A 55,558-nucleotide genomic window follows, 5' to 3' on the forward strand; every position below is an offset into this window, starting at 1 on the left:
ATGGTACTGCAGGGGGGACCCTGTGGGAGAGTAGGACGCCGCCGAACAATTATTCCGGGAAAGCCCCGTGCCCTTGTGGCACGGGGCTTTTCTGCGTTCTGCTGCCCGAATCACGCGCGAGCCCGGCCGACGAGACCGGTGGGACCGGTGAGCCGTGCCGGGGGTCCCAGGCCCGCGGGGTCAGCGCAGGTTCACCAGCCGGGTGTCGTACGCCAGGATGACGGCCTGGACGCGGTCGCGGGAGCCCGTCTTGGCGAGGATGCGCGTGACGTGCGTCTTCACCGTCGATTCGGCGAGGTGGAGGCGTGTGGCGATCTCGGTGTTGGTCCACCCCTGTCCGATGACCGTGAGGATCTCCCGCTCCCGCTCCGTCAGTGAGGCGATGCGCGGGTCTGCCGAGGCGGTGCCGGCGCCGGGTGCGGGCGGCAGATGGTGCACGTAGGCGTCCAGGAGCCGGCGGGTCAGGCTCGGGGCGACGACTGCGTCACCGCTCGCGACGGCCCGGATGCCGGAGAGGAGCTCTTCCGGCATCGCGTCCTTGACCAGGAACCCGCTCGCCCCGGCCCGCAGGCCGTCATAGGCGTACTCGTCCAGGTCGAACGTCGTCACGATGAGGACCCTCGTCCGGGCCCCGGACGTGATGATGCGGCGCGTCGCCTCGATGCCGTCGAGGCCTGGCATCCGGATGTCCATGAGGGCGACGTCCGGGTGGTGGCGGGCGACCATGTTCACCGCCTCCGTGCCGTTCGCTGCTTCACCGACGACTGTCATGTCGTCCTGGCTCTCCAGCAGCATGCGGAAACCGAAGCGCTGCATTGCCTGGTCGTCGGCGATGAGTACCGTCGTCACGGGTGTGTGTCCTCCAAGGGAAGGCGAAGTCGTGTCTGCCAGCCGCCGGTGGGGAGCCGGCCTGATTCGAGTGTGCCGTTGTAGAGCGAGGCTCGTTCACGCATTCCGCTGATGCCCCGCCCGTGGGAGGGGCTCTCGTTCCGCGGGGGCTGCGGGGCACCACCCGAATCCGTGGCCCGTACGTCCAGTCCGGTGGGCGTGTAGGTGAGGGTGACCTCGGCCGTGGCCCGGGGCCCCGCGTGCTTGAGGGTGTTGGTGAGGGATTCCTGGACCACGCGGTACACGGCGAGCTGCTGGCCGGGCGAGGCGGGGACGGGCGGGGGACTGCCGTGGACGGTCAGCCCGACGGGCAGCCCCGCCTCCCGTACGCCGGTCAGCAGGGTGCCCAGGTCCGCGAGTGACGGTTGGGGTGTGAGGTCGGCGGCCGGGGCCGGTTCGCTCAGGACGCCGAGCACGCGGCGTAGTTCCGCGAGGGCCTGGCGGCTCGTGGTGCCGATGGCTTCGAGCGCCTGGCCGGCCCGTTCCGGGTTCTTGGCCGCGGCGTACGCTCCGCCGTCGGCCAGGCCGGTGATGACGGACAGGTTGTGGCCGATGATGTCGTGCATCTCCCGCGCGATACGGGCGCGTTCTCCTGCTGCCGCGAGTCGGGCCTGTTGGTCGCGTTCGCGTTCGAGCCGGTGGGCGCGCTCGACGAGGGCCTCGGTGTACTCCCGGCGGGTGCTTACCGCGATCGCGAGCAGGGTGACGAAGGCGAACGCCCACAGGTAGGAGACGAGTTGCCGGTCCGCGGTGCCGCGGATCGCGATCGCTCCGGCGGCGGCGGGCAGGCACATCAGCAGCCCTGCCCCGGCCAGGTTCTTGAGGGGCAGCCGCAGGGCGATCGTGTAGGCGGGGATCAGCTGGAGCAGGGCGGCCTGGACGACGGCGCCCGTCCAGATGTTGAGCAGGGAGGCCGGTGCCATCAGGACGAGCACGGCCATCGGGCGGCGGCGGCGCCACAACAGGGGGACGGAGAAGCACAGGCTCATCAGCAGGACCAGTGGCTCCGGCGCATCCACGTTCCGGGCGACGCTGCGCCAACCTCCGGTGCTGTAGTCGAGCACCGCGACGACGACCCAGAAGCCGGTGACCGAGAGGTCCCACATCATCGGGCGGCGGCGGTCGAAGGCCCTGAGCCGTTGCAGGAGGTGCTGGATGTACAGGGTCAGCGGGGCGGTGCCGGTGGTCAGGTGCCCTGGGGGCGGGGGCGGGGCCTTCTCGTCACTCACCCTGTCCGTCCTCGGTCCGTCCGCACCGCTCCGCCCTCTCCGTCGTACCGCATCGTCCCGTTACGCGTCCCTGCGGCGCAGGAGCACCGCGCCGGCGCCCAGGGCAGCGCCGGCCCACAGGCACAGGGCCAGCAGCGCCGGACCGGCGGTAGCGGCGTCCGGGAGAGGTGTGGCCGAACCGAGTACCCCGGCGGCCTGAGTCGGGAAGTACTTCAGCGCGCTGTCCACGGCATCGTACGGAAGCATTCCGAGGACCTCGGGCAGGATCAGGACACCGCCGATGTACGCCCCTGTGCTGCCGGGCACGGAGCGCAGGGTGGCGCCGAGGCCGAGGGCGATCAGGCTGAGCAGGGTGACGGCGGCCGCGCTGCCCGCGATCGCTCCGAGGACGCCCGGGTCCGTGAGAGCGGCGGCCTTGTCGGTGTCGTGCAGGAACAGTTGCGCGGCGAGGAACGTGATCAGGGCGGTGGCGAACATCGAGGAGTAGGCGACGACGGTGAACACCGCGGCCTTCGCCCACAGGACGGGGAGCCGGTGCGGTACGACGGTGAGCGATGCCCGGATCATCCCGGAGGAGTACTCGCCGGCTGTGACGAGGATGCCGAGGACCGCGAGGCACATCTGGCCGAGCTGGGTGCCGAAGAGGACGAGGACGACGGTGTCGATGTCGGCGTCGCCGCCGCCCGAGGTGTAGGTGGCGCCCATGAGGAGTCCGACACCGAGGATGACGGCGCCCGCGGACAGGAGGGTGACCCAGGTCGAGCGCAGGGACCACAGCTTGTGCCACTCGGAGCGCACGACACGACGAGGGGTGACGCGGTACGGGGAGGGCGCGGTCGCGGTGGTCATACGAGGGCTCCGGTCAGGGGTGCGGCCGTCCGGTATTCGACGGATTCCTGGGTGAGGTCCATGAAGGCCTGTTCCAGGGAGACGGTCTGCGGGGTGAGTTCGTGAAGCGGGATGGCGTGGGCGGCGGCGGTACGGCCGATGTGCACGGAGTCGGTTCCGTGGACGGTCAGTTCGTCGGCGGTGCCGGTGGTGATCCGTACACCGGGTCCGGCCAGCAGGGTGCGCAGGGCGTCGGCCTGCGGGGTGACGACCCTGACCGAGGCGCCGCCCGCGGTGCGGATGAGGTCGCCGACGGTGGTGTCGGCGAGGAGCCGGCCGCGGCCGATGACGACGAGATGGTCGGCGGTGAGGGCCATCTCGCTCATGAGGTGGGAGGAGACGAGGACGGTCCGGCCCTCCGCGGCGAGGGACGTGAGCAGGTTGCGGATCCAGAGGACGCCTTCGGGGTCGAGCCCGTTGACCGGTTCGTCGAGGATGAGGGTCGCCGGGTCACCGAGGAGCGCGGCCGCGATGCCGAGACGCTGCCCCATCCCGAGCGAGAAGCCCTTGATCCTCTTGTGTGCGGCTCCGGTGAGGCCGGCCAGGTCCGGGACGTGTTCGACGCGGCTGCGGGGGATGCCGTGGGTGTGGGCGAGTGCCATGAGGTGGTTGAAGGCGGTGCGCCCCGGATGGACCGAGCGGGCTTCCAGGAGGGCCCCGACCTCGGTGAGCGGCGCGGGGTGGGTGGTGTAGGCGCGGCCGCCGATGGTGGACCGGCCGCGGGTGGGGGCGTCCAGTCCGAGCAGCATGCGCATGGTGGTCGACTTCCCGGCTCCGTTGGGCCCGAGGAAACCGGTGACGGTGCCAGGCCGCACGGTGAAGTCGAGGCCGTGGACGACGGTCGTGTCCCCGTACCGCTTGGTGAGTTCGTATGCCCTGATCATGTCGTCGACGCTACGGAGGGCGCGCGGGGCGGTCGTCCGACCGGGGGCTTGAGGTGAGGCCTGCGGTAGTACCTGGGTACGACGCCGATAGCGGGCTGAGCGCGCCGCTGTCGTCACCGCGCAGGGGCGCCCCGCTCTCGTACGGCGCGCCCCGGTGGCCGCACGGCCGTCTGTGATGACCGGCCGGCGTATCTCGTTTGCCGTGGTGAGGGCGGAAGGGCACGATCGGCGGATGGAATACGTGGTGCGTGCGGTGCGGGCCGAGGAGTGGCAGCGGGCCAAGGAGCTCCGGCTGGCGGCTCTGCGGGATCCGGCTGCCCCGATCGCGTTCCTGGAGACGTACGAGCAGGCGCTGTCCAAGCCCGACGTGTTCTGGCAGGAGCGGACGGCGGGCGCTGCCGTGGGGGAGCACAGCCGTCAGTTCATCGCCGAGGCGCCCGACGGGCTGTGGGCGGGGACCGTGTCGGTACTCGTCGAGCGGCCGGCGGGTGAGCCTGGTTTCGGGGAGGCGGCCGAGGTCGACCAGGCCCACCTGGTGGGGGTGTTCGTCCGGCCGGGGCACCGGGGGCGCGGGCTGGTGGACGCGCTGTTCCTCGAAGCGATCGAGTGGTCCTGGTCGTTGTCCGGGCCGCCGCTGGAGCGGGTGCGTCTGTACGTCCACGAGGCCAACGCGCGGGCCGAAGCCTCCTACCGCCGGATCGGCTTCGCACCGACCGGGCGGACGCTGCCCATGGAGGGTGATCCCACGGCCCTGGAGCTGGAGTTCGAGATCCGCCGTCGGAAGCGGTAGGGGATCAGCCCGGTCCGGGTGCCGGAAGGCGTTCCCGCCAGCGGGCGCGGGCCTGTTCCTCGGAACGGAGCAGGACCAGTGCGGGCAGTCCCTGGTCCCGGCCGGCCGAGAGCAGCTCCGGAAGCTGGGGAAGCGGAGCCACGGCCGCGACGTCGTCGAGGACGAGCGTCATTGGTGGGTCGAGCCGACCGTCGGTTGACCGTGCGGCCATGCGGCGGCCGTGCTCGACCACGTGCGAGGCGAGTGCGGTGAGCAGGGGCATCGCACCGGGGTGGTGGCGGGGATCCTCGATGGGTTCACCGACCACATAGAGCGTTCCCCCTTCGCGTGCAAAAGAATCCAGCACGAGCGCATCGGATCGGTTGGGCGTGCACGCCTCACGGATGTGGACCGAGGAAAGGGCGGCGAAGGCCCGTACGGCCAGTTCCTGGGCCATTTCCCGGCGTTCGGGGTGGGCGGTGAGGGCGGATTCCAGGAGCCCTGCGAGCCCGGAGGCCGCCTTGGGGTGGGTACGGAGCAGCCGTACCGGTTCGTGGCCGCCGGAGCCGGAGGCCCAGCGGTGGACCTGGCGGAACGGGCGGCCGTCCACGGCAGCGGCGTGCAGCCAGCACTGGAGCAGTGTCTGGGCGGTGTCGGCGACGGCCGCGTCGACCCTGGCCGTCGGGCGGACCGGGGTGAGGAGTGCGGCGGCCCGGGAGGCCGCCGTGGCGGGGTCCTCGCAGCCGGCGGTGGGCGACCAGTGGAGGCGGGCCGGGGTGTCGCAGAGGTGGCCGGGGTCGTAGACGAGGACCGGGCCCAGCTTGCTGCGGGCGTCCTTCGTCTCGGCCCAGACGGTGGGGTCCGAGGTCACGACGAGCGCGGAGCCGGCGGCGTCCCTGATGGCCTGGACGACGGTGGGGCGCCGGGTGGCGGAAGCGCCGTAGAGGACTTGAGGGGTGCGTGGTGCGGGGACCGGTGGGGAGGTCTCCTGCGCGTAGGCGGCGAGGGCTCCGGCGGGTGAGGTCTCCTGCGTGTGGGGGGTGAGGGGTGCCGGAGCTGGTGAGGGCTCCTGCGTGGGAGGGGCGACGGCTGCGGGCGCCGGAGCCGTCTCGACGGGCGCCGGAGCGGTGGCGGTCACGGCAGGGGCCGGGGGTGCTTCGGCGGGCGTCGTCCGCCGCGCAGGTTCCTGGGCCGCCTGGTGGGTGCGTACGGGTTCCCCTTCGGGCTCGTACGGTGCCGGGGCCGCGCTCTGCTGCTTCCGGACCAGCCGCCAGCGCGCCACCACCCCGACCGCGAACACCGCCAGGACCAGCAACACCATCACTTCGCCGATGAACAGGCCCCAGAACAACCCGTATCCGGAGAGCTCGCCCGGCGGGGTGTCCGGCCAGGCGCCCGGCAGGTCCGCCGGCTCGACGGCCAGGGCGCGCAGGGCCAGGGGAGTCCGCATGAACGTGACACCGTCCGGCCACCCTCCATGGGCGAACAGCCCGGCCAGGCCCGTGGCCGTCCAGGCCAGCACCATGAGCCCGAAGAGACAGCCGAGGAGGCCGATCAGCAGGCCGTCCGGGATGCCGCCCTGGCCCTCGCCGCCGCGTCCCGGGCCTGATGGTGCCTGGCGTGCCATGTCATGCCACCGTTGACTCGGACGACTCGTTCAGCCGTTGCTGGTTCTCGATCCGTGCCGCGCGCTGCTCCGCCTCCAGCTCCGCGGCGCGTACGTCCTCGGGGAGCAGGTCCATCGCGGAGCCTTCGGTCATCGCCCGGTCGGTGAACACCAGGGGGCGTTCCGCTTCCGTGATCAGGTGCTTGACGACCTGTACGTTGCCGTTGACGTCCCATACGGCGATGCCCGGGGTCAGCGTCGGGATGATCTCGACAGCCCACCTGGGCAGGCCGATGACCTTGCCGGTCGCTCTGGCCTCGTCCGCCTTCTGGGCGTAGATCGTGCGGGTGGAGGCCATCTTCAGAATGGCCGCCGCTTCCTTTGCCGCGGCTCCGTCGACGACGTCGCTGAGGTGGTGGACGACCGCCACGAAGGACAGCCCGAGGCGTCGCCCGAACTTCAGCAGCCGCTGGAAGAGCTGGGCGACGAAGGGCGAGTTGATGATGTGCCAGGCCTCCTCGACCAGGAAGATGCGCTTCTTCCGGTCGGGCCTGATCCAGGTGTGTTCGAGCCACACGCCGACGATCGCCATGAGGATCGGCATCGCGATGGAGTTCCGGTCGATGTGCGAGAGGTCGAAGACGATCAGCGGTGCGTCGAGGTCGATGCCGATCGTCGTCGGGCCGTCGAACATTCCGCGCAGGTCACCGTCGACGAGCCGGTCCAGGACGAGGGCGACGTCCAGGCCCCAGGCCCGTACGTCGTCTATGTCCACGTTCATCGCTTCGGCGGACTCGGGTTTCGGGTGGCGCAGTTGCTCCACGATGTCCATCAGGACCGGCTGGCGTTCGGTGATGGTCGCGCCGACGTACGCGTGGGCGACCTTGAGCGCGAAGCCGGACCGCTCGTCGAGGCCATGGCCCATGGCGACCTCGATGATCGTGCGGAGCAGTGCGAGCTGCCCGGTCGTGGTGATCGACGGGTCGAGGGGGTTGAGCCGGATCCCGTCGTTCAGCGCGGCGGTCGGGTCGAGCCGGATGGGCGTGATGCCCAGTTCCTGGGCGATGAGGTTCCACTCGCCGACGCCGTCCTCGCCCTGGGCGTCCAGGACGACGACCTGGCGGTCGCGGAAGCGGAGCTGGCGGAGCACGTACGTCTTCTCCAGGGCCGACTTGCCGTTGCCGGACTCGCCGAGCACCAGCCAGTGCGGGGCGGGGAGCTGCTGCCCGTACAGCTGGAAAGGGTCGTAGATGTAGCCCTTGCCCGAGTACACCTCACGCCCGATGATCACGCCGGAGTCCCCGAGGCCGGGTGCGGCGGTCGGCAGGTAGACGGCCTGTGCCTGGCCCGTCGACGTACGCACGGGAAGGCGGGTCGTCTCGACGTTCCCGAAGAGGAAGGCGGTGAAGGCGTCCGACAACGCGGACAGCGGATCTCGCATGGCGTGACTGCCCTCTCGTTAGCGTCGGATGCCGGTGGCGAACGGCAAGGTGTTCACGAAGGCGCGGTGGTGCTCACGGTCGCACCACTCCAGCTTCAGATACGACTTGCCGGCGGAGGCCCGGATCGTCCGCTTGTCGCGGGCGAGTGCCTCGGGGGACCGGGACGACACGGTGATGTACCCCACCAGGTTCACCCCGGCCGCTCCGCTCGCCAGATCTTCACCCCGCTGGTCGAGCCTGCCGTGGGCGGCGATGTCGCGGGGGTCGACTGTGCGGTTCATCTTGGCCTGACGGCTCGCCTCGGCGTCGTCGTTGGTCTTCTCCGTCAGCATCCGCTCGATGGCCACTTCGGTGGGTTCGAGGTCCATGCAGACCGCGACCGTGCGGATGACGTCGGGCGTGTGGACGAGGAGGGGGGCCAGGAAGTTGACCCCTACGGGGGTCATCGGCCATTCCTTCACCCAGGCCGTGGAGTGGCACCAGGGGGCACGCGTCGTCGACTCGCGTGTCTTGGCCTGCAGGAACGTCGGCTCGACCGCGTCCAGTTCGGCCGGCCAGGCGTTGCGCTTCGTCATCGCCTGGATGTGGTCGATGGGGTGGTCCGGGTCGTACATCGAGTGGACGAGGGAGGCCAGCCGGCTCTGGCCGAGGGGCTGGCGGACCCGGATGTCGGCCTCGGCGAGCCGGGCGCAGATGTCGGTCAGTTCGCGTGCCATGACGACGGCGAGACCCGCGTCGCGGTCGATCCTGCGGCCGCCCTGGGGGCGGATGGCACGGGCCATGGCGTTGGCCTCGGCGGCCAGGTCGCGGCTGTAGTGCATGCAGGCGACGAGGTAGGCGCGGTGCTGCTCGCTGGAGGTGGAGACCATCGACTGGAGCTGGTCGTACGACTCCTGGAGCCAGCCTGGCGCGGTCCTGTCACCGCGCTGGGCGACGTCCTTGGCGTGAGCGTCGGGGTCGGCGGGGAGCGTGCGGGCCAGCATCTGCAGGCGCGTCACGAAGCCGTCGCCGTTCGCCACGTGCTTGAGCAGGGTGCCGAAACGGTCGACCAGGGCCTCCTGGTCCTCGCTGTCGCGAAGGCCGACTCCGGGGCCCTCGATCTCGATGGCGGCGGTGACCGTACGCCGGTCCGCGTGCAGCAGCACGGCGATCTCGTCAGGGCCGAACGGTGCGGCGAGCCAGCTGATCCGGCCGATGCCGGGCGGCGGTCCGATCTCCACCTCGCGCCCGTCGGCGCTTACGCCCGCCTCCATGGCGGAGGACCGGTAGGCGGTGCCGCGGCGCAGGGTGCGCTTGAAGCTGCGGTTGATCTCGAACCACTTGTAGAAGGTGCGGCCCTTGTAGGGGACGTACACGACGGCCAGGGCCAGCATGGGGAAGCCCACGAGCGCCACGATCCGCAGGGAGAGGACCGGGACGAGGAGCCCGCTCATCATGCCGAGGAACGCTCCGGCGATGATCAGGGCGATCTCGCCCGTCTCCCGGTTCTTGCCGACGATCGCGTTCGGCCGGGCACGGCCGATGAGATACGTACGGCGGGGCGCGATCGTGTGGGACTGGGTCGTCAACGCCCTCCCCCTCCTGTGCTCGTGTTACCTGTGCTGCCTGAACCGCCTCGTGGGGAGCGGCTGCCGTGGGGGGTGCCGGCGGTGGGCCCGGCCCCGCTGCGGGGCGAGGGCGCGGAGCCGCCGCCCGTGTTCCGGGAGCTGTGGGCGGCGACACCGCCGCTGACCGGGTTGGAGGGCCGGGCGCCTCCGCCACCGCCGTCACCGCCACCGCTGCGGCCGCTGTGGGTCTTGATGCCCTGGGAGACGAGAGCGGCGGGCGAGCTGATCATCGCTGCGGCCTGGGAGCCGTCGGTGGCCTGCTTGCGGTTGGTGCGGGCGCCCTGGATCTCGTCACCGAAGCCGGGGACGAAGCGGTAGATCATGGCGGACGCGAAGATGGCCAGCAGGATGATCGCCAGGCCGGACACGACGGCCGAGAAGGCGTTGGGCCCGTCGTCCGCGGAGAGCGCGCCGGCCAGCCCGAGCACGATGACGATGACGGGCTTCACCATGATCACGGCGATCATGATGCCCGCCCAGCGGCGGACGTGGCCCCACATGTTCTTGTCGACGAGCCCGGAGTACACGACGACACCCAGCAGGGCGCCCACGTACAGCAGGGCGGCCCGGATCACGAGCTCCAGCCACAGGATGCCGGCGGCGAGGATCGACACGAGCGAGACGACGATCAGCATGATCGGCCCGCCGCCGATGTCCGTGCCCTTCTTCAGGGCCTCGGCGAAGGACCCGAAGAAGACGTCGGTCTGCCCGCCTGTCGCGGCGGAGATGACCTCGGTGACGCCGTCGGTGGCCGAGACGACCACGTACAGGATGAGCGGGGTGAAGGCGGAGGCGAGGACGGTGAGCCAGAGGAACCCGATGGCCTCGGAGATCGCGGTGGTGAAGGGCACGCCTCTTATGGCGCGCTTGGCCACGGCGAAGAGCCAGAGGACCAGGGTCAGGATGGTGGACGCCGCGAAGACGACGGCGTACTGGGTGCGGAAGGTGGGGTTGGTGAAGTCGACGGTCGCCGTGCTCTCCACGGCCTCGCTGAGCTTGCCGACGAGGTAGGCGGCGGCGTCGGCACAGCCGCGGGCGAGGGAGGTGAGGGGGTCCAGGGCGTCGGGGGTGGTGGAGGGGGTGCTGCGCGCGCCGGCGCCGGCTTCGCCGTCCTCGCAATAGTCCTTGGCGAGCCCGACGATGAGGTCGCAGGGGTTGTCGCTGGTGCTGGGCGATGGAGTCGGTGTGGGGGCAGCGTAGGCACGAGATGCCAGAGCAACCGTCCCCGCCGACAGGCCACCCAAGAGCCCGGCGATCGAGAAGCCGCGGGACCGGCGGTTATCGGGCATAGGTGAAGCCTCCATATCCCTCAACCGCACCGGCGATTTCGTCCGCAGTCGAGGCCCGGTTGTCCCCGTTGACGGGTGTCGGCCCTTCTGCCTGACTCGACGACTCGATCTTCCAGTCGCCGCCCACCCACCTGAGCTTCTCGGTGATGGTGAACCAGGTGGCGGTGACGGGTTTGGTCGATCCTTGGCCCGCCATGCCGACGAGACCCGTACACCAAACTTCCACGGTCGCGGCGTCCGCGCCGTGGGCCGTGACCTTCGTGCCCACTGGAATGGTCCTGGAGACGAAAGTCAGCCCGCTGGGCGTGCTGCCGTCTTCGTTCAGTCCGACGTTCGTAAGGAAGCCTGCGGAGTATGCCTCGGCCATGTCGGCCTTGAGCGTCGCCACGACGGCGGGGTCGTGGGTTGCCTCCAGGATGCCGTCACGCTTCGTCTTGTCGAACATCTCCGCAGACCCCAGCGCGACCGCGTAATTCGCCGCCGCGCTCTGCGCCCCCTGCTCGTCATGCGCGAAGCCCGAGGCGATCGTGCCGTTCTTGCCCTGGACAGGCTTCGTGCCCGTCGCGGCCGTGGGGCCTGCCCCTGCCGCGTCAGGCTTCTTCTCGCCGTCACTGCCCGAGGCCCCGCCCCCGCCCTGGTTCGCGAACGCGATCGCCGCGATCAACAGCACCACCACGCCCACCACCATGATCAGCGAGCGGGAGTTCCGTGCCGGCCGGCGGCCGTAGCCGTCTCCGTCGTCGACGCCGCCGGGCAGGCGCGTGCGCGTCTGGCGCGTCCCGCCGAGAGTGCTGTACGCGTCGTCCGCGCGGCCCCCCGGTTCGTTCCCGCCGTATCCGCGCTCATCACCCTGGCTCATGCCGCGTACGCCCCCTCGACCGTGTGCAGTTCCGCGTAGTACGACGGTAGCGGTGCTGGTTTCCGCGTGGGCGCGGTGTGGTGACTCGACATCAGGGGACGCAACCTCTGCCGGTGGGCACGACGGACGGATGGTGTGGGGTGGACGGGGGCGGGCCCGGGGGCAGGGTGGCGGAACGGCAGCCGGTCAGACAGCCATTCCGTACACGATCGTGAACAGTGTGCCCAGCGATCCGATGATGAAGACGCCGGTCAGCCCTGCCACGATCAGGCCCTTGCCCTGTTCCGCGCTGAAGGTGTCGCGCAGCGCCGTCGCGCCGATGCGCTGCTTCGCCGCGCCCCAGATCGCGATGCCGAGGCAGAGCAGGATGGCGATCGCCATCACCACTTCGATCATGATGCGTGCTTCGTTGCCCAGGGTCCCGAACGGCCCCCAGTTCGGGGCGATTCCGCCGATGATGGTGGTGATGTCGCCCTTTTCCGCTGCCAGGATCATGTAAGTCACCGCCCCTGTTGGGTAGTTCGCAGCCCGCGCCGTGCGACACGGGTCGGTCTCTATCTTCGCTGATGAAACCGGCATCGCACGACGCCTTCCCGGGTCTCTTTACCCGGATCTCGCACGTTTGACCGGAGAAGCTGCCCTGACCTGCGGCTCCTGTCGGGATCTGCCTGCATATGCATGGTTACTCTGTGTATCACGAGGTGTGACGGCTAGCAACGACGGAGGCCATGGGTTCCGGGTCCGGTTGGTGCGTTCACGGGATGTCAGGCATTCGTACGCGCTGTTCGAGAGCCGTGTACGCGCCGGTGGCTTCAGGCCGACGCGTCGTCAGGTGCCGGGCCGGGAAGGGCGCGCGGCCTCGGAAGCCGGAGCGCTGTGTGTACGGGCGTCGGGCCTCCGGGTGGGGCCGGTCGGTGGGACGGTGGCTTGAAGTCGCACCAGGTTCCGCCGAACGGATGTGCCCTGGACTTGGCGAGGCGGGCCGCATGCTCACCCTCGGCGCGAACCGCAGTCGCCTTTTGCGCGGACCGGTGGGCGGGGTGTCCGGTCGTCTCCTCGAACGACCGCTCGTCCTTCCATTTCCGGCTGCGGTCCGCCGCCACGCGTCGGCCGGCTCGTGCCCGGTCGGGCCGGTGTCCTGCCGTGACGGGTCCGGCGCTCCGGGTTCTCGTAGCAGCTGCCGAACTCCTGCTTCCGCCCGAACGGCCGGAACGCCGCGTGCCCGTGGTCACCGCGTGAGGAGGGCCAGGTCGTCGGCGCTGAGCCGGAGGGCGCCGGCGGCCACGTTCTGTGCGAGGTGATCCGGATTGCCGGTACCGGGGATGGCCAGAACGTGAGGCCCCTGGTGGAGCGTCCAGGCCAGCCGCACCTGTGCGGGTGTGGCCCCGTGGCTGCGGGCGACGGTCAGCAGCGCCTCGCTCTGGGCGCCGTTCGAGCCCTCCTCGCGCCCGGCGCCGGCGATGGCGAAGAACGGCACGAAGGCGATGCCCTGCTCGCCGCAGTCGCGCAGGAAGGCGTGGTCTCCGGCCGGGGAGTCGATGCCGTACGCGTTCTGTACGCAGACCACGGGTGCGATGGCGTGGGCCTCGGCGAGCTGTTCCGGCGAGGTGTTGGAGATGCCGAGGTGGCGTATGAGCCCGGCTTCGCGGAGGTCGGCAAGGGCGCCGAAGTGATCGGCGACGGATGCGGAGGCCTGACTGGTCGAGAGGCGCAGGTTCACCACGTCCAGGTGCTCGCGGCCGAGTTGGCGCAGGTTCTCCTCCACCTGGCCGCGCAGCTGCTCAGGAGTGGCCCAGACCCATGCGCCGGAGGGGTCGCGGCCGGGGCCGACCTTGGTGGTGATGACCAGGTCGTCGGCGTACGGGGCGAGGGCGCTGTTAATGAGCTCGTTGGCGGACCGCAGCGGTGAGAAGTAGAAGGCCGCGGTGTCGATGTGGTTCACGCCCAGCTCGACGGCCCTGCGCAGGACGCGCAGGGCCCGGTCCCGGTCGCTGGGGGCTCCGTCGGCGAACGCCGCGCCGCTCTGGGTGAGGCGCATGGAACCGAAGCCGAGACGGTTGACCGTGAGGTCGCCGAGCTTCCAGGTGCCGGATGCCGATGCGTTGATCGTTTCCGATGATGAGGGCATCATCGGATTCTTTCACCCGTCCTGCTGCCCCAGGCGGTTGATGACGGCCTCCGCGACGCGGGACGCCGGTATGCCGGTGGTGTCGACGGCCTCCGCCTCCCTGCGCGGCAACGGCAGGGCGTCCCGGTAGGCGGACAGGTGGTCGAGGTGCCACTGGGCGGCGTCGGCGCTCCCGGGCGGACGCGGTCCTCGCGGTCCGGAGGGCGGGTGCGGGCTGCGGGTGAGATCCGCGAATCCGCCGGTCACGTGGCCGGTGAGCTGCCGATCATGGTGTCTGGCGGTACGGGGGCGGGCGGCGGGTGCGGTGCCCGGAAGGTGAACGCCCCGGGTCCCTCGCCGTTCTTGCGGATCAGGGCGATGCGTTCCATCGCCTCGTCCACGCTCGGGCGGTGTCCGGCGGGGATCCACCACATCGCGTGGTGGAAGTCGGCGAGACGCTCGAACCATTCCCGGCGCCGCGCGAGCACCTTGAGGTGTGCGCTTCGGTAGGTGTAGTCCTGGAGGGCTTCGACCGATTCCCAGACCGAGCAGTTGATCAGGAACAAGTCGTCGTCGTCCTGGGGGCGCAGCCCTGTCGAGTCGGCCCCGCCGCCGTCGACCATGCGCCAGACGAAGCCGGGAGCCTGATCGGCGAGGGCGTTGATCTCCGGGAGCTGGGCGACGAAGCCGGCCAGCTGAGGACTGTCGAGCGGGGCGAGGATGCGCCCGACGTTGACCTGGGCGAGGTGGAATTCGTTCACGGGGCCAAGCATGCCCGGGTGAACCTTCTAAAGTCAATGAATGCTGTTTTTAGACCTCCTTGGTGACTTCCTTGGTGCCGTCCTGGGCGTCCTGGGCGTCCTCGGCGACCGCGAGGGAGACGCAGCACCCTCGCGGAAGCGGATCCATGGCCGCGCTCCAGTCCTGACCGTCCGGCAGCCCTGCGAGCAGGCCCTCGATCCCGGCCAGGTTCATCCCGCAGACGAGGGCGGGGAACTGATCTGCCAGCGCGTGGAACGGGCAGTTGTTCAGCCGCAGCCTGTCGCCGTCCCAGAACGGCTCGTAGCCACGTGCGCGCAGGATCTCGACCGGGTCCGCCTCGCCGTCCGGGGCGCCGCCCTCGGACTCGCCGGCCGCCCTTGCCGCCGCCTGCAGGTCCCCGTCGAGCCCGGCCCGCTCCACCACCTCGGCCAGCAGCCGGCTCACCGCGTCGTACGAGCGGGGCGGCACGGACACCGTGTGCTCCCCCTCGGCCCGCCGGTACATCTTCGAAGGCCGCCCGGCTCCCGGCCCGCTGCGCCCCGAGAGCCGCCGGAAACACACCTCGAGCAGCCCGGCCTCGACCAGTTTGTCCAGGTGGAACGCGGCCAGTGAACGGGAGATCCCGGCCGCCTCGGCCGCGGCGTCCCGGCCCACCTCGCCCGGTGTGCCGGTGACGTGCCGATACAGTCCACGCCGCACCGGATCACCCAGCACGACCAACGCCTCGATGGCGGAATCCTCACTGCTGCTCACGGCACAATTCTATGACCAACGGCGGTTGGTGATTCGGGAGCGGCGGCCGGGTGACCGAACGGTTCCGTCAGGACCTCTCGCGCAGGGTCGCGGTGAAGCTTCGGCCGTAGGCGTGGTGGGTCGTCACGTCGAGGCGGGTGCCACCGGGGACAGGGCGGACGCGGACTCCGGGGTCGGCCGAGACGCGCCGCAGGGGCGGGCCGTGGAGGGTGACCGACAGGGAGCGCCGCGTCGTCGTCGGGTCGGACACCGCGATGGAGTACGTGCCGCCCCTGGTCCGCCACAGCATGACCGACGCCGGACCGTCGATCGAGAGGTGTCCGGCGCGGTGCGTCCCAGGGGTGAACGTATTGGCGGCGGTGATGCCCAGCCGGCTGTGTTGTGCGGCCTGCAGGCGGACCGTGTTGGACAGCACGGAGAGCGGGCCGTGGGCGTAGGACGCCAGCTGTTGCGCGGAGGCGTTCGGGACGAGTGCGTGCGCCATGGAGGCCGGCCGCTCTCCGGCAGCCTGTTCGTAGGACAGTGTGAAGACCTGTTTGGTCACTGCGGTGTCCGGGTTGGCGAGACGCACGAGCCGCCTGCTGCGGGTGACCGTGTCGAGGGCGACGAGTACGGGCGGGCCGGACAGGAAGACGTACCCGACCGCGGTCTTCTGCTCCTCGTCGGCGTACCGCAGCCAGGCCGGCGGGGAGGATCCGGCCCTCTGCCAGGGTGCTCCGTCACGGAGGCCCCCGGTGATGACGACGGGAGCGGAGGGGGCGGCGATGCGGCTGTCGACCGTCGTGGTCACCGCGCGGCCCGACAGGCCGGTCACACCTGCCGAGAGCACGAGGATCTCGTCGTCGAACATGAACCACGACCTGGTGGCGCCGGCCGCCCGGTACGCGACGAGGTCCTCGGGGAGCGTGCCTGCCTCCCGGGCGGCGTACGCGGCGTCGTCGGACTGCACGAGACCGGCCACGCCGTAGGCGCCGAGGCGGGCGCCGCCGGAGTACCGGTGGGTGCCGCGAGGGAAGTAGACGTAGGTGTTCTGCGACTCGGAGGACGACGTGAAGCCCCGCCCGGGGTTGTCGTACCAGAGGGTGCCGTAGAGCTCGGGGACGGTGCGCCGCGTCTCGACGGGAGCGGTGACGCCTGCGAGGCGGTAGGGCTCGACAGCGGTGAGGTAGTCGATGCCGAACGCCTGCCGCTGGTCCGCACCGGAGAGGTAGAGGTGGTGGGCGCCGTCACCCTGGAACCAGGGCATCAGGTTCTCGCCGCTCATGTACTCGTACTTGCTGATCCGGTCGGAGCTGCGGGCGAGGGCGAAGGCATAGCCGGGCCGGCGGTGGACGGTCCGGTCCATCGCGTTGAACGCCGAGTGGGAGGCGGCGGGGCCGAGGTCCTTGGCGGGCGTGGGGGAGGCCAGGATGTCGGCGTGGCGGACGATGCTGACGGGGGAGACGAAGGACGTGGTGTCGAGGCTCGCCTTCGAGGTCTGCCGGAGGAACTTGACGTAGCCCTCCAGGGCCTCGGCGTCGCTGCCGGACGTGTGCGCGGACAGGTCGACGACGGCCTCGACGACGGCGGTGACGTCCGCGTACCCGGTGCCGGTCCGTGAGACCGCGCGCCCTTTGACGATCTCCATCATCCAGCCCTCGAAGATCAACGGGGCGAAGCCGTCGGTGATCCACCCCTGGACGACGCCGGCCAGGCTGTCGTCAGGGATGTAGCCGGTGCCGTCCAGGATCTTGAGGGTCTGGACGATCCGGGTGAGAAGTCCCTTGCCGTAGGAGCCGGTGTACGCGACGGAGGCGTGCTGGACGAAGGAACCGTCGGCGTAGAAGCCGTCGGTGACCCCGTGGCGCGGCGCGTACGGGTCGATCGTCGCGAAGACGGTCAGCTGGTCGGCGAGGGCTTTGCTGATGCGGGCGTCGTCGCCGAGCAGGGCGCCCTGGAGGATCCGGTTCGTCGTGATGTCGGCGAGATTGGCGCCGGTGTGGAAGCGTGAGTCGAGGTCGACGTCGCCGTCCTTGCCGTTACGGAGGTACGCGTCCATGGAGGCGACGTACGTCGCTGTGAGTTCCGGCCGGTACGCCGCCACCTCGTCCCTGAGCAGGACGAGGGTCTTCGTCACGTGGGCCGGGATCCCGATCTCCCAGTGGAACCAGTTGCCGTAGTAGCCCTTCGCCTGGTCGCCGAACCAGTCGTCGTGGAGGCGTACCAGGCCCTCGACGACCCGGCGCCGGATCTCTGTGCCGTCGGAGGCGGTGGCACCGGGCAGGCAGGTGGCCAGGGCGATCTCGTAGAGGTACTGGTACGACGTGCTCAGGTTGGGGTCGCTCGTGCCGAGTGGGAGGCCCTTGAAGAGCTCGTCCCGCCCGGCGCCGTCCATCGCGGCGAGCCGGGCGTGCGCCGTCGTCCGCAGGGAGGCCAGTTTCGCGGCGGCCTCGGGGCGGGCGTTGGAGGCGGCGGTGCCGGCGAAGATCGCGACGGTATTGCGGAGGAGGGCGGCCCGGACCTCGGCCGAGGGGCCCGAGCGGTTCGGGGAGCCCGACGAATTCCCGGAGCGCGGGGCGGCAGCCCGGCCGGGCCGGGGATCCGCCTCGGCCCGCAGCGCCTGGGACACCGCCCAGAGCGTGGCGGCGGGGATCACGGACAGTGCGGAACGACGAGAGAGCTCCACCAGCACGCTCCAAAGTCCGGCCTGTAAGCGCTTGTTCCCGTATCACCCAGCCAAGCAACGGTCTCTCGCCGGTGTCAACGGCCGGGGCGTTGTCAGTGGCCTCGACTACGGTCGACCGCATGACGACTCCTGCGACGTCTCCTGCCGACGGCCACCACGTCATCCAGGTCCGTGGTGCGCGCGAGAACAACCTCACCGATGTGTCGCTGGACATTCCCAAGCGCCGGCTGACCGTGTTCACCGGCGTGTCCGGGTCGGGGAAGTCCTCGCTCGTCTTCGGCACCATCGCAGCCGAGTCCCAGCGTCTGATCAACGAGACGTACACCGCCTTCGTCCAGTCGTTCATGCCGAGCCTGGGCCGGCCCGATGTGGACGCGCTGCACAATCTGAGCGCCGCGATCGTGGTCGACCAGGAGCGGATGGGAGCCAACTCGCGCTCGACCGTCGGCACCGCCACCGACGCGTACACGATGCTGCGGATCGTCTTCTCGCGTCTGGGCACGCCCCACATCGGCACGTCGGGCGCCTTCAGCTTCAATCTGCCGGAAGGCATGTGCCCGCGGTGCGAGGGGGTCGGCGAGATCTCCGACATCGACATCGACCAGCTGGTCGACCGGGAGAAGTCGATGAACGAGGGTGCCATCACGGTGCCCAACTTCGCGGTGGACTCCTGGTACTGGCAGGTCATGGCCCGCTCCGGTTTCTACGACCCGGACAAGAAGCTCAAGGACTTCACGGAGCAGGAGTGGGCCGACTTCCTCCACAAGCCGCAGACCAAGGTGAAGGTGGACAGCAACAACCTCACTTATGAAGGGCTCGTCCAGAAGGTTCAGCGGACCATGCTCAGCAAGGACCGCGACGCCATGCAGTCCCACATCCGCGCCTTCGTCGACCGGGCCGTGGTCTTCCGCGGGTGTCCCGACTGCGGGGGGACCCGGCTGACGGCCGCCGCTCTGTCGTCGAAGATCGACGGGGTGAACATCGCGGAGTGCTCCGCGATGCAGATCAGCGATCTCGCCGCGTTCGTGCGGCGCATCGACGACCCGGGTGTTGCGCCGCTGCTGGCCGGGCTGAGGGACCTGCTGGACTCACTCGTCGAGATCGGCCTCGGCTACCTCAGTCTGGACCGGCCCGCCGGCACGCTCTCGGGCGGCGAGGCGCAGCGGGTGAAGATGGTGCGGCACCTCGGGTCCAGCCTGACGGACGTCACCTATGTCTTCGACGAGCCGACCATCGGGCTCCACCCTCACGACATCCGGCGGATGAACGACCTGCTGCTGCGCCTGCGCGACAAGGGGAACACCGTGCTCGTCGTCGAGCACAAGCCCGAGGTGATCGCGATCGCGGACCATGTCGTCGACCTCGGGCCGGGCGCGGGGACGGAGGGCGGGCGCATCTGCTTCAGCGGGGACGTCGCCGGGCTGCGCGCCTCCGGCACCCTGACCGGGCGCCACCTCGAATACCGTGCGCGGCTGCGGGACGAGGTGCGGAAGCCGACCGGGCAGCTGTCCATCGAGGGTGCCGACCTGCACAACCTCCAGGACGTGAGCGTCGACATCCCGCTCGGTGTCCTCACCGTCGTTACCGGTGTCGCGGGGTCGGGCAAGAGTTCGCTGATCCACGGCAGCCTGCCCGCGGGGCAGGGCGTGGTCGTTGCGGACCAGACGCCCATCCGCGGCTCGCGACGCTCGAACCCGGCGACGTACACCGGTCTGCTCAACCCGATACGCACGGCCTTCGCCAAGGCCAACGGCGTCAAGGCGGCTCTCTTCAGCGCCAACTCGGAGGGTGCCTGCCCCAAGTGCAGCGGCCTCGGGCTCGTCTACACCGACCTCGCCATGATGGCCGGGGTCGCCTCGGTGTGCGAGGAGTGCCAGGGGAAGCGGTTCACGCCCGAGGTGCTCACCTACACCCTGCACGGCAAGAACATCAGCGAGGTGCTCGGGATGTCGGTGGGGGAGGCCTGCGACTTCTTCACCTCCGGCCAGGCTCACGCCATTCTCGGCCGGCTGCGCGATGTCGGGCTCGGCTATCTCCGGCTCGGTCAGCCGCTGAACACCCTGTCCGGTGGCGAGCGCCAGCGCCTCAAGCTCGCCATCCACATGGCCGAGAAGGCCGCGACGTACGTCCTCGACGAGCCGACCACCGGTCTGCACATGGCCGACGTGGACCAGCTGCTCGCACTGCTCGACCGGCTGGTGGACGCGGGCAACACGGTGATCGTCATCGAGCACCACCAGGCGGTGATGGCTCACGCGGACTGGATCGTCGACCTCGGCCCAGGAGCGGGGCACGACGGCGGCCGCGTGGTCTTCGAGGGGACGCCCGCGGAGCTGGTCGCCGACGGAGGCACCCTCACGGCGCGCCATCTCCGGGAGTACGTCGGGGGCTGACGGGGCGGTCCGTGCCGTCCTCGTCCGCGTCGTGGAGGCCTGCGTCTCACGTACAGCACCACTGCTTCAACTCGCCGGGCCGACGTTGACTAGAATCGTCTCTCATGTCGAAGCCTGACGAACTGCTCGTTGACGTCGCCACGCTGGTGGAGTCCGGGCACAGCAATCAGATGTCTCTGACCGTGGTCGCCGGTGGCGCTGTCATCACCGGCCGGCTGGCTCCTGAAGCGGTCTGGCGGCAGCGGGTGTCGGAGGTCCTGGCGGACTCGGCCCGCCTGAGTGATTTCTCCGCCGTCTTCACTGCCACGATGCGCGAGGAGAAGCCGCCCACACATCTGCACTTCCACGTGGCGCGGATTCTGCAGGGCACGGTGGGAATCCCCGAGACCGGCGGGATGTACCGCGTGGCCATCGACGACGTCAGCGCCTGGACCATGGGCGACTTCAGCTACTCCGATCACTGACCTGGCTCGCCCTCAGCAACCCGTCGGTGCCGCCGGATGTGCGGTACCCGGCGGGTGGCGCGGCTCCCTCTCCACGAGCCGGCCGGCCGGTCACGGTCGTGGGCGGTCCGGCATGACGCCAGGGTGAGCATCATCGTCGAGTTCTTCGCCGCTCCGGATGACGCGTCAGCGGCTCTGGTTCTCCGGACCGGGCCGCAGCGCGTCTTCGAGTCGCTCTCCTTCGGCACCTTCGATCCCGAGGAAGCTGTGGTCGAGTGGCAGTGCCTTCTTGCCGGGGACAGCTTCGAGGAACTCGTCGAAGCCGGTGAGCCTCGTCCCGTCGCCGACGCGGGCGATGACGGGTGCCTCGTCTTCGCGATCGCGCCTCGCCTGTCCGCGGCACTGGCCGAGGCTGAGCAGTCCGAGTTGAAGGATGCCGCTCTCACGTGGTCGTCACAGCGTGCGGAGGACGGGGAGGTCATCGACACGGAGATGGCCTCCGTGATCCTCGGTGACCTGGCCGCTCTCGTCCGCAGCGCCCGAAGCCAGGGCCAGGGTGTCTACTGCTGGGTCGCGTAGGGGCCTGCGGTCGGAACCTGACCGTCGCCGACGCCGCGGTGGCGATGGCGGACGACGTGGCCGCGCTTGCCGTAGCCCGCGCTGGGCCTGGCGCGTCGTGACCGCAGGGGAATCACGCGTGGCGGCGGCGCGGGCCACGGCCCCGGGCCTTGGCGGTCCCCTCGTCCGGAGGGGGCCGCCGCCGGTACGGCCCGCCGGTCGGCGTCAGGCGCCCGGGGCGGAGGCCTGCGGTGCGTTCTCCGCGTCTGCGGCGCGGCGGTACTCGGCGTTGATGCGCTGGGCTTCCTCGAGTTGGTCCTCGAGGATGATGATGCGGCAGGCGGCCTCGATGGGGGTGCCCTGATCGACGAGTTCCCGGGCTCGGGCGGCCATGCGCAGTTGGTAGCGGGAGTAGCGGCGGTGTCCGCCCTCTGAGCGGAGCGGCGTGATCAGGCGGGCTTCGCCGATCGCGCGGAGGAATCCCTGGGTGGTGCCTAGCATCTCGGCGGCCCGGCCCATGGTGTAGGCGGGGTAGTCGTCGTCATCGAGCCGGCCGAACGAGTCGTCCGCGGTCATCGCACCTCTCTGTGGAACGCGTGGAGGGGCCCTGGTGCCATTGGCACCAGGGCCCCGAAGGAACTGCTACACCATCTGCCGGCCCTCGTACTGCGCCGGCCATCTTTTTTCCGCGGGCCCGACCTTATTGCTGTCGGGGGCGCGGGGATCGCGGTTGCTCGACCGGAGACCACCTCACTATCGATGTCCTGCGGTACCCGGGCTCGGTGAATCCACCCGGGCGATCCTGATGGCGCTCAACTCCTCCGTTCTTCCCTCGTGATGAACTGCTTGCCTTACGGGTCATGCGTACTGCTGGTACTGCGGTACTGCTTGTGGCGGCCCCTGATGACTGCGGGCTGCCCGGTCCGGTCGTCAGTTCCGTTGCCGTCCTGCGACTGCTGTGGCTTCGGGACTCCACCACCGCACCGTTTTGTGTACTGCGGTACTGCTTGTGGCGGCCCCTGATGACTGCGGGCTGCCCGGTCCGGTTGTCAGTTCCGTTGCCGTCCTGCGACTGCTGTGGCTTCGGGACTCCACCACCGCACCGTTTTGTGTACTGCGGTACTGCTTGTGGCAATGTCTACTCCCGTCGGAATAGATTTCCGAGCACGAGCCAGAGAGGAAATCGGCCTCGATCATGAGGGGCAGTCTCGGCCCGCTGCGCGTGGGAGCTGCAGCTCAGGGCCCGGCCGTCGCGCCTGTTCCAGCATCGGTCCGACCGTGCAGGCCTGCCTGTTCGGCCGGCCGGACTACTCGGAGGTGTGCAGGTCCGCCTCGGCGAAGTGGTCGAATTCGCCGGCCACGACGCCTTTGGTGAACGCCTCCCACTTCTGTGCGGTGGTGGTCACGACCGTGTCCGGGTCGCCGGTCTCTCGGAGGTGCACGAGGTCCCCGGGGCCGAACGCGATCTCGATCCAGGGGCCCGGCCCCTCGGCGTCGTCGGGGGCGGCACGGGTCCAGGTGAGGGCGGTGGGGTGATCAGGCACGGTCGTGGGTCTCTTTGACGGTACGGACGAGCGCGGCCCAGGCGGTGGGGCTGGTCCGGAGTATCGCGCCGCTGGGGTCGCTGCTCTCGGTGAGGGCGACGGAGTGCTGGTCGGCGGCGACGTGTATGCACGAGTTGCCCTGAGCGCAGTAGGACGACTTCTGCCAAGCGGGTGCGGACATCTTGAATCTCCTCACAGATTCCGGGCGATGGTGTGTACGAAGTCGCGTGACTGGCTGGGGGTGAGCGCGATGGCCTCGATGCGGTTCAACAGCGCTCGGTACTTCTGCAGTTGCGCGTCCGCGTCCAGGAAGACGGGCCCGTGTGACTGATCCAGGTTGACGCTGTCGAGCTGCGGTACGGCGCCGTGGATGTAATAGACCGACTGCCCCGAGCCGGCGAACGCTCCGGCCGAGAACGGGATTACCTGAAGCACGACATGGGAGTGCTCGCTCATTTCCACAAGGTGTCCCAGCTGTCGGCGGGCCACCTCCGCGCCTCCGAACTGCATGCGCAGGGCGGCCTCGTGAATGACTACGTGCTGGTGGGTCGGCGGATCGCGGAAGAGTACGGCTTGCCGCTTGATGCGGAACGAGATGCGGTGCTCGATGTCGGGCGGTGAGAGTTCCGGCGCGTCCTGGCGGAAGATCTCGCGGGCATGCTCCGGGGTCTGGAGAAGGCCGGGAATGTGGACGGTGACCGCCGTGCGCAACATCGCTGCGTGATGCTCCACTTCGGCGAGGTCCAGGAGGGGTGCGGGCAGGACCTCTCGGTACTCCTCCCACCAGCCGCGCGTGCGGTCGGCGGTCATGTCGCAGAGCGCCTCGACGACCGCCGACTCGGTACACCGGTAGTGGTCGGCCAACGTGCGGACCCTTGCCGGGCTCACTCCTACGCGACCGGCCTCCATATTGCTGATCTGGTTCTGCTTCACGCCCAGGAGTTGGCCGGCCTGTGTCGCGGTGAGCCCGGCGTGTTCACGGAGCTTGCGCAGTTCATTTCCGAGGCGGAGTTGACGACCCGTCGGGTTGGTCCTCACCGGTCTTGTCGCCCCTTTGCGCGCCTTGTCACCCGAACGGGTGGTAGTTCACTCATTACTCAAATTGCGGTTAATGCGTTAGCTGTGGGTGGCTACCGTGGACCCAGGCCACCCGCCCGGAAGCACCCCGCTCGACGGAGCGACCTCGTCACCGGGCCATGCGACACGCATATCCCGACTCTCCTCCTTGAACGGAGACTTCCATGGCTCTGGCCACCGTAACGCCGCCTTGGGCGTACACCCTCCAACTTCCGCAGGATCCCCGTGGGCCCGGGATCGCGCGGGCGACCTTGCGGACCGTGCTGCAGGTGCACGGGATGAGGGATCTCATCGAGACCGCCGAGCTGCTGGCCGGCGAGCTGGTCACCAACGCGTACCGGCATTCCTCGGCGCCGTACTCGCTCCGGTTGCGCGGGGCGGGGCGGAATCGGGTGCGGGTCGGGGTGTGGGACAGCAATCCGGTGATCCCGGATCCGTTCGGTGGTGGGATCCGGGACGAGCCGTGCGCCCTGGCGGAGAGCGGGCGTGGACTGCGCATCGTCCGGGAGTGCGCGGAGAGCTGGGGCGCCTACCCGATCAGGGGCGGCCTGCCGGGGCAGGGCGGGAAGGTGCTGTGGGTGGAGTGCACGCCCCGTGCCGCCCCTGATCGGACCGGGTGAGGTCAGCCCGCGTAACGGGCCTCGAAGGCGCGGAAGGACTGCTCCTGGCGCCACTCCAGCCGGGCCTTCGGGCTGTTCGCCAGCAGACGGGCGCAGCGCACCGACTGCTGCGCCTCGCACTCCTGGACCGGGCGGAAGCCCTGGCGCACGGGGTCGGGACGCCACAGGCTGCGGCCCGGCAGGAAGGCGTACTCCAAGGACGCCCGGGCCAGGTCCTTCAGCGCGGGGTAGTCGAGTCCGTAGGCGCGGGCCGCCCGGTGGTACTCCTGGCCGATGTCGCCGCGCGACACCCCCGGGTCGTCGGTGGAGAGCACCACCGGGACTCCGTACTTCCGGTAGACGGGGAACGGATGATCGTCACCCTCGACCTGCAGGATCTGTGCGTTGCTGGTGAGCGGCACCTCGACGGCGATCTGGCGGCGGGCCATGTCGCGGGCCAGGCGCTGCCAGTCGTCCTCCTGTACGAGATCGACGCCGTGGCCGATGCGTTCGGCCTGGCCGGTGCGCACGGCGTCGTCGATGTGGAAGGTGAGGTCCTCGGGCTTCACCAGGCCGGGGACGAGCTCGCCGGCGTGCAGGGTGATGTGGGCGTCTGGGTAGACCCCGTGCAGGTGGTTCAGCATCCGCATGTGCAGGCGGTAGTCCCGCAGGGAGATCTCGCCGTCCTCCGGCTGGACCAGGTTCACGGCGACGAACCGCTGGTCGCGTTCGGCCAGGCGGAGGCCCAGGGCGATCTGGGTGAAGACGCGCTCCGGGGCGCTGTTGCGGGACACCTGGGAAACCCAGCGCACCGTGATCCGGCACGCCGGGGCGGGGGTGGTGGTCGCGCAGTGCGCCGTCTCGCGGAACTCCGCGTCGGCGCTGTCGGCCTCCTGCTTCGCAGCCGTCACCAGCTGGTCGAGCCTGCCACCGGCGAGGAGTTTGCGGTGCATGGAAGCCAGGTCCGCGTCCCAGCCGACGTCGGCGGCCAGCTGCCTGGCGCCCGCAGCGGCGGGGCTGACCATGGTTTCCAGGTATGTCTGGTTCTGTGTCGCCGCGGTGCCTGCCACGTCGGCCAGCATCTTTCCACGGTGTGCCGTCGCGGCGCCGAACTTCCCGAACGTGGCGAAGAAGTGGTCGTGCCCCGATTCGCCCTCGGGAAAGTCCTGCATCGACCACGCCCGGACGATCTTCTGCCGGAAGCCGGCATCCGTGAGAGCGTCGGCGGCGGGCCGGGAGCCGGCGGCACACGGGGGCGCGACGGCGGTCATCGTGGCGTCGACACAGAGGCCGTCGTCGGCTGCGAGTTGGATGAGGGACTCGGTGCGTACCGCGCCGGACAGGTGATTGTGCAGGTCACCGCCCTTGGGCAGGTCCCGGAAGAAGCGGGTGGCCTGCTGCGGATGGGCCTTGAGCCAGGCGGCGGTGCGGGCCTCGGCGGGAGTGGCCGTCCGGGGCTGCGGTACGGGCGCGGTGGTGGCCGCCGATGCGGATGGTCCGGCGGGCAGGGACGCGGCGAGAGCCGCCGCAGCGAGCCCAGCGGCGGTCAACAACCGTCGGACGCGTGCTGAGTTGTGGAGTACGGAGATCACGCCTCGCATGATCACGAAGAGCGGACGGCCTCGCCCCGGACCGCGTGGGAGGGGCCTCGGAAACCATCCGTCCGAGGGACAGCCAACCGCCCGGTTCAGGCACGGAGCTCCGGCGGGAAGCCGGTCCAGCGGAGGTCCGCCGGGAGGTGGCCCATGTCGTTGACCATGAGCAGGGACGCCGGCCTGCCGGGCGCGTAACGGATGACGGTCAGTGCGGCGTTGGCGTGGTTGAGGCCCATCCAGCGCCAGGCGGGCGCGTCGAGGGCATCCCGTACCAGCCAGGCGGCCAGGAAGGCGTGGGTGACGACCAGTTCATGGCGGGGCCCGTCGCCGTCCACAGGCCCTGTGAACCGTGCCTGCGCAGCGTCTGCCAGCTCCGGGCCCCGGCTGCGTTCGTCCGCGGGGAACTGCTCCACGAACGCGAGAGGCCGGTCCGCCGACTCGTTCGGGAGCTCTGCCCGGCGTGGGACGTACGGGATGTAGTCCCCGGCCGCCTCCGAGACCTGCAGCGGGATGTCCCGCCCGAGCCGCTGATGGACCAGCCGGGCGGTCTGCGTGGCGCGGGGGAGTGGGCCGTGGTGGACGGCGGACAGCGGTACGCCCCGGAGCCGCTCGCCGAGCAGGGCGGCCTGGCGCCTACCCCGCTCCGTCAGCTCGGTCTCGTCCGGTGACGCCTCGCCGTGCCGGGCGATGTAGAGGAAGCGGGTCGACGCCGAGGTCGCGGTGGTCATGGTGGCCTTTCTGCTGGTCCGGTGGATGTCGGGGTGGACGGGTGGCGCCCCCGGGTCGGTTCCGGGTCGCGCGTTCGGGTGATGTCGGCGGGGGCGGTTCCTTGTGGGGACCGGGGTGCGACTCACGCCACCGGTATGCCCGGCGTGTCGGGTACGCCACGTTTGGCACAGTGCCGCTCCGTGACCGAGGAACGGGGTGAGCGGCATGACCGTGGTGCACGGAACGAGTGATCCGGCGGGACCGTCCGGCGGGGGTGGTTGCGGGCCGAGGCTGAAGCACAGCGACGGGCCCTGGCTCCGGGCCGCCGGGGGTGCGGAGGAGCTGGTGACTCATCTGGGGCCGGTACGGCATGACTTGGCATCGGCGCACGGGGGACTGCGGGCGGGGGCGGGCCGGCTGACGGCGCTCGCGGAGCTGGCGGCCGTAAGGGAGTCCTGGGAGCGGCGGATCCAGGCCGCGCAGGGGGAGTGCGGCAGCCTGGCGGGCAAGCTGCGGGAGGTCGCGCGTATCCAGGGCGCCACGGACGAGGCCGCCAGGTCGTCCCTTGCCGCGGTGGCCCCGTGCAAGGGCGACGAGCGGTGACTCCGACGCTGACCTGGGCGCAGTTACGGGATCTGAAATGCGCCGAGCTCGAGGGCGCGGCCGACGGGTGGGGCAGGTCGAGCAACCGGGCCGACGCGGCGCGGGACCGCATCGAGCAGCAGTTGCTCACCGGGCTCCGCGACACGCAGGAGGGCGAGGCGGCACAGGCGGCGGTCGCACGGCTGCGGCAGCTGGGGCGGAACTTCCAGTACGTGTACACCGAGTGCGGGCTGCTCCGTACGACGCTGAACTCCCTGGCCCACGAGGTGAAGACCCAACAGCGGGTGCTCAAGGAGGCGCTGGACGACGCGGCCGCGCTGAAGTTCACGGTGCACGCCGACGGGTCGGTGACCTACCCGGCGGGGGGCGAAGGGCTCATCGACGGTGCACCGCTGTGGGGAGGGACGGCGTCGTCGAGCGGGGCTCCTGGGCTGCTACCGCCTTCCGGCCTGGTCGCACCGAACCCCCACGCGGCCAGGGCCCAGGACATCGCGGACCGGGTGACCGGGGCGGTGCGGGCGGCGGCCGAGATCGACTGGCGGTATGCGGGGATCCTGCGCCGGCTGAGGGCGGAGGAGGGCCTGAAGGTCCCGGACTCCACATGGAAGGACGCGGCGGGCGACGCGGCGGAGGTCCGTGATGCGGCGGGGGCGTACCTCAAGGACGCCATCCCGCACGATGCGTCTCCTGCGGAGCGGCGCGACTGGTGGGCGGGGCTGACGCAGGAGCAGCGCGAGGAGTACCTCGCGGTGTACCCGGACCAGATCGGGAACCTGGACGGAATCCCGGCGCTGGTACGCGACGCGGCCAACCGGGACAACCTGCAGCTGCTGATCGGCAAGCTGGAGGGGCGGGACGACGAGAAGTCGGTCACGCAGCTGGCGGGGCTGAGGGAGATCGACCGGCAGTTGGGGGCGGCGGCCAAACCGGGGGAGCCGCCGATGTTCCTTCTGGGCGTCAGTGACGAGGGGAATGGACGAGCGATCGTCTCGTACGGCAATCCGGATACGGCGAAGAATGTTGCGGCGTACGTGCCCGGCCTGAATACTTCGTTGGACGAGGATTTCGCGAAGAACGACCTCAAGCGTGCTTTGGACACTGCTAAGGGTGCCCGATACCACGATCCCTCGAGTGCTGCAGTTGCCTGGCTAGGGTACGACGCGCCGCAGGCGATCGACGGACTCAGTAGCTTGGCAGTAGCTGGCGACGGGCGAGCGGTAGAGGGTGGTAGACGCCTAAGCGAGTTTACGGCAGGGCTGTCCGCGACGAACGAGAATGATGACCTCCACTTGACGGCCATCGGTCACTCCTACGGATCTCGCACAGTGGGTGCGGCGACGCAACAGGGTAGCGGCATTCCTGGAGTTGATGACATCGTTTTAGTCGGCAGCCCGGGGGTGGGTGTCGACCATGCCGAAGATCTTGGAGTAGGGAAAGGGCATGTGTTCGTCGGGGCGGCAGAGAACGACGTGGTGACGATATTGCCGTCGAAGCAGCAGGCGGCAGCCGGGGTAGCAGGATCTCTGTTCGGTCCATTTGCCTATGTCGCAGGCGACCTTGCAGATCAAGGAGATGATGATCTCTGGTTCGGCAGGGATCCGGCGAGCGAGTCATTCGGCGCTAAACGCTTCCGCGTTGACGACGGCCCTGGCTTGGTAGGAGGTGCAGGGCCTTCTATCGCCGCGCACTCGCAGTATTTTGACCCGAAGAGAGACGCGGCGTCAGCGCATAACATCTCACTCATCTCTGCAGGGCGTTCGGATAAAATCAACACCCAGGAGTATCGATGAATGGCAGAACTTTTGCATCGATCTTTTGCTTGGCCGCTGCGCTACTACTCGCGGGTTGCGCATACGCCCTTGACCCCCTGAGGGGGAGCGAGAAGCCTAAAATGAACATGCAGCAGGCCGCACAACGAGCGGACGACATTCTTGATGGTCTCCTAGGAGATATTCATCCGGAAGTGAAGTGGACCCACGACACCACCAGCGTCGGAAGTTGCGACGTAACCAGAAGGCGCGCCGTCATGACCATCGTGTCAGCGGAGCGCAGAGGTAACTTCCTGGGCGTAGTGGAGCGCGCCTGGCGCAGCAGTGGGTACCGGATGAAGTCCATCAACAATGACCCGGACGTCCCGGCAATCTTTGCGCAGACGCAGGACGGGTTCGGTGTCAGCCTGATCGTCGGAGGCGAAGGGCAAGTGTTCTTCGAGGTCGACACCCCCTGCGTAGCGGAGTCCGAAGTGGCCGAGTCCACCACCCGGGCGACCGCACCCACCTACGAGGGCATGGAGCACATCCCCCGCCCCAACATCCGCTCCCCCTTCTGGTCCGCCGGCGCCCCCTGACCCCCCGTAGCCGCCCCTGACGCCCCCTCATGCACCCATCCGTCCGTACACACCAGCGAATCGCGTCGTGAACCACGCCCGAATGGGGGATGGTTGGGGGGTGCGGAAATACTGGGTGTTCGTCGGCGGTGGGATCGGGCTGGGCCTGTGCTTCATCGCCCTGCTCGTCGTCGGTACGTACTCCGCCGCCGCCGGGATCGCCGGGGCGGGCGGGGCCGTCGGGTTGGCCAAGGGGGCGGTGCCCGCGCGGTACCAGCCGCTCGTGGAGAAGTGGGGCAACCTCTGCCCGGCCATCAACCCCGCTCTCTTGGCGGCGCAGTTGTACCAGGAGAGTGGCTGGAATCCGCGCGCCCAGAGTCATGCCGCAGCACAGGGCATCGCGCAGTTCATTCCCGGGACCTGGGCCTCGCACGGCATCGACGGGGACAAGGACGGGGACCGGGACGTATGGGATCCGGCCGACGCGATCCCGTCCGCCGCGTCGTACGACTGCGAGCTCGCCGGGTACGTCCGGAAGGTGCCGGGTGACCCGACCGACAACATGCTCGCCGCGTACAACGCGGGCGCCTACCGGGTGATCCAGTCGGGCGGGGTGCCCAGGATCAGCGAGACGCAGAATTACGTCAAGATCATCCGGTCCCTGGAGAAGAGCTTCGCCAAGCCGGTCGGCCGGGTGCAGCCCTCGCAGCAGGCGGCCGGGGCGATCTACTTCGCGCAGGAGAAGCTCGGCACCCCCTACCTCTGGGGCGGGAACGGCACGGCCGACCAGGGGGGCCGGTTCGACTGTTCCGGGCTGACTCAGGCCGCGTACCGGACGGTGGACATCGAGCTGCCCCGGGTGGCCAACGATCAGTACAACGCCGGGCCGCACCCTTCCAGGGACGAGCTCCTTCCCGGTGACCTGGTGTTCTTTTCGGACGATCTGAACAACTCGCGGGCGATCCGGCACGTGGGCCTCTACGTCGGCGGCGGCTACATGATCAACGCGCCGTACACCGGTGCGGTGATCCGGTTCGACAAGATCGACACCCCGGACTACTTCGGTGCGACAAGGGTCACCAAGGACGGCGCTGCGGCCCTCCCGACCGCGCTCCCGGAAAGCTGACGGGCAGTCGGCCATGGCCGGAACTCTCCGTGAAGCCCGGGCCCTGAGCTGCGACGATGAGTCACTCTTCGATAACGTCATGGTGATCATTCGGTGGAGAACGGAACGTACGCAGCTGACAGGCCGTTCCCTGGACTGGGACAGATGCGCACATGACCATGCGTGACTGCCCGGACCAGTCGGGCGCGACGGCATCATGGCGTGGCGCGGCACTGAATCCGCACCGACCACGGGGGTCAGACCAAGGCGACGCACGCCGTTGTGCGTCGCAGCAGCAGACAAGGCAAGGGGCCGCGGCAGATGGCTGGACTCGCACTCGATGGGTCGAACCCCGATGTCGGCCTGCTCTACGACATCAATGGGCTGGCGAAGGCCGCTCCGACCTGGTTCGACCGGGTCATGGAGTTCGTCGGTGAATTCGGGATCATGTTCGCCATGGTCCTGGTGGTCCTGTGGTGCTGGTGGAGCGTGCGCCGACGCGGGACGACCGAAGACTCGGTGACGGCGGTTGCCGGGCTCGTGTGGGCGCCTCTGGCCGCCGGGATCGCGTTGCTCATCAACATCCCGATCCGCGGCTTCGTGGAGAGGCCCCGGCCGTTCTTCGACCACAAGGGGCTCGAAGTCCTGGTCAAGGGCAAGACCGACTTCTCCTTCGTGAGTGACCACGCGACGATGGCGATGGCGATCGCGGTGGGGCTCTTCGTGGCCAACAGGAAGTTCGGCCTGGTGGCGATCGGGCTGGCGCTGCTGGAGGGCTTCTGCCGCGTCTACATGGGCGTGCACTACCCCACCGACGTGATCGGTGGCCTGGCTCTCGGTACGGCGGTGGCGTTGCTGCTCGCCCCGCTCGCGATGATGCTGCTGACGCCCGTGGTGGGGGCCGTGGCCCGCGCCGGAAAGGTCGGCCGCCTCGTCCGCTCGGGCGGAGCGGTCGCCACGGCGGACGGGCGGGGTGAGGCGCGCGGGATTCCTGAGCCGAGCCCGGGGTCCGGCCGTGGTGACGGGGCCGGTGAGAGGGACCTCGCCGCGTAGGCGGAGCGGTTCGAGCGTGAGGGGTGTCCCGCCGGGGGCACCCCTTCTGCGTGCCCCACAGGCCCCCGTGTCCGCACCGGCCCCCGTACCTGCACCGGCCCCCGTGTGTCCGGTAAGGGAGACACGGCAGGCCCGGGAGACACGGCAGGCTCGGGAGGTCCGGGAGCCCCGGGTGCCCCCGTTAGCCCGGGTGGCGACAGAGGCCCTCGCCGTCCTCGAGCGGCGGCTGCGGGCAGCGCTCTAGCGGGGTTTCTCCTGGTGCGAGCGCGACGAGCCGGACGCGTGCGACGAGCGGTGCTCCTCCGCGTCGGTACGGGCCCGGTCGCGGGAGCGCCGGGCAGGGCCTGACCAGCCGCAGGCGCAGCGGGCGAGGCAGAACGAGCCCCGTTCGACGGTCGTGGTGGTGTGCGTAGGCGTGGGGCTGTGGACGGGGGAGTCCGAGGGGTCCTGATACACGCGTCCACGGTACCGGGGGCGTCCTGCGGCAGTCAGGGAGTGGGCCGATCGGCTGCCGGAAGGGCCCGGGTGGCGTGACGGGGTGCCCCGGCCGTCGTTAGGCGAGACGGGCGGGAACTCGGTCAGGTGTACGTCGTTGGGGGTTGGCAGGCGATGGTGGTGCGACAGCACAGATGCGGAGGCGGGGCGCTGGCTGTGTGCGCCCTGGCGGTCGCAGGCGTGATGGCGATGGGCAGCGGGTGCTCCGGTGCGAGCGGCGAAGGCGCTGCCGGTGAGCGCGCCGTCGCCCGCGACGGCCCGGCCGGCGCTCCGGCGGCCGTGGTCCGGCGGGCGGCCGAGGAGCTGGCCGGTGCGGGCAGCGCCGAGACGCGTACGTCGATGGAGACCGCGGCCGGCGGGACCCGGGTGACGATCAGGGGCCAGGGAGCGTACGACTTCCGCAGGCAGCTGGGCCGGATCAAGGTCGTCCTGCCGAAGGACGCCGCCGGGGCGGACGAGCACCGGCCCATCACGGAACTGCTGGCACCCGGGGCGCTCTACATGAAGAACCGTGGTGCGGGGGTTCCCGACGGCAAATGGGTGCGTATCGACACGACGGCACTCGAGGACGGCAATCTGGTCACGGGCGGTGTGACGGATCCCACCGCCTCCGCCGAGCTGCTGCGCGGAGCGGACGACGTGACGTATGTCGGACGGACGGAGCTGGCGGGGGTGGCCGTCCGGCACTACCGGGGGACCGCGGACATCGGGCGGGCGGCGCGGGCGGCCTCGCCGTCCTCGCGCGGGGCGCTGGCCGCCGCGGCGGAGGGGTTCAGCACGGACGCGGTCCCCTTCGACGTCTATCTGGACGACGAGGGGCTGCTGCGGAAGGTCCGCCACCGCTTCACGTTCGCGACCGAGGGGCCGGCGGTGGCGGTGGTGTCGACGATGCTGCTGTACGGCTTCGGGGTGCCGGTCTCCGTGGAGCTGCCGCCCGAGACCGACCTCTACACCGGCCGGGTCCAGCAGGGCGGGGATGGCCCGGAAACGCCGTAGGGAGGGGGCCGAAATGGTCCGTCCGTGCCATGCGCGGCGCCCACCGCGATCCCTACGCTAGGGAGTCGGTGCGCCAGGAGTCGGCGACAGCAGAGAAAGGTGACGCAGGTGGTGACGCTCAGCGCTCCGAACGCTCAGGACTGTGTGGCCCTCGCCGAGATCGAACTCTGTGGCGAGCTCATGATCGCGGCTGCGGACGCATGTGAGGAACGGCTCAGCCCCGACCGTATCGACGAGGTGCTCAACGTCGGGGTGCACGCTGCCGAGCCGGCGCCGACGATTCCCCGGCAGTGCCGTCACCGGGGATGACTCTCCGCTTCCCGGGCGCTCTCATGTCCGCAGGAGGCGGGCGATCGCCTTCGTGGCCTCCTCGACCTTCGCGTCGATCTCCTCACCGCCCTTGAGGGCGGCATCCGCGACGCAGTGGCGCAAATGCTCCTCCAGCAGTTGGAGCGCGAAGGACTGCAGGGCCTTCGTGGAGGCTGAGACCTGGGTGAGTATGTCGATGCAGTAGACGTCCTCGTCCACCATCCGCTGGAGGCCGCGGATCTGGCCCTCGATGCGGCGCAGCCGCTTGAGGTGCTCGTCCTTCTGGTGGTGGTAACCGTGGATACCGCGGTCGTGGTCGGTGACGACCGCTGCCGTACCGGCTGCGTCGGTGGTCTCGGTGGTGGTCATGGGGTCCTCCCGTTGTCCTCTTGGCCTGCGGTGATCGCACCGTTCTGTGCCGTCTGTATACCCCTGCCGGGTATATCGTAACGAATCCAGCCGAAACGTGACCGGGGGGCCGTGCTGATCACTGTGCCTGATGCGCGACACTGAAGAACGCCGGTTAGCCGTGGCCGGATGATGCGCCTAGCATCAGCCTGACCGAATCCAAAGCACCCCGAGGACCCCACGTGCGCTTTCGTCTGACCCCCAGGGAGACGAGCTTCTACGACATGTTTTCCGCATCCGCGGACAACATCGTCACGGGCTCGAAACTCCTGATGGAACTGCTCGGGGCGGATTCTGCCTCCCGAGTCGAGATCGCGGAGCGTATGCGGGCAGCGGAGCACGCGGGGGACGATGCCACCCACGCGATCTTCCACCAGCTGAACTCCTCCTTCATCACGCCGTTCGACCGCGAGGACATCTACAACCTCGCCTCGCAGCTCGACGACATCATGGACTTCATGGAGGAGGCCGTCGACCTGGTCGTGCTGTACCAGATCGACGAGCTCCCGAAGGGTGTCGAGCAGCAGATCGAGGTCCTGGCCAGGGCGGCGGAACTGACCGCCGAGGCCATGCCGAGTCTGCGGACCATGGAGAACCTCACCGAGTACTGGATCGAGGTCAACCGCCTGGAGAACCAGGCCGACCAGATCCACCGCAAGCTGCTGGCCCAGCTCTTCAACGGCAAGTACGACGCCATGGACGTGCTGAAGCTCAAGCAGATCGTGGATGTGCTGGAAGAGGCGGCTGACGCGTTCGAGCACGTCGCCAACACCGTGGAGACCATCGCGGTCAAGGAGTCCTGAACCTCGTGGACACCTTTGCGCTGATCGTGACCATCGGTGTCGCGCTCGGCTTCACGTATACGAACGGCTTCCACGACTCGGCGAACGCCATCGCCACCTCGGTCTCCACCCGGGCGCTGACCCCGCGTGCGGCTCTGGCGATGGCCGCTGTGATGAACCTCGCGGGCGCCTTCCTGGGCCAGGGGGTCGCCAAGACCGTCAGTGAAGGCCTGATCGCCACGCCCGAAGGCCAGAAGGGGATGGGCATCCTCTTCGCGGCGCTGGTCGGCGCGATCATCTGGAACCTGGTCACCTGGTACTACGGCCTGCCGTCGTCGTCCTCGCACGCCCTGTTCGGCGGCATGGTCGGCGCGGCGCTGGCCGGCGGGACGATGGTGCACTGGGACGGCGTTCTCTCCAAGATCGTCATTCCGATGTTCCTGTCGCCGGTCATAGGTCTGGTGGCCGGCTATCTGGTGATGGTCGCCATCATGTGGATATTCAGGAGGGCCAACCCGCACAAGGCCAAGCGTGGATTCCGTATCGCGCAGACGGTCTCCGCCGCGGGCATGGCGCTCGGTCACGGTCTGCAGGACGCCCAGAAGACGATGGGCATCGTGGTGATGGCTCTGGTCATCGCCGATGTCGAGGGCCCGAACGACGAGATCCCGATCTGGGTGAAGATCGCCTGCGCGACGATGCTGTCCCTCGGCACGTACGCCGGTGGCTGGCGCATCATGCGGACGCTCGGCCGCAAGATCATCGAGCTGGACCCGCCGCAGGGTTTCGCCGCCGAGACGACCGGCGCCTCGATCATGTTCGGCTCGGCGTTCCTCTTCCACGCACCGATCTCCACGACTCATGTGATCACCTCGGCGATCATGGGCGTCGGCGCCACGAAGCGGGTGAACGCCGTGCGCTGGGGGGTGGCCAAGAACATCATCCTGGGCTGGTTCATCACGATGCCGGCCGCGGCCCTGATGGCCGCGCTGAGCTACGGGATCGTCGTCCTGCTCTTCGGGTGACACCATCCGCACCGCCTGACAGCGGGAATGGGTCCGCCCCTGCTCTCCACCGGAGAGCGGGGGCGGACCCTTTGCCTTGTGGTGGCACCGCCATGCAGCACCCCAAGGCCGTCTGTGGTTATCCGAAGCGGCCCGAGATGTAGTCCTCGGTCGCCTGCACGGACGGGTTGGAGAAGATCCGCTCCGTGTCGTCGATCTCGATCAGCCGGCCCGGCTTGCCCACCGCCGAGAGGTTGAAGAAGGCCGTACGGTCCGAGACGCGCGCCGCCTGCTGCATGTTGTGCGTCACGATGACGATCGTGAAGCGCTCCTTCAGCTCGCCGATCAGGTCCTCGATGGCGAGGGTCGAGATCGGGTCGAGCGCCGAGCACGGCTCGTCCATCAGCAGCACGTCCGGCTCGACCGCGATCGCGCGGGCGATGCACAGGCGCTGCTGCTGACCGCCGGAGAGGCCGGAGCCCGGCTTGTTGAGGCGGTCCTTGACCTCGTTCCAGAGGTTGGCGCCCTTGAGGGACTTCTCGACGATGTCCGACAGTTCGTTCTTGCGGTACGAGCCGTTCAGCCGCAGGCCCGCCGCGACGTTGTCGAAGATCGACATGGTCGGGAAGGGGTTCGGGCGCTGGAAGACCATGCCGACCGTGCGGCGCACGGTGACGGGGTCGACGCCGGGACCGTAGAGGTCCTCGTCGTCCAGCAGCACCTTGCCCTCGACGCGGCCACCGGGGGTGACCTCGTGCATGCGGTTCAGGGTGCGCAGGAAGGTGGACTTACCGCAGCCGGACGGGCCGATGAAGGCGGTCACGGAGCGGGGTTCCACGGTCATCGAGATGTCCTCGATGGCCTTGTGGGAGCCGTAGTAGGCGTTGAGGCCGCCGATGTCGATGCGCTTGGCCATGTGAATCAACTGCTTTCTGCGTGGCCTCAGCGGCCGGTCTTCGGGGCCTTCCAGCGGGCGATGCCGCGGGCCACCAGATTGAGGATCATGACGAAGGCGATCAGCACCAGGGCTGCGGCCCAGGCGCGGTCGTAGGACGCGACCTCGCCGACCTTGTACTGCTCGTAGATGTAGAACGGCAGCGAGGACTGGGCGCCTTCGAAGGGGTTGCTGTTGATCAGCTGGCTGCCGAAGACCAGCAGCATGATCGGTGCCGTCTCACCGGCGATACGGGCGATGGCGAGCATGACGCCCGTCGTGATGCCGCCGATCGCGGTCGGGAGGACCACCTTCAGGATGGTGCGCCACTTCGGGATGCCGAGCGCGAGGGAGGCCTCGCGGAGCTCGTTGGGGACGAGCTTGAGCATCTCCTCGGTGGAGCGGACCACGACGGGGAGCATCAGGATCGTCAGGGCCAGCGCGCCCATCAGGCCGGACGGCTCGATGCCCGCCATCAGCATGATCGACAGGATGAAGAGACCTGCCACGATGGACGGGATGCCCGTCATGACGTCGACGAAGAAGGTGACGGCCTTGGCGAGCGAGCCCTTGCCGTACTCGACCAGGTAGACCGCGGTCAGCAGACCGAGCGGTGCGGCGATCACCGTGGCGATCCCGACCTGCTCCAGGGTGCCGATCAGCGCGTGGTAGACACCACCGCTGTGCTCGGGTCCGAGGACGCCGGCCATCGAGTGGGTGAGGAAGTAGCCGTCGAGGCGCTCGGAGCCACGGACGATCGTGGTCCAGAGCAGTGAGGCGAGCGGGACGACGGCGATGAGGAAGCAGACCCACACGATGCTGGTGGCCAGGCGGTCCTTTGCCTGGCGCTGGTTCTCGACCACGGTCGTCACGACGTACGAGACGGCGAGGAAGAGCAGGGCGGAGATCAGGCCCCACTGGATGCGGCTGTGCCAGCCGGCTGCCAGGGAGATCCCCACCCCGAGGGCGATCGCCACGACGGCGAAGCCGATCGGGGACCAGCGCGGGAGGGTGCGGCTGCTGAGGCCGCCCTTGGCGGGCTCCGGTGCGATCCGCGGACGGTCGTCCTGGATGTCGGTGGTGGTGGCGTGGGTCATGCGTTGGCCCCCGAGTACTCCTTGCGGCGGGCGATGATGAGCCGGGCCGCGCCGTTGACCAGCAGGGTGAGGATGAAGAGGACGAGACCCGAGGCGATCAGGGCGTCGCGTCCGAGGGGGTTGGCCTCACCGAACTTGGCCGCGATGTTCTGGGCGAAGGTCCCGCCGCCCGGATTGAGCACGTGCAGCGAGACGAGGAAGCTCGGCGACAGGACCGTGGCGACGGCCATCGTCTCGCCGAGCGCACGGCCCAGGCCGAGCATCGAGGCCGAGATGATGCCGGAGCGGCCGAAGGGCAGCACCGAGAGACGGATGACCTCCCACCGGGTGGCGCCGAGGGCGAGCGCCGCTTCCTCGTTCATCTTCGGGACCTGGAGGAAGACCTCGCGGCTGACGCTGGTCACGATCGGCAGGATCATGATCGCGAGCAGGATGCCGACGGTGAAGAGTGAACGGGCGGCGCCGATCTCGGTCTTCTCGAAGAAGTACGTCCAGCCGAAGAACTGGTCGAGCCAGAGGTTCAGGCCCTCCAGGTACGGGACGAGGACGAGAGCGCCCCAGATGCCGTAGACGATGCTGGGTACCGCGGCGAGCAGGTCGATCACGTAGGCGAGGGGGGCGGCCAGCTTGCGCGGCGCGTAGTGCGAGATGAAGAGGGCGATGCCGACAGCGATCGGAACCGCGATGACCATCGCGATGATCGAGCTGATGACGGTGCCGAAGAGCAGGACCGCGATGCCGAAGACCGGCGGGTCACCGGCAGGGTTCCAGTCGAAGGTGGTGAGGAAGTTCCCCTCGTTCTCCGAGAGCGCGAGGTAGGCGCGGTAGCTGAGGAACACGGCGATCGACGCCATGATCACGAGCAGCAGAATGCCCGAGCCGCGTGAGAGGCCCAGGAAGACCTTGTCGCCCGCCCGCCCGGTGGACCTGGGGCGGCTGCGTGTTTCCGGCGGAGCCGGTGGAATGTCGAGTGGTGTCGTGGAAGCCATGGTCTTTCCGGTCTGTGTGGGGGAGCGGCTGGCTCCCCTGGCGGCGGTGCACCGGATGGGTCGGGCGGTGGGGGCCGGTCCGGAGGGGTGCGCCGGACCGGCCCGCCTGTGCGTGCGTGTCGTGCGGTGGCGGTGTTACTTGAGGCCGGCGACCGTCTCGCGGACCTTGGCGTTGATCGCCTCGGGGATCGGGGCGTAGCCGGCGTCGGTCAGGACCTTCTGGCCGTCCGCGGAGGCGGCGTAGCCCAGGAAGGACTTGACGGTGTCGAGGGTCTCGGGCTTGTTGCCGGTGTCGCAGACGACCTCGTACGTCACCAGGACCAGCGGGTAGGCGCCCTCGGCCTTGGTGGTGTAGTCGAGCTCGAGCGCCAGGTCCTTGCCGGTGCCCTTGACCTTGGCGGCGGCGATGGCCTTGGAGGCGTTCTCCGAGGTGGCCTCGACCGGGGCGGCGCCGCCGGTGTTGATGTCGACGGTGGTGATGTCCTGCGACTTGGCGTACGACAGCTCGAAGTAGCCGATGGAGCCGTCGACGGCCTTCACCTGGCTGGCGACACCGGAGGACCCGGACGCGGCCTGGCCACCGGGGGCGGGCCACTTCTTCTCGGCCTCGTACTTCCAGTCGCTCGGGGCGGCGGCGTTCAGGTACTTGCCGAGGTTCTGCGTGGTGCCGGAGTCCTCGGAGCGGTGGTAGGGCTGGATGGCCTTGTCCGGCAGCTTGACGCCCTCGTTGAGCTTGGCGATCGCCGGGTCGTTCCACTTCTTGATCTTGGTGTCGAAGATCTTGGCGAGCGTGGAGGCGTCCAGCGTCAGGCTGTCGACGCCCTCGAGGTGGAAGCCGATCGCGACCGGTCCGCCGACCATCGGGAGGTTGATGCCCTGGCCCGTCTTGCAGATCTTCTTCGAGTCGGCGACCTCGTCGGGCTTCAGGGCCGAGTCCGAGCCGGCGAAGCCGACGGTGCCCTGGTTGAACGCGACGATGCCCTCGCCGGAGGAGGAGGAGGCGTAGTTGATCTCCACACCGGAACAGGCGGCCATGTAGTTCTTGACCCAGAGGTCCATCGCGTTCTTCTGGGCGCTGGACCCGGAAGCGCGCAGCTGGCCCTCGGCGCCGTCGCACTTGATGTTCGACGCGGCGGCGCTCGTCTTGCCGCCCTCCGCGTCGGTGCCGGTGTTGTCGTCCGAACCGCACGCCGTGAGGACCAGGGCGCCGGAGACGGCGAGGGCACCGAGCGCGGTGGCACGAAGCCGGTTCTTGCGCTGAAGCTTCACTTTCGGGGTGTTCCTTCCAGGAGCCGCCGCGGCTGGTGGGGTCGAGGCGGCGTGCGATGAGGAGTGGTGCGCCGGCTTGGCGCCGTGCACCGTGTACGTCCGAAATTAGGCAGAACAGGTGAAGCGCCCTACGGGGCAGAGTGAACGGCAGGTGAACCGTGCTGGGCGGGCTGGTTCCGCGGCGTATGGGGCGTGGCGCGGGTGGGCCTGGTCACGTCACCAGGGGCGGGACGGGCCTCCTGGGGCCTGGGTGACCTGGCCGGTTCGTGCGTGCGTGCTGCCGGGCGGGCGCGGGAGCGCTCCGGGTGGCGGGGAGCGTCCTCGGCCGCCGGGCGGGCCCGGTGGTGCGGTGCGGCTTGAATCCGACGGTCAGGCGTGCGCGTCCGCCGGCCCGGCGCGCAGGAAGGCGTCCAGCTGGACCCGGTCTCCGGGGCGGCTCAGGCGGTCGCGGGCGGAGCCGGGGGAGAGCCATGCCAGCCGGTCGACCTCGTCGTTGGGCACGAATGCGCCGTCCGTCGCCTCCGCCGCCCAGTAGCTGACCTCTTTGGGCCGCCCGTTCGCCGTGTACCGGGCCGTCGGCAGGCCTGCGCCCACGGCACAGTGGTGGCCCGTCTCCTCCAGCACCTCGCGCAGGGCGGCCTCCAGGGCCGTCTCGCCGCGCTTCAGCTTGCCTTTGGGGAAGGACCAGTCGTCGTAGCGGGGTCGGTGGACCAGGCAGATCTCCAGGCCGCCGTCCGGGGACCGGCGCCAGAGCACGCAGCCGGCCGCCCGGACGAGACCGTTCACGGCGCGGTCACGGCCGCCGCGTACGGCCAGGTCTCCCGGAACACGGCGCGCGCCGCCTCCACCTCGTGCCGCTGGTCGGCGTGGAGCACCCCCAGGGCGTACGCCGTCGTCGGGGCGATGCGCGGGGTGCGCGCCGCCGCGGACGCCGCCGCCGCGGCCTCCGAGGCGTCCCGGTGCAGGTCCAGGGCGTGTCCCGGGCCGGCCAGGGCCGGATCGGGGGCGCCCCGCAGCATCTCGTGGGCGTACCGGTGCAGCCGCAGCAGGAGGCGGGCCTGGTGCCAGAGGGCGTCCTGGGCCTCGTTGTACGGCTCCACGGCCTCGTCGGGCGGGAGGGCTGCCACAGCGTCCAGCATCCGCTGCTCGGCCAGCTCCGCCGGGGCGTGCAGCACCGAGGCGGCCGGTTCCGCGGCCGCGGCAGACAGGGGGACCTCGGAGGCGAGCAGCGCGACGGCGTCGGCGACCGCGTGGAAGCGGGAGGAGCCCAGCGCCTGGAGCGCAGCCGAGTGCGCGCGGGTCCGGGCGAGGGTCAGCCGCCGTTCCAGGAGGGCGCCTGCCCGGGCCGTGCCGACGCCGAGCGCCGCCCGCTCCTTGTCGCTCCCGTCCGGGCCGTCCCCCGAAGGGGTCCTGGCCGCCGGGAGCGAGGCACCGGAGAGCTGGTGCAGGGCCTCCAGCAGCCGCCCGAGCCGGGTGGCGTACGCGTGTTCCCGGGCGAGGGTGCCGGAGAGCCAGGCGAGTTCCGCACGGAGCTGGTCGGACCAGGCCGGCTCGAGGGCTCCCCGGAAGGTGTGCAGGGTGCCGCTGATCCGGCGCGCCGCGTGGCGCAGCGCGCGGGCGGCCTCGTCGGCGCTCTGTGTGCCGGCGTCCGCGGGGGCGCTGTGCTCGCGGTGCAGCCGCAGCCCCCGTAGGAAGCAGGCGGCCTGTTCGCGCAGGTAGGGCGCGAGGACCGCTTCCGCGGTAAGGGTCGTCGTCTGGTGGTCAGGGCGTCGCACGCCGGCGCCTCCGGGCGTCAATGAGCATCTCTTGTACGTGCCTCAGCGGCTGCCCGTCCGCGTCCGTGGAGTGCCGGGTCCAGTTTCCGTCGGGGCCCAGGTGCCAGGAGGCGGTGGTGTCGGACATGCCTGTTTCCAGGAGCCTGCTGAGGGCGGCGCGATGCGCGGGGTCGGTGACGCGGACCAGTGCTTCGATCCGGCGGTCGAGGTTACGGTGCATCATGTCGGCGCTGCCGAACCACACTTCGGGCTCGCCACCGTTGCCGAAGGCGAAGAGCCGGGAGTGTTCGAGGAAGCGGCCCAGTATCGAGCGGACCCGGACGTTCTCGGAGAGGCCGCTGACACCGGGGCGGATGGCGCAGATGCCGCGCACCCAGATGTCGACCGGCACGCCGGCCTGTCCCGCCCGGTAGCAGGCGTCGATGACCGCTTCGTCGACCATCGAGTTGACCTTGATGCGTACGTAGGCGCTGCGGCCGGCGCGCTGGTGGGTGATCTCCTTGTTGATGCGGGCGATCAGACCGTCGCGCAGGGACTTGGGGGCGACCAGCAGCCGGCGGTAGGTCTCGCGGCGGGAGTAGCCGGAGAGCCGGTTGAAGAGGTCGGAGAGGTCCGCGCCGACCTGCGGGTCGGCGGTCAGCAGGCCGAGGTCCTCGTAGAGCCGCGCCGTCTTCGGGTGGTAGTTGCCGGTGCCGACGTGGGAGTAGCGGCGCAGCGTGTCGCCCTCCTGGCGGACGACGAGCGACAGCTTGCAGTGGGTCTTGAGGCCGACGAGGCCGTAGACGACGTGGCAGCCGGACTCCTCCAGCTTGCGCGCCCACTTGATGTTGGCCTGCTCGTCGAAGCGCGCCTTGATCTCGACGAGGACGAGGACCTGCTTGCCGGATTCCGCCGCGTCGATCAGGGCGTCCACTATCGGCGAGTCGCCCGAGGTCCGGTACAGCGTCTGCTTGATCGCGAGGACGTCGGGGTCACCCGCCGCCTGTTCCAGGAAGGCCTGGACGGAGGTGGAGAACGAGTCGTACGGGTGGTGCAGCAGCACGTCGCGTTCGCGCAGGGCGGCGAATATGTCGGGCGCGGAGGCGGATTCGACCTCGGCGAGATCGCGGTGGGTGCCGGCGATGAACTTGGGGTACTTCAGCTCGGGACGGTCCAGCGACGCGATGCCGAACAGTCCTGTGAGGTCGAGCGGGCCCGGCAGCGGGTAGAGCTCGGTCTCGGAGATGTTCAGCTCTCGGACGAGCAGGTCCAGGACGTACGGGTCGATGGACTCCTCGACCTCCAGGCGGACCGGCGGGCCGAAGCGGCGCCGCATGAGTTCCTTCTCCAGGGCCTGGAGCAGATTCTCGGCGTCGTCCTCCTCGACCTCCAGGTCCTCGTTCCTGGTGACCCGGAACATGTGGTGCGCGAGGACCTCCATGCCCGGGAAGAGCTCTTCGAGGTGGGCCGCGATGATGTCCTCTATCGGGACGTAACGCTGCGGGGACGCCTCCAGGAAGCGGGTGAGCAGCGGCGGTACCTTGACGCGGGCGAAGTGCCGGTGACCGCTGACGGGGTTGCGCACGACAACGGCGAGGTTCAGCGACAGCCCGGAGATGTACGGGAACGGGTGCGCGGGGTCGACGGCCAGCGGGGTCAGCACGGGGAAGACCCGCTGCCGGAAGAAGGTGAAGAGGCGGGCCTGTTCCTTCTCGGTCAGGTCGGGCCAGCGGACGAGCTGGATGCCCTCGTCGGACAGGGCGGGCGCGATGTCCTGCTGGTAGCAGGCGGCGTGGCGGGCCATGAGCTCGCGGGAGCGGGTCCAGATGAGGTCGAGGACCTCGCGGGGCTGCAGCCCGGACGCGGACCGGGTGGCGACACCGGTCGCGATACGGCGCTTGAGACCGGCGACCCGGACCATGAAGAACTCGTCCAGGTTCGAGGCGAAGATCGCGAGGAAGTTAGCCCGTTCGAGTAGCGGGGTGGCGGGGTCCTCGGCGAGTTCCAGAACGCGTTCGTTGAACGCGAGCCAGCTGCGTTCCCGGTCGAGGAACCGGCCCTGCGGCAGCTCGTCGCCGTCCGTCTCGGGCTCGTACGCGTCCGGGTCGTTGTCCAGATCGGGGTCCAGATCGGCCGCTGTGGACAGAGCTGCGGGCACCGAGCCCGCGACGGCGTGCGGCCGGTGGGCGGCGAGGGAGCCGACCGACGGCTGCGCGGGCTGGACGGGGACCTCGGAGCTGGGCTGCTGGCTCATGGACCTATTCTTCCGCGCCTTCGGCTCCTCAGGCGCGTCGGAGCCCATAAAGATCGCGGAAGAAGCGGAAGCGGGCCCTGGACGGGGGCCGCTCCCGTTGCGGGGGGCGGGCACAGCTGGCTGCATCCCGTGAGGGTCGCAAGGCTGTCTGAATGGCCGGTAACGGTGACATGACGTACAGGAAGCGGTGTGACTGCGGGGGGCGTCCCCGTACTCCCCGTACTCCCCCGTCCTCACCGTAGGTGAACCCCCTGTCCGGACTCCCCCCGGGGCCCGGACAGGGGGCGGCTCTCAGCCGGTGCGGCGGCGCAGCATCCGGAAGGCGAGGGCGAGGGCCAGGGCGGCGAGGGCGAGCAGGATGCCGGTCTCGACGAGCTGGATGGGCCAGAAATGGGAGGCGGGGTGGTAGTCGAGGTAGTGCCCGGTGATGTCGTGGTCGGCCAGGCACTGGAGCCGGTCCGCCTCGGACGCGGACTGTGAGCACGCCGTCTGCGTCAGCCGTTCGCCGCTGCTGGTGAGGTCGCCTGTCTCCACCCACCACATGCCCTCTGCGGCGTTCAGGGTCTCGCCGGTGAGCGTTCGCGGGGGCCACAGCTCCTGGCGCCAGTACGTAAGGGCAGTGAGGGCCGTGCCGGTGACGAGAGCGGAGACGGTCAGCGCGGGGAGGGTGCGGCGTACCAGCAGGCCGGCGAGCGCTCCGACGCACATCCCGAAGAAGGCATGGGCGAGGGGGAGCACTCCCGAAGTGCTGAAGACAAGTGCGTCATGCCACTGGACCGGGTAGGGCGTGTCCGCATAGGACCGCGCCCAGGTGAGTACGGCCGTCAGTACGGACACACCGGCCAGCAGCAGCGCGGCGGGCACGGCGAGCTTGGCGGCGAGCCATCGGGCGGGCGACACGGACTGCGTCCAGGAGACCTTGAAGGTGCCGCTCTCCAGTTCCCTGGCGATCATCGGTCCCGCGACGAACACGCCGATGAGCAGCGGCAGGGCCATGAGCACCGTGGCGGTGTGGTCGAACGCCTTGCTGAGGGCGAAGATGGTGTCCATGTAGTCGCGCACGGGCTGGTAACAGCTGCGGCCCGGATCTCCCTCGGCAGAGCAGGGGCCCGACTCGAAGGCGTCGACGACGTGGGCCGACCACAGCGCGGTCACGATCAGGATGATCACCCCGGCCAAGGCGAGCCCGCCCGCGATCCACAGCGTCCACCGGTGCTGGCGCACGACGACGCGGGCGGGCCCGCGCAGCGTGGTGAGGGTGCTCATACCGCGGCCACCTCCTGGCGGGCGTGCGCGCTCGGGGTGAGCAGCGGCGGGGCCTCGGGGGAGCGGAGGTGGGCCAGGAGCAGCTCTTCCAGGGAGGGTTCCGTGACGTCCCACACGGTGTCGTCCAGCGGGCCTTCCCTCCGTACGAGCGCGGTGAGCTGACGCCCCGTCGTGCGGGACTCGACGACGGTGTGCGGGGCGAGGTCACGGGCCTGCCCGGTGACCAGGGCGTGCGCCGCGACGATGTCGTCGCTCTCGCCGCCGAGCCGCACCCGGCCGCCGTCGACGAACAGGAGGTAGTCGCAGGAGCCTTCCAGCTCGGTGAGGATGTGCGAGGACATCACGATGGTGGTCCCGTGCTCCGCGGCCTCGGCCATCAGGAGGCCCATCAGCTGGTGACGGGCGAGCGGGTCGAGGTCGGCCATCAGCTCGTCCAGCAGCATCAGTTCGGGCCGTTTGCCCAGTGCGAGCGCGAGGGCGAGGCGGGTGCGCTGCCCGCCGGAGAGCGCCCGGACCTTCGCGTCCTGCGGGAGTGGCCCGGCGATCCGGTCGGCGGCGGCGCGGTCCCAGGTGGCGGGATTCAACTCCGCACCCGCCCACAGGGTGTCGGCCACGGTGAGCTGCGGGTACAGCGGCTTGTCCTGGGAGACGTACGCGATACGGGGCCGGGCCTCGGCGGGCGTGGAGCCGAGCACCCGTACCGAGCCCTCGGCGGGCCGCAGCAGGCCGGCCGCCAGGGAGAGGAGCGTCGACTTCCCGGCTCCGTTGGGTCCGACGAGTGCGCAGATCCGTCCGGCGGGCAGCCGGAACGAGCAGTCGCGCAGCGCCCACCCGCGCTTACGTCCGTAGGTCATGCCGAGGCCGTTCGCCTCGATCGCGGCGCCTGTCATCAGTGCTGGTCCCCCTTGAATGTGCTGTCCAGTACGTCGGTGAAGAGCGCGTGCACGTCGTCCCTGTCGAGTCCGGCGGCGCGGGCCCTGCGGGTCCACTCGGCCAGTTCGGCGCGCAGGGGCGGGTCGGTCGTCACCGCCGCGCTGCCGAGGGTCCGGCGGACGAAGGTGCCGAGGCCGCGGCGGGCCTCGACGAGGCCTTCGCGTTCCAGTTCGCGGTAGGCCTTGAGCACGGTGTTGGGATTGATCGCCGTGGCCTCGACGACCTCACGGGCCGTGGGCAGCCGGTCGCCCGGCTCCAGCACACCCAGGCGGAGTGCCTGCTTGGTCTGCTGCACGATCTGGAGGTAGGTGGCGACGCCGCTGCGCCGGTCGATGCGGAACTCGACCGCTGCGGACTCTGCCATGGTCACCACCCTTTCACTAATTGAGTAGTGAAAGGGTGTCGAAAAGAAGGGGCGGCGTCAAGTGACGCCGCCCCGGAGTGGGTTGGGAGTGCTCAGGACTCCGTGCGGTACATCAGGTCGAGCTCGTGCGTCGCGAAGCCCATCCGCTCGTACACCGACAGGGCCGCCGGGTTGTCGGCGTCCACGTAGAGCATCGCCGTGGGCAGTCCCCGGGAGGCCAGGTACCGCAGCCCGATCGCGGTGAGTGCCTTGCCGAGGCCGCCGCCCTGGGCGTCGGGCCGGATGCCGACGACGTAGACCTCGCCGAGTTCGTCCTCGGCGTGCACCTTCGTCCAGTGGAAGCCGATGATCTCGCCGTCCCGCTCGGCGAGGAAGAAGCCCTTCGGGTCGAACCAGGGCTCGGCCTTCCGGTCGTCCAGGTCCCGCTGCGTGAGGGAGCCCTGCTCGGGGTGGTGGGCAAACGAGGCGCTGTTGACGGTGAGCCAGGCCGCGTCGTCCTGGCCCGGCACGAAGGTGCGGACGGTGACGCCCGGCGGGAGGACCGGTTCGGCGATGTCGAGGTCGGACAGGGGACGGCGCAGCTGGCGCAGCTCGCGGAAGAGGGAGAGGCCGAGCACCTGGGCGAGGTGCCGGGCGGCCGACTTGCCGCCGTGCGCCCAGACCCGCAGCCTCTTCCCGGTCGCGGCGAGGAGCGCGGCGCCCAGGGCCCGGCCGTGTCCCCGGCCCCGGTGGGCGGGGGCCACGACCAGCTCGGCGGCCGGGGCCTCGACGGGGTCGGTGTCCTCCAGCTGCGCGTATCCGGCCAGTTCGCCGTTGACGGTGAGCAGGAAATGCCGGACGCCGTCACGGTGCCCGCCCCTCAACTGCAGCCGCCCTTGCTCGGAGACGGCCTGCCGGCCGTCGGTCCCGGCGGCCTCCACGAGGAGGGCGAGGACGGCGTCGGCCTGCTCGGGGGTGAGCGCGTCGAGGGTCTCGATCTCGCGCCCGGGGGAGGGGAGGGGTGCGTCAGTCGTCATGAGTACGAGCGTACGGGGCGGGGGCGGGGCGGCGGGGGCGCATGTACTCGACGTTGCTGTGGCTGAACCCCCGCTGGTTCGGGAACTCGGTCCGCAGCTCCGTGGCGATCCGGCCGACGACCTTCGTCCCCCACTTCTCCTCCCCCTGGCGCTTCAGGATCGTCCGCCCGGTCTCCCAGTACATCTGGAGCATCTCGGTGTTCACCTTGAGCTGTGCGCGCACATGCGCACCCCGCACGATCGGCTTGAGGTCGTCGACCATCTCGTGGAAGCCCGCGGGCAGTTCGGTCCGGCCCTGAGCCGGTACCGCCGCCTCGGTCGTGAGTTCGTTGTCCATGGACAGGCTTCCGGTACGTATGCGTGCGGTGACGTTTCTGCTCGCATATGTACGCTTTATGGGTGATCGGCACCTTTCCGAGCGCGAGGCAATCACTTCGTAACCCCGGATATCTGTCGCGCTACGCGCGTTGACCCTAGGCTGCGGCACGCAGGATCCAGAGACTCGAAGGGGACCGATGTCAGCGACTCCGCAGAAGAACCGTGCGACCCGGCGGGTGCTCGCCGCCGTGGCCGGGCTGACCACCGCAGGCGCGCTCGTCGCCGCGATGCCGGCCGGCGCCCAGGACCGGGGGTCCGGGCACGGCCACCCGTCCCGCACGGTCGACGTGCAGCTGCTCTCCTTCAACGACCTGCACGGCAACCTGGAACCGCCGGCCGGATCCGCCGGGACGGTCAGTGAGACGCAGGCCGACGGCACGGTGAAGTCCGTCCCGGCCGGTGGCGTCGAGTACCTCGCCACCTCGCTGCGCACCGCGCGCCAGGGGAACCCGTACTCCGTCACCGCGGCCGGCGGCGACATGGTGGGCGCGAGCCCCCTGCTGTCGGGACTCTTCCACGACGAGCCCACCATCGAGGCGCTCAACGGGCTCGACCTCGACGTGACGGCCGTGGGCAACCACGAGTTCGACGAGGGGGCCATCGAGCTCGCCCGTCTCCAGAACGGCGGATGCCACCCGGTCGAGGGCTGCTACGAGAAGGGCAAGAAGTTCAAGGGCGCGGACTTCCCGTACCTCGCCGCCAACGTGACGGAGGAGAAGACCGGTAAGCCGGTCCTCAAGCCGTACACGGTGTGGAAGAAGAACGGCGTCAAGATCGGCTTCATCGGGGTGACCCTGGAGGGCACGCCGAACATCGTCACGGCCAACGGTGTCAAGGGCCTGAAGTTCCACGACGAGATCGAGACGGTCAACAAGTACGCCAAGGAGCTGGACCGCAAGGGCGTCAAGTCCATCGTGGCCCTGATCCACGAGGGCGGGGCCCCGGCCTCCACCTCGTACAACTACGACTGCGACAGTCCGGGCGCCGGTGACGGCATCTCCGGGCCGATCGTCGACATCGCCAAGGGCATCACGCCGAAGGTCGACGCCCTGGTCACGGGCCACACCCACCAGGCGTACGTGTGCACGGTCCCTGACCCGTCCGGAAAGCCGCGCATGGTCACCTCGGCTTCCTCGTTCGGCAAGGTCTACACGGACACGACCCTCACCTACGACCGCCGTACCAAGGACATCGTCCGTACGTCGGTGAAGTCGGCCAACCACGTCGTCAGCCGGGACCAGGCCAAGGCCGCCGACATGACCGCGCTGATCGCCCGCTGGAACGCACTCGCCGCGCCGATCGCGGGCCGTCCGCAGGGCTTCATCTCCGCCGACATCAACGGCCGCGGCTCCACGGCCCCGGAGAAGCCGCTCGGCAACCTGATCGCCGACGCCCAGCTTGAGGGCCTGGCCCCGGCGGACAAGGGCGGCGCGGTCGTCGCGTTCATGAACCCGGGCGGTATCCGCTCCGACCTGGTGTACGCGGCGTCCGGCGGTGAGGGCGACGGGGTGGTGACCTACGGCGAGGCGTTCACCGTCCAGCCGTTCACCAACATGATGAACGTCGTCGACCTGACCGGCGCCCAGCTGGTCACCGCGCTCCAGCAGCAGGTCAGCGGCTCCAACGCGGCGTCCCCGAAGATCCTTCAGGTCTCGAAGGGCCTCACCTACACGCTGGACCTGACGAAGTCGGGCGCCGAGCGGGTGGTGGCGGACACGATCCGTCTGAACGGGGAGGCGATCGACCCGGCGAAGACGTACCGCGTCGCGATGAACGAGTTCCTCGCGGGCGGCGGCGACGGCTTCGCGGCCCTCGGCCAGGGCACGAACAAGCTGGTCGGCGCATCCGACCTGGACCTGTTCAACGCCTACCTGGCGGCGCACTCCACGGCTGACGCCCCGCTGGCCCCGCCGGCCACGGACCGGATCACGATCGTGCAGTAGTCCGGCCGGGACGCACGGCACAGCCGTCACCGCCCACCGGTCCGACGGCGCCGCCGCGCGTCTCTCCACGGCCCCGAGCCCTCCACGGTTCGGGGCCGTCGTGCGTCCGGGGGCAGGGGCGCACCGCTGCGGCGGCCGGGTGGCACGTCTTCGACTTGCCTGCCAGGAAAGCTTGCCCATCAGGAAAGTCGGAGGTAACTTTCCCAGCAGGAAAGTCGAGCGGGGTGACGTGCCCCGACCGTCTCGGAACGTCAGGGGAGGCGACGGCCGTGAGCACGCCGGTGGATGCCGAACAGGCATGGAACGACCTGCAGCGCATCCGTGTGCCGCAGGAGCGGGTGTACGACGAGATCGAGCGGAGCGCGTCCGGCGGCCCCGGCGCGGCCTACGCGACGGCCGCGATCATGTGGGTCTTCCTGGCGGGCCAGGGCCTTGACCTGCCCTTGTGGGGGGTCCTGCTGTCCCTCGCCGGGTACGTGGCGCTGCTGGGCGCGGTGGCCGTGATCTGCGGTCGCAGGAGCCGGATGAGACTGCACCACTCCCGCTGCAACCGGCGGATGTCGGCCATGTTCGCCGCCGGGGCGGTGGTGACCGGCGGGACGACCCTGCTGTCCGGTCACCTGGCAGGTGGGCTGGAGCCGATGGCCGCCGGTCTGATCCAGGCCACGGCCTCGACGGCCGTGTTCCTGCTGTTCGTCGGGCCGGCGCGCCGCTGGGTCGCCGACTCGGTGCGCGTCGGCGAACGGGCGGGCCGATGAGCACCCCCGCCGGCTTCGACGAGCTGATCCATCCCGCCACCCGGCTGTCGGTGGCCGCGTTGCTCGCCGCCACCGAATGGGCGGACTTCGCCTTCGTCCGCGACAGCCTCTCGCTCAGTGACTCCGCGCTCTCCAAGCAGCTGCACACCCTGGAAGAGGCCGGATACCTGGAGGTCCGCAAGGAGGGCGGCGGACGCAAGCGCCGCACGAGGGTGCGGCTGACGGACCGTGGCCGCGCCGCCTTCGACGGGCATGTGGCGGCGCTCAGGGCGATCGTCGAGGGCGCCGGGGCCACGGCGCCGGCCGGCCCCGTGGCGGACGGCGACACGGTGACGGCCGCGACCGGGGCGGCGCCAGGGCAGCAGCACCACGCGGAGGCAGGACGATGACGACACCCAGGCCCACACCCGTACGACCCGCACCGCCCGGCGCGACCGCCCTCCCCGTCATCCGGGCACGCGGTGTGACCATGGCGTACGGCGACGTCGACGTCCTCCACGGCATCGACCTGGACATCCACCAGGGCGAGGTCTTCGCACTGCTCGGGCCCAACGGCGCGGGGAAGACCACAACGGTCGAGATCCTGGAGGGCTTCCGGCAGCGCTCCTCGGGCGAGGTCAGCGTCCTCGGCGCGGACCCGGAGCGGGGAGACGACGCCTGGCGCGGCCGGATCGGACTGGTCCTGCAGTCCTGGCGTGATCACCGCCGCTGGCGGGTCGCCGAGCTTCTGACGCACTTCGCGACGTACTACCCCGATCCGCGTGACCCGGCAGGGCTGCTGGACCTCGTGGGCCTCACGGGCCAGGCGGGCCAGCAGGTGGACCGGCTGTCCGGCGGCCAGCGGCGGCGGCTCGACGTCGCGCTCGGCATCGTCGGCCGCCCCGAACTCCTCTTCCTGGACGAGCCGACCACCGGTTTCGATCCGGAGGCGCGGCACGAGTTCCACCTCCTGGTCGAGCGGCTGGCCCGCGAGGAGGGCGTCACCGTCCTGCTCACCACACACGACCTGGTGGAGGCCGAGCGGCTCGCCGACCGGATCGCCATGCTGGTCGGCGGCCGGATCCGGGCCTGCGGGACCCCGGCGGAACTGGCCCGGCGGGCCGCCGCGCAGGCGGAGGTCCGCTGGACCGCCGACGACGGCACGGCCCACCGCGAGCGCACCGAGGACCCGTCACGGCTGGTCTGGGAACTCCACCAGGACGCGACCGGTCCGATCGCCGGCCTGGAGGTCCGACGCCCGACGCTGGAGGACACCTACCTGCACATGGTGCACCGGGAGGACGACGGCGCGGACGAGGCCGTGGAAGGGGAGGCGCAGGCCGTATGAAAGGGACGAGCATGACCGGGAAGACGGACGAGGCCGGCGTGGCAGACGTGGCGGAAGTGAACGGCGCACCGGGTGGGACGAAGAGGTCCCGCCCCACCCGCACCTACTGGCGGGCCGGCTTCCTCCGGGGCGGCATCGAGCTGCGGCACCTCCTCCGCAACCCCAAGGAGCTGTCGGGTCATCTGACCAACGTCGTCGTCGCGTTGCTGGTCGCCGTCTACATCAACGACGACGTGCCCGGTACTCAGACGCCGATGTCCCATCTGGTGATCGCGGGCTTCGCCGCCTATCTGCTGTTCCAGGTCGGGCTGATCAGTCTTCCGCAGATACTCGTGACCGAGCGGGAGGAGGGCGCCCTGCTGCGGCTGCGCGCCACGCCCGGCGGGATACCGGCCTACCTCATCGCCAAGTGCCTGCTGGTGGTCGTCACGGCGGTCGGCTCCCTGGCCCTGCTCCTGGCGGCCACGGCGCTGGTGGCGGACGGGCCGCTGCCTCGCGGGCCGGGGGACTGGCTGACGCTTGCGTGGGTCACCACCCTGGGGCTGCTGGCCGTCGTACCGCTGGGGGCGGCCATCGGGGCCGTGCTGCCCAACCCGCGCGAGGCGCTGGCGTTGATCATGCTGCCCACGATGGGACTGCTCGTCACCTCGGGGGCGGTGTTCCCCATTACCGTGCTTCCCGTCCCGGTCCAGCAGGTGGCCTCCGTCTTCCCGTTGAAGTGGATGGCGCAGGGGCTGCGCTCCGCGCTGCTGCCGGATTCCGCGCAGGCCGCCGAGCCGGCCGGCTCCTGGGAGCTGCCCATGGTCGCCCTGGTGCTGACCGCCTGGGCGGTCATCGGCTTCCTCCTCGCGATCCCCCTCCTGCGCCGCGCCGCTCGCCGTGAGTCCGGCTCCCGGATGAGCGCACGCCTGCGCAAGGCGGAACAGGGCGGGGCGAAGGCCTCGTAGGTACGGTTCCGCGAGGGGCGCGCAGGCCCTGGGGGAGGCCCCATTCCCTGGTTGTTCTGTACGCGCCATAATCCGGTCCATGGTGACCCTGGGCGCGACCGAGCGAAGCAACGACGGCAGCCGCGGTATCGACCGCCGGCGCTTCCTGACCGGAGCGGCGGGCCTCACCGCGGGCGCCCTGCTGAGTGCCGTACCGGGTACGGCGGGTGCCGCGTCGCGTTCGGTGCGCGGCACCCAGGACTGGATGGGCGCACTCGCGGACAGCACCCCGCTGCGCCGCCTGACGATCCCGGGAACACACAACTCGGGTGCGCGCCACGGCGGCCTCTGGACCGCCTGCCAGAACACGACGGTCGCCGAGCAGCTCGACAGTGGCATCCGCTTCCTCGACATCCGCTGCCGGATCAGCGGCGACGCGTTCGCGATCCACCACGGAGCGTCGTACCAGCACCTGAACTTCGACGACGTCCTGACCGCCTGCCGGAACTTCCTGACCGTCCGTCCGTCCGAGACGGTGCTGATGCGGGTCAAGCAGGAGTACTCCGAGGAGAGCGACGCCGCGTTCCGGCGGATCTTCGACCTCTACCTCGACGGCAAGGGCTGGCGATCGCTCCTCCGGCTCGACCCCACGCTCCCGGACCTGGGCGGGGCACGCGGCAAGGTCGTGCTGCTCGCCGACAACGGCGGTCTCCCGGGCGTCAGGTACGCCGACTCCGCGCTCTTCGACATCCAGGACGACTACATGGCGGAGCCGTTCGCCAAGTACCCCAAGATCGTCGCGCAGTTCCGGAGGGCCGCGCAGCAGCCCGGCAAGCTGTTCATGAACTACGTGAGCACCGCCGCCCTGCTGCCACCGCGCTGGAACTCGGACCGGCTCAACCCGCAGGTCCACGCGTTCCTCGGCGGGGCGGAGGCGGCGGGCTGGACCGGGCTCGGGATCGTCCCGTTGGACTACCCCGCGACCCGTTCGGGGTTGGTGGAGTCGCTGATCCGGCACAACCCGACCGGTTGAGAGGTCACTGCGCCCAGTGGGCGGCCCGTTCGGCGGCGTAGGTGCACAGCCGGCTGGACCGGACCGAGGAGAAGTCGCTCGATCCGGAGGGTTCGCGGGACTTCATTCGCGGCATCGCGCAGAGCACGAAGGTGTGAGGATCCGGGTCCTGGAAATCCAGAGGCGCACGTCCTCGAAGTCCTCGAAGTCCTCGAATGCCGAGGGCTCCGACTGTCTCGAACCGGCCGAGCACGAAGGCGAGATACTGCTGCGTGAGAGCGACCGGCCCGACGTGGTCGTGCGTACGTCTCGCGCCAAGCTCCGGGCCTTCCTCGGCGGAGCCAAGGAGGGCGAGTTCGACGACCTGGCCTGAACCGCACGGTGCCCAGGCCTCGTGCGGAAGGTGTCCGGGCCCGTGCGGCCGACCGGGGTCGGCCGCACGGTGAGTTCCTCAGGCCTCAGCAGTGGATCGCCGAGCACGAGGGGCGGTTCCAGAAGTGCCGGCCGGTCTCAGCGGAACGCGGCGACATTGCGGGCGGCCCAGTCGGCGAAGGGGCGCGGGGGGCGGCCGAGGACCTGCCGCACGTCCGGGCTGACGCGGAGCTCGGACGGGTGCGGGGAGCCGAGTATGTCCAGGGTGTCGTCGGCGAGCTCCGCCGGCATGCTCCGCGTCATGGCGGCCTTCGCCTCGTCGCGTGTGAGCTCGTGAAACCTCACCGGTGAGCCCAGCGCGGCGGCGATGGCCTCCGCCTGCTGGCGCGGAGTGACCACCTCCGGGCCGGTCAGTTCGTACACGCCGCCGGTGTGCCGGTCGTCCAGAAGGCAGGCCGCTGCCACCGCAGCGATGTCCGCCGGGTCGATGACCGGCACCCCGATGTCGCCGAAGGGCGCGGCGACGACCCGTTGTGTGCGGACGGACTCGGCCCACCACAGGGCATTGGAGGCGAAGCCGCCCGGTCGCAGGATGGTCCACTCCAGGCCGGACTCCCGCAGCGTGTCCTCCAGTGCGCGCATCGCGATCCGTGTGGGGCCGAAAGGCCTGGTCGCCACGCCCAGCGTGGAGAGCAGGACGACCCGGCGGACCCCGCCGGCCACGGCTTCGCCGATGAGGTCGACAGGGCTGGCTCCCGTGGCGTGCAGGTCGCCGGACAGCAGCAGGAACAGCGCCTTCGCACCGGCCAGCGCGGGCTTGAGGCTGCCCGGTTCGGACAGGTCGGCCGCCACGTGGCGGACGCCGGCAGGTACCGCTGCCGTGTGCCGTGACACGGCGATCACCGGCCGGCCCGCCTCGGCGAGGGTCTGCGTCAACGGTCGGCCGATGTTGCCGGTGGCCCCGGTTACTACGATCATCTTCAGCTCCTGGTCGGAAGTCCTCGGTGGCCTGCACGCTAGGAGCGGGGCTTACTTTTGGTAAGGACGTACCTCAAGGTAAGTTCATGACATGAGGGAAGGCGTGCAGCGCAAGCGGGTCGAGGCGGGGGAGCGGTATGACGTGTTTCACACCGACTGTCCCGCGCGCGACATGGTCGACCACGTGACCAGCAGGTGGGGTGTCTGGGTGCTGATCTCCTTGCGGAGCAACAACCTCCGGT

58 protein-coding genes (1 of these 58 cut by a window edge) are annotated in these 55,558 nt (G+C 70.0%); 22 read left to right on the top strand and 36 right to left on the bottom strand.

All coding sequences use genetic code 11. The annotated features are described in order from the left end of the window. Positions 1-180: 180 nt before the first annotated feature. The 4 genes from OO67_RS03100 to OO67_RS03115 are packed head-to-tail and all read right to left on the bottom strand — an operon-like array spanning position 181 to position 3,889. Complete coding sequence (locus OO67_RS03100) at positions 181-849, bottom strand: response regulator (RefSeq protein ID WP_033297034.1); 669 nt, start codon at positions 847-849, stop codon at positions 181-183. After that, entirely contained in the window at positions 846-2,117 is a 1,272-nt protein-coding gene (locus OO67_RS03105; RefSeq protein WP_051709098.1) for a sensor histidine kinase, read from the bottom strand. The genes OO67_RS03100 and OO67_RS03105 overlap by 4 nt, the downstream gene beginning before the upstream one ends. Positions 2,118-2,177: 60 nt before the next feature. After that, entirely contained in the window at positions 2,178-2,966 is a 789-nt protein-coding gene (locus tag OO67_RS03110; RefSeq protein ID WP_033297035.1) for an ABC transporter permease subunit, read from the bottom strand. After that, positions 2,963-3,889 (bottom strand): ATP-binding cassette domain-containing protein, encoded by a 927-nt coding sequence (locus tag OO67_RS03115; RefSeq protein WP_033297036.1) that lies wholly within the window; start codon positions 3,887-3,889, stop codon positions 2,963-2,965. The genes OO67_RS03110 and OO67_RS03115 overlap by 4 nt, the downstream gene beginning before the upstream one ends. 232 nt (positions 3,890-4,121) lie before the next feature. Between OO67_RS03115 and OO67_RS03120 the strand changes: the two genes are divergently transcribed. Further along, positions 4,122-4,679 carry a GNAT family N-acetyltransferase gene (locus tag OO67_RS03120; RefSeq protein ID WP_033297037.1) on the top strand — a complete coding sequence of 186 codons (558 nt, stop codon included), beginning with the start codon at positions 4,122-4,124 and terminating at the stop codon, positions 4,677-4,679. A 4-nt stretch (positions 4,680-4,683) separates the two neighbouring features. Here the strand turns inward: OO67_RS03120 and OO67_RS03125 are convergent, their stop codons facing one another. The 11 genes from OO67_RS03125 to OO67_RS03175 form a co-directional block, all read right to left on the bottom strand. Further along, positions 4,684-6,285: a type VI secretion protein gene (locus OO67_RS03125; RefSeq protein ID WP_033297038.1), complete on the bottom strand. Its 1,602-nt coding sequence runs from the start codon at positions 6,283-6,285 to the stop codon at positions 4,684-4,686. 1 nt (position 6,286) lies between these two features. Continuing rightward, positions 6,287-7,705 (bottom strand): ATP-binding protein, encoded by a 1,419-nt coding sequence (locus OO67_RS03130; RefSeq protein WP_033297039.1) that lies wholly within the window; start codon positions 7,703-7,705, stop codon positions 6,287-6,289. Positions 7,706-7,723: 18 nt separating this feature from the next. Beyond that, positions 7,724-9,274 carry an SCO6880 family protein gene (locus OO67_RS03135; protein ID WP_033297040.1) on the bottom strand — a complete coding sequence of 517 codons (1,551 nt, stop codon included), beginning with the start codon at positions 9,272-9,274 and terminating at the stop codon, positions 7,724-7,726. After that, the gene (locus tag OO67_RS03140) at positions 9,271-10,602 is read right to left on the bottom strand and encodes a hypothetical protein (protein WP_033297041.1); all 1,332 of its coding nucleotides are present in this window, start codon (positions 10,600-10,602) and stop codon (positions 9,271-9,273) included. The genes OO67_RS03135 and OO67_RS03140 overlap by 4 nt, the downstream gene beginning before the upstream one ends. After that, positions 10,592-11,461 (bottom strand): DUF8175 domain-containg protein, encoded by an 870-nt coding sequence (locus tag OO67_RS03145; RefSeq protein WP_033297042.1) that lies wholly within the window; start codon positions 11,459-11,461, stop codon positions 10,592-10,594. Before OO67_RS03145 ends, OO67_RS03140 begins: the two co-directional genes overlap by 11 nt. A 186-nt stretch (positions 11,462-11,647) precedes the next feature. Beyond that, positions 11,648-11,956, bottom strand: a complete 309-nt coding sequence (locus OO67_RS03150; protein WP_015610155.1) for a hypothetical protein — start codon at positions 11,954-11,956, stop codon at positions 11,648-11,650. A 733-nt stretch (positions 11,957-12,689) separates the two neighbouring features. Then, a complete protein-coding gene (locus OO67_RS03155) occupies positions 12,690-13,592 on the bottom strand; it encodes an oxidoreductase (protein ID WP_208860951.1) in 903 nt (300 codons plus the stop codon). A gap of 9 nt (positions 13,593-13,601) precedes the next feature. Continuing rightward, on the bottom strand, positions 13,602-13,835 hold the full coding sequence (locus OO67_RS03160) for a hypothetical protein (RefSeq protein ID WP_033297043.1): 234 nt from the start codon (positions 13,833-13,835) through the stop codon (positions 13,602-13,604). Then, on the bottom strand, positions 13,832-14,329 hold the full coding sequence (locus OO67_RS03165; RefSeq protein WP_078597724.1) for a DUF3291 domain-containing protein: 498 nt from the start codon (positions 14,327-14,329) through the stop codon (positions 13,832-13,834). Before OO67_RS03165 ends, OO67_RS03160 begins: the two co-directional genes overlap by 4 nt. Before the next feature lie 49 nt (positions 14,330-14,378). After that, positions 14,379-15,083, bottom strand: a complete 705-nt coding sequence (locus tag OO67_RS03170) for a helix-turn-helix transcriptional regulator (RefSeq protein WP_051709101.1) — start codon at positions 15,081-15,083, stop codon at positions 14,379-14,381. A 67-nt stretch (positions 15,084-15,150) separates the two neighbouring features. Continuing rightward, the gene (locus tag OO67_RS03175) at positions 15,151-17,748 is read right to left on the bottom strand and encodes a polysaccharide lyase family 8 super-sandwich domain-containing protein (RefSeq protein ID WP_033298629.1); all 2,598 of its coding nucleotides are present in this window, start codon (positions 17,746-17,748) and stop codon (positions 15,151-15,153) included. 119 nt (positions 17,749-17,867) lie between these two features. On the opposite strand from OO67_RS03175, the gene OO67_RS03180 reads away from it, so the two are divergent. The 3 genes from OO67_RS03180 (at position 17,868) to OO67_RS03190 (ending at position 21,163) form a co-directional block, all read left to right on the top strand. Further along, positions 17,868-20,141: an ATP-binding cassette domain-containing protein gene (locus tag OO67_RS03180; RefSeq protein ID WP_051709103.1), complete on the top strand. Its 2,274-nt coding sequence runs from the start codon at positions 17,868-17,870 to the stop codon at positions 20,139-20,141. Positions 20,142-20,245: 104 nt separating this feature from the next. After that, positions 20,246-20,605 carry a hypothetical protein gene (locus OO67_RS03185; protein WP_033297044.1) on the top strand — a complete coding sequence of 120 codons (360 nt, stop codon included), beginning with the start codon at positions 20,246-20,248 and terminating at the stop codon, positions 20,603-20,605. A gap of 123 nt (positions 20,606-20,728) precedes the next feature. Beyond that, a complete protein-coding gene (locus OO67_RS03190) occupies positions 20,729-21,163 on the top strand; it encodes a hypothetical protein (protein WP_033298633.1) in 435 nt (144 codons plus the stop codon). A gap of 204 nt (positions 21,164-21,367) precedes the next feature. On the opposite strand, the gene OO67_RS03195 is transcribed toward OO67_RS03190, so the two are convergent. The 4 genes from OO67_RS03195 to OO67_RS03210 form a co-directional block, all read right to left on the bottom strand. After that, positions 21,368-21,718, bottom strand: a complete 351-nt coding sequence (locus tag OO67_RS03195) for a helix-turn-helix domain-containing protein (protein ID WP_033297045.1) — start codon at positions 21,716-21,718, stop codon at positions 21,368-21,370. A gap of 731 nt (positions 21,719-22,449) precedes the next feature. After that, complete coding sequence (locus tag OO67_RS03200) at positions 22,450-22,686, bottom strand: DUF397 domain-containing protein (protein ID WP_033297046.1); 237 nt, start codon at positions 22,684-22,686, stop codon at positions 22,450-22,452. Next, positions 22,679-22,867: a DUF397 domain-containing protein gene (locus tag OO67_RS03205; protein ID WP_033297047.1), complete on the bottom strand. Its 189-nt coding sequence runs from the start codon at positions 22,865-22,867 to the stop codon at positions 22,679-22,681. The genes OO67_RS03200 and OO67_RS03205 overlap by 8 nt, the downstream gene beginning before the upstream one ends. 11 nt (positions 22,868-22,878) lie before the next feature. Then, complete coding sequence (locus OO67_RS03210) at positions 22,879-23,724, bottom strand: helix-turn-helix domain-containing protein (RefSeq protein WP_033297048.1); 846 nt, start codon at positions 23,722-23,724, stop codon at positions 22,879-22,881. Between the two features lie 203 nt (positions 23,725-23,927). Here OO67_RS03210 and OO67_RS03215 point away from each other — a divergent pair, with 203 nt between their 5' ends. Beyond that, positions 23,928-24,383 carry an ATP-binding protein gene (locus OO67_RS03215; protein ID WP_033297049.1) on the top strand — a complete coding sequence of 152 codons (456 nt, stop codon included), beginning with the start codon at positions 23,928-23,930 and terminating at the stop codon, positions 24,381-24,383. A gap of 2 nt (positions 24,384-24,385) precedes the next feature. On the opposite strand, the gene OO67_RS03220 is transcribed toward OO67_RS03215, so the two are convergent. Both OO67_RS03220 and OO67_RS03225 read right to left on the bottom strand, forming a co-directional pair. Continuing rightward, positions 24,386-25,963 carry an adenosine deaminase family protein gene (locus tag OO67_RS03220; protein ID WP_078597726.1) on the bottom strand — a complete coding sequence of 526 codons (1,578 nt, stop codon included), beginning with the start codon at positions 25,961-25,963 and terminating at the stop codon, positions 24,386-24,388. An 86-nt stretch (positions 25,964-26,049) separates the two neighbouring features. Next, positions 26,050-26,685 (bottom strand): histidine phosphatase family protein, encoded by a 636-nt coding sequence (locus OO67_RS03225; protein WP_033297051.1) that lies wholly within the window; start codon positions 26,683-26,685, stop codon positions 26,050-26,052. Between the two features lie 205 nt (positions 26,686-26,890). On the opposite strand from OO67_RS03225, the gene OO67_RS03230 reads away from it, so the two are divergent. From OO67_RS03230 to OO67_RS03250, 5 genes are all read left to right on the top strand, one after another. Continuing rightward, on the top strand, positions 26,891-27,268 hold the full coding sequence (locus OO67_RS03230) for a hypothetical protein (RefSeq protein ID WP_051709223.1): 378 nt from the start codon (positions 26,891-26,893) through the stop codon (positions 27,266-27,268). Next, entirely contained in the window at positions 27,265-29,058 is a 1,794-nt protein-coding gene (locus OO67_RS03235; RefSeq protein ID WP_106972700.1) for an alpha/beta hydrolase, read from the top strand. The genes OO67_RS03230 and OO67_RS03235 overlap by 4 nt, the downstream gene beginning before the upstream one ends. Positions 29,059-29,159: 101 nt before the next feature. Continuing rightward, positions 29,160-29,615: a hypothetical protein gene (locus OO67_RS03240; protein ID WP_033297054.1), complete on the top strand. Its 456-nt coding sequence runs from the start codon at positions 29,160-29,162 to the stop codon at positions 29,613-29,615. A gap of 115 nt (positions 29,616-29,730) precedes the next feature. Further along, positions 29,731-30,720 carry a C40 family peptidase gene (locus OO67_RS03245; protein ID WP_033297055.1) on the top strand — a complete coding sequence of 330 codons (990 nt, stop codon included), beginning with the start codon at positions 29,731-29,733 and terminating at the stop codon, positions 30,718-30,720. Positions 30,721-31,020: 300 nt separating this feature from the next. Beyond that, complete coding sequence (locus OO67_RS03250; protein ID WP_033297056.1) at positions 31,021-31,752, top strand: phosphatase PAP2 family protein; 732 nt, start codon at positions 31,021-31,023, stop codon at positions 31,750-31,752. Between the two features lie 240 nt (positions 31,753-31,992). Here OO67_RS03250 and OO67_RS36200 read toward each other — a convergent pair whose 3' ends face one another. Then, a complete protein-coding gene (locus tag OO67_RS36200; RefSeq protein WP_078597613.1) occupies positions 31,993-32,208 on the bottom strand; it encodes a hypothetical protein in 216 nt (71 codons plus the stop codon). Between the two features lie 153 nt (positions 32,209-32,361). Here OO67_RS36200 and OO67_RS03255 point away from each other — a divergent pair, with 153 nt between their 5' ends. Continuing rightward, on the top strand, positions 32,362-33,243 hold the full coding sequence (locus OO67_RS03255) for an SCO4651 family lipoprotein (protein ID WP_051709105.1): 882 nt from the start codon (positions 32,362-32,364) through the stop codon (positions 33,241-33,243). Between the two features lie 99 nt (positions 33,244-33,342). Further along, complete coding sequence (locus OO67_RS03260; protein ID WP_208860952.1) at positions 33,343-33,552, top strand: hypothetical protein; 210 nt, start codon at positions 33,343-33,345, stop codon at positions 33,550-33,552. A 21-nt stretch (positions 33,553-33,573) separates the two neighbouring features. On the opposite strand, the gene OO67_RS03265 is transcribed toward OO67_RS03260, so the two are convergent. After that, complete coding sequence (locus tag OO67_RS03265) at positions 33,574-33,921, bottom strand: metal-sensitive transcriptional regulator (protein ID WP_033297059.1); 348 nt, start codon at positions 33,919-33,921, stop codon at positions 33,574-33,576. A gap of 221 nt (positions 33,922-34,142) precedes the next feature. On the opposite strand from OO67_RS03265, the gene OO67_RS03270 reads away from it, so the two are divergent. Then, positions 34,143-34,763 (top strand): DUF47 domain-containing protein, encoded by a 621-nt coding sequence (locus tag OO67_RS03270; protein ID WP_033297060.1) that lies wholly within the window; start codon positions 34,143-34,145, stop codon positions 34,761-34,763. A gap of 5 nt (positions 34,764-34,768) precedes the next feature. Further along, the gene (locus OO67_RS03275; protein WP_033297061.1) at positions 34,769-35,767 is read left to right on the top strand and encodes an inorganic phosphate transporter; all 999 of its coding nucleotides are present in this window, start codon (positions 34,769-34,771) and stop codon (positions 35,765-35,767) included. A 118-nt stretch (positions 35,768-35,885) separates the two neighbouring features. On the opposite strand, the gene pstB is transcribed toward OO67_RS03275, so the two are convergent. From pstB to OO67_RS03335, 12 genes are all read right to left on the bottom strand, one after another. After that, complete coding sequence (gene pstB / locus OO67_RS03280; protein ID WP_033297062.1) at positions 35,886-36,662, bottom strand: phosphate ABC transporter ATP-binding protein PstB; 777 nt, start codon at positions 36,660-36,662, stop codon at positions 35,886-35,888. Positions 36,663-36,688: 26 nt separating this feature from the next. After that, positions 36,689-37,777, bottom strand: a complete 1,089-nt coding sequence (gene pstA, locus OO67_RS03285; protein WP_033297063.1) for a phosphate ABC transporter permease PstA — start codon at positions 37,775-37,777, stop codon at positions 36,689-36,691. Further along, positions 37,774-38,766, bottom strand: a complete 993-nt coding sequence (pstC, locus tag OO67_RS03290) for a phosphate ABC transporter permease subunit PstC (protein WP_033297064.1) — start codon at positions 38,764-38,766, stop codon at positions 37,774-37,776. The genes pstA and pstC overlap by 4 nt, the downstream gene beginning before the upstream one ends. Positions 38,767-38,901: 135 nt before the next feature. Continuing rightward, on the bottom strand, positions 38,902-40,035 hold the full coding sequence (gene pstS / locus OO67_RS03295) for a phosphate ABC transporter substrate-binding protein PstS (RefSeq protein ID WP_033297065.1): 1,134 nt from the start codon (positions 40,033-40,035) through the stop codon (positions 38,902-38,904). Positions 40,036-40,404: 369 nt separating this feature from the next. Next, positions 40,405-40,821 (bottom strand): NUDIX hydrolase, encoded by a 417-nt coding sequence (locus tag OO67_RS03300; protein ID WP_033297066.1) that lies wholly within the window; start codon positions 40,819-40,821, stop codon positions 40,405-40,407. After that, the gene (locus tag OO67_RS03305) at positions 40,818-41,810 is read right to left on the bottom strand and encodes a CHAD domain-containing protein (RefSeq protein ID WP_033298637.1); all 993 of its coding nucleotides are present in this window, start codon (positions 41,808-41,810) and stop codon (positions 40,818-40,820) included. Before OO67_RS03305 ends, OO67_RS03300 begins: the two co-directional genes overlap by 4 nt. Continuing rightward, positions 41,797-44,043, bottom strand: a complete 2,247-nt coding sequence (locus tag OO67_RS03310; RefSeq protein WP_033297067.1) for an RNA degradosome polyphosphate kinase — start codon at positions 44,041-44,043, stop codon at positions 41,797-41,799. Before OO67_RS03310 ends, OO67_RS03305 begins: the two co-directional genes overlap by 14 nt. Positions 44,044-44,334: 291 nt before the next feature. Beyond that, positions 44,335-45,309 carry a hypothetical protein gene (locus OO67_RS03315; RefSeq protein ID WP_033297069.1) on the bottom strand — a complete coding sequence of 325 codons (975 nt, stop codon included), beginning with the start codon at positions 45,307-45,309 and terminating at the stop codon, positions 44,335-44,337. Then, positions 45,306-46,199, bottom strand: coding sequence for an ABC transporter ATP-binding protein (locus OO67_RS03320; RefSeq protein ID WP_033297070.1), 894 nt, complete (start codon positions 46,197-46,199; stop codon positions 45,306-45,308). Before OO67_RS03320 ends, OO67_RS03315 begins: the two co-directional genes overlap by 4 nt. Beyond that, positions 46,199-46,606 (bottom strand): GntR family transcriptional regulator, encoded by a 408-nt coding sequence (locus OO67_RS03325; protein ID WP_033297071.1) that lies wholly within the window; start codon positions 46,604-46,606, stop codon positions 46,199-46,201. Before OO67_RS03325 ends, OO67_RS03320 begins: the two co-directional genes overlap by 1 nt. A 92-nt stretch (positions 46,607-46,698) precedes the next feature. After that, complete coding sequence (gene mshD / locus OO67_RS03330; RefSeq protein WP_033297072.1) at positions 46,699-47,622, bottom strand: mycothiol synthase; 924 nt, start codon at positions 47,620-47,622, stop codon at positions 46,699-46,701. Beyond that, positions 47,612-47,959, bottom strand: a complete 348-nt coding sequence (locus OO67_RS03335) for a DUF1016 N-terminal domain-containing protein (protein ID WP_051709107.1) — start codon at positions 47,957-47,959, stop codon at positions 47,612-47,614. Before OO67_RS03335 ends, mshD begins: the two co-directional genes overlap by 11 nt. Positions 47,960-48,137: 178 nt before the next feature. Between OO67_RS03335 and OO67_RS03340 the strand changes: the two genes are divergently transcribed. The 7 genes from OO67_RS03340 (at position 48,138) to OO67_RS03370 (ending at position 54,339) form a co-directional block, all read left to right on the top strand. Further along, positions 48,138-49,943 carry a bifunctional metallophosphatase/5'-nucleotidase gene (locus OO67_RS03340; protein WP_033297073.1) on the top strand — a complete coding sequence of 602 codons (1,806 nt, stop codon included), beginning with the start codon at positions 48,138-48,140 and terminating at the stop codon, positions 49,941-49,943. Positions 49,944-50,212: 269 nt separating this feature from the next. Then, positions 50,213-50,701 (top strand): hypothetical protein, encoded by a 489-nt coding sequence (locus OO67_RS03345; RefSeq protein ID WP_208860953.1) that lies wholly within the window; start codon positions 50,213-50,215, stop codon positions 50,699-50,701. Next, positions 50,698-51,090 (top strand): transcriptional regulator, encoded by a 393-nt coding sequence (locus tag OO67_RS03350; RefSeq protein WP_033297075.1) that lies wholly within the window; start codon positions 50,698-50,700, stop codon positions 51,088-51,090. The genes OO67_RS03345 and OO67_RS03350 overlap by 4 nt, the downstream gene beginning before the upstream one ends. Next, positions 51,087-52,028 carry an ABC transporter ATP-binding protein gene (locus OO67_RS03355; RefSeq protein ID WP_051709109.1) on the top strand — a complete coding sequence of 314 codons (942 nt, stop codon included), beginning with the start codon at positions 51,087-51,089 and terminating at the stop codon, positions 52,026-52,028. Before OO67_RS03350 ends, OO67_RS03355 begins: the two co-directional genes overlap by 4 nt. An 11-nt stretch (positions 52,029-52,039) precedes the next feature. Further along, positions 52,040-52,975, top strand: a complete 936-nt coding sequence (locus tag OO67_RS03360; RefSeq protein ID WP_078597615.1) for an ABC transporter permease — start codon at positions 52,040-52,042, stop codon at positions 52,973-52,975. A gap of 79 nt (positions 52,976-53,054) precedes the next feature. Further along, complete coding sequence (locus OO67_RS03365) at positions 53,055-53,987, top strand: phosphatidylinositol-specific phospholipase C (protein WP_051709111.1); 933 nt, start codon at positions 53,055-53,057, stop codon at positions 53,985-53,987. Between the two features lie 139 nt (positions 53,988-54,126). Continuing rightward, the gene (locus OO67_RS03370; RefSeq protein WP_244300078.1) at positions 54,127-54,339 is read left to right on the top strand and encodes a DUF397 domain-containing protein; all 213 of its coding nucleotides are present in this window, start codon (positions 54,127-54,129) and stop codon (positions 54,337-54,339) included. A gap of 137 nt (positions 54,340-54,476) precedes the next feature. Here OO67_RS03370 and OO67_RS03375 read toward each other — a convergent pair whose 3' ends face one another. Continuing rightward, the gene (locus OO67_RS03375; protein ID WP_033297076.1) at positions 54,477-55,316 is read right to left on the bottom strand and encodes an SDR family oxidoreductase; all 840 of its coding nucleotides are present in this window, start codon (positions 55,314-55,316) and stop codon (positions 54,477-54,479) included. A 91-nt stretch (positions 55,317-55,407) separates the two neighbouring features. Here OO67_RS03375 and OO67_RS03380 point away from each other — a divergent pair, with 91 nt between their 5' ends. Next, positions 55,408-55,558, top strand: the 5' end (the start) of a protein-coding gene (locus tag OO67_RS03380; protein ID WP_033297077.1) for a winged helix-turn-helix transcriptional regulator. Its footprint extends 221 nt past the window's final position; 151 of the gene's 372 nt are visible here — the first part of the coding sequence; the start codon lies at positions 55,408-55,410; its stop codon lies off the right edge, out of view.

The sequence above is a fragment of the Streptomyces atroolivaceus genome, from assembly GCF_000717025.1.
In the GTDB taxonomy this organism is placed as follows: Bacteria; Actinomycetota; Actinomycetes; order Streptomycetales; family Streptomycetaceae; genus Streptomyces; species Streptomyces atroolivaceus.

Coding starts and splice junctions, on each gene's coding strand:
- OO67_RS03110 (WP_033297035.1), bottom strand. CDS start 2,966: ATGACCACCGCGACCGCGCCCTCCCCGTACCGCGTCACCCCTCGTCGT.
- OO67_RS03115 (WP_033297036.1), bottom strand. CDS start 3,889: ATGATCAGGGCATACGAACTCACCAAGCGGTACGGGGACACGACCGTC.
- OO67_RS03120 (WP_033297037.1), top strand. CDS start 4,122: ATGGAATACGTGGTGCGTGCGGTGCGGGCCGAGGAGTGGCAGCGGGCC.
- OO67_RS03125 (WP_033297038.1), bottom strand. CDS start 6,285: ATGGCACGCCAGGCACCATCAGGCCCGGGACGCGGCGGCGAGGGCCAG.
- OO67_RS03130 (WP_033297039.1), bottom strand. CDS start 7,705: ATGCGAGATCCGCTGTCCGCGTTGTCGGACGCCTTCACCGCCTTCCTC.
- OO67_RS03140 (WP_033297041.1), bottom strand. CDS start 10,602: ATGCCCGATAACCGCCGGTCCCGCGGCTTCTCGATCGCCGGGCTCTTG.
- OO67_RS03145 (WP_033297042.1), bottom strand. CDS start 11,461: ATGAGCCAGGGTGATGAGCGCGGATACGGCGGGAACGAACCGGGGGGC.
- OO67_RS03150 (WP_015610155.1), bottom strand. CDS start 11,956: ATGATCCTGGCAGCGGAAAAGGGCGACATCACCACCATCATCGGCGGA.
- OO67_RS03155 (WP_208860951.1), bottom strand. CDS start 13,592: ATGATGCCCTCATCATCGGAAACGATCAACGCATCGGCATCCGGCACC.
- OO67_RS03180 (WP_051709103.1), top strand. CDS start 17,868: ATGACGACTCCTGCGACGTCTCCTGCCGACGGCCACCACGTCATCCAG.
- OO67_RS03185 (WP_033297044.1), top strand. CDS start 20,246: ATGTCGAAGCCTGACGAACTGCTCGTTGACGTCGCCACGCTGGTGGAG.
- OO67_RS03195 (WP_033297045.1), bottom strand. CDS start 21,718: ATGACCGCGGACGACTCGTTCGGCCGGCTCGATGACGACGACTACCCC.
- OO67_RS03205 (WP_033297047.1), bottom strand. CDS start 22,867: ATGTCCGCACCCGCTTGGCAGAAGTCGTCCTACTGCGCTCAGGGCAAC.
- OO67_RS03215 (WP_033297049.1), top strand. CDS start 23,928: ATGGCTCTGGCCACCGTAACGCCGCCTTGGGCGTACACCCTCCAACTT.
- OO67_RS03220 (WP_078597726.1), bottom strand. CDS start 25,963: ATGCGAGGCGTGATCTCCGTACTCCACAACTCAGCACGCGTCCGACGG.
- OO67_RS03225 (WP_033297051.1), bottom strand. CDS start 26,685: ATGACCACCGCGACCTCGGCGTCGACCCGCTTCCTCTACATCGCCCGG.
- OO67_RS03230 (WP_051709223.1), top strand. CDS start 26,891: ATGACCGTGGTGCACGGAACGAGTGATCCGGCGGGACCGTCCGGCGGG.
- OO67_RS03240 (WP_033297054.1), top strand. CDS start 29,160: ATGAACATGCAGCAGGCCGCACAACGAGCGGACGACATTCTTGATGGT.
- OO67_RS03250 (WP_033297056.1), top strand. CDS start 31,021: ATGGCTGGACTCGCACTCGATGGGTCGAACCCCGATGTCGGCCTGCTC.
- OO67_RS03255 (WP_051709105.1), top strand. CDS start 32,362: ATGGTGGTGCGACAGCACAGATGCGGAGGCGGGGCGCTGGCTGTGTGC.
- OO67_RS03265 (WP_033297059.1), bottom strand. CDS start 33,921: ATGACCACCACCGAGACCACCGACGCAGCCGGTACGGCAGCGGTCGTC.
- pstB (WP_033297062.1), bottom strand. CDS start 36,662: ATGGCCAAGCGCATCGACATCGGCGGCCTCAACGCCTACTACGGCTCC.
- pstA (WP_033297063.1), bottom strand. CDS start 37,777: ATGACCCACGCCACCACCACCGACATCCAGGACGACCGTCCGCGGATC.
- pstC (WP_033297064.1), bottom strand. CDS start 38,766: ATGGCTTCCACGACACCACTCGACATTCCACCGGCTCCGCCGGAAACA.
- OO67_RS03310 (WP_033297067.1), bottom strand. CDS start 44,043: ATGAGCCAGCAGCCCAGCTCCGAGGTCCCCGTCCAGCCCGCGCAGCCG.
- OO67_RS03315 (WP_033297069.1), bottom strand. CDS start 45,309: ATGAGCACCCTCACCACGCTGCGCGGGCCCGCCCGCGTCGTCGTGCGC.
- OO67_RS03320 (WP_033297070.1), bottom strand. CDS start 46,199: ATGACAGGCGCCGCGATCGAGGCGAACGGCCTCGGCATGACCTACGGA.
- OO67_RS03325 (WP_033297071.1), bottom strand. CDS start 46,606: ATGGCAGAGTCCGCAGCGGTCGAGTTCCGCATCGACCGGCGCAGCGGC.
- mshD (WP_033297072.1), bottom strand. CDS start 47,622: ATGACGACTGACGCACCCCTCCCCTCCCCCGGGCGCGAGATCGAGACC.
- OO67_RS03335 (WP_051709107.1), bottom strand. CDS start 47,959: ATGGACAACGAACTCACGACCGAGGCGGCGGTACCGGCTCAGGGCCGG.
- OO67_RS03340 (WP_033297073.1), top strand. CDS start 48,138: ATGTCAGCGACTCCGCAGAAGAACCGTGCGACCCGGCGGGTGCTCGCC.
- OO67_RS03350 (WP_033297075.1), top strand. CDS start 50,698: ATGAGCACCCCCGCCGGCTTCGACGAGCTGATCCATCCCGCCACCCGG.
- OO67_RS03355 (WP_051709109.1), top strand. CDS start 51,087: ATGACGACACCCAGGCCCACACCCGTACGACCCGCACCGCCCGGCGCG.
- OO67_RS03360 (WP_078597615.1), top strand. CDS start 52,040: ATGACCGGGAAGACGGACGAGGCCGGCGTGGCAGACGTGGCGGAAGTG.
- OO67_RS03365 (WP_051709111.1), top strand. CDS start 53,055: ATGGTGACCCTGGGCGCGACCGAGCGAAGCAACGACGGCAGCCGCGGT.
- OO67_RS03375 (WP_033297076.1), bottom strand. CDS start 55,316: ATGATCGTAGTAACCGGGGCCACCGGCAACATCGGCCGACCGTTGACG.